37 protein-coding genes, 1 rRNA gene and 1 other annotated feature are annotated in these 42,909 nt (G+C 35.2%); of the genes, 34 read left to right on the top strand and 4 right to left on the bottom strand.

Annotated elements, in window-relative coordinates:
* Window positions 1–9 precede the first annotated feature (9 nt).
* The 8 genes from rrf to ileS all read left to right on the top strand — a co-directional run bounded on the left by rrf (window position 10) and on the right by ileS (window position 8,443).
* Window positions 10–118: ribosomal RNA gene (gene rrf, locus H8909_RS04960) — 5S ribosomal RNA — on the top strand.
* A 69-nt stretch (window positions 119–187) separates the two neighbouring features.
* Window positions 188–2,158 carry a glycosyltransferase gene (locus H8909_RS04955; RefSeq protein WP_187012065.1) on the top strand — a complete coding sequence of 657 codons (1,971 nt, stop codon included), beginning with the start codon at window positions 188–190 and terminating at the stop codon, window positions 2,156–2,158.
* Window positions 2,151–3,092, top strand: a complete 942-nt coding sequence (locus H8909_RS04950) for a 3'-5' exoribonuclease YhaM family protein (protein WP_187012064.1) — start codon at window positions 2,151–2,153, stop codon at window positions 3,090–3,092. The genes H8909_RS04955 and H8909_RS04950 overlap by 8 nt, the downstream gene beginning before the upstream one ends.
* 197 nt (window positions 3,093–3,289) lie before the next feature.
* Window positions 3,290–3,571 (top strand): hypothetical protein, encoded by a 282-nt coding sequence (locus tag H8909_RS04945; RefSeq protein ID WP_202985904.1) that lies wholly within the window; start codon window positions 3,290–3,292, stop codon window positions 3,569–3,571.
* A gap of 233 nt (window positions 3,572–3,804) precedes the next feature.
* Window positions 3,805–4,230, top strand: a complete 426-nt coding sequence (locus H8909_RS04940) for a cell division protein SepF (RefSeq protein WP_117459551.1) — start codon at window positions 3,805–3,807, stop codon at window positions 4,228–4,230.
* 34 nt (window positions 4,231–4,264) lie between these two features.
* Window positions 4,265–5,011 (top strand): YlmH family RNA-binding protein, encoded by a 747-nt coding sequence (locus H8909_RS04935; protein ID WP_187012063.1) that lies wholly within the window; start codon window positions 4,265–4,267, stop codon window positions 5,009–5,011.
* A 12-nt stretch (window positions 5,012–5,023) separates the two neighbouring features.
* On the top strand, window positions 5,024–5,473 hold the full coding sequence (locus H8909_RS04930; protein ID WP_187012062.1) for a DivIVA domain-containing protein: 450 nt from the start codon (window positions 5,024–5,026) through the stop codon (window positions 5,471–5,473).
* Window positions 5,448–5,648, top strand: a binding site (T-box leader). Its footprint overlaps the gene before it by 26 nt.
* 35 nt (window positions 5,649–5,683) lie before the next feature.
* On the top strand, window positions 5,684–8,443 hold the full coding sequence (ileS, locus tag H8909_RS04925; RefSeq protein WP_187012061.1) for an isoleucine--tRNA ligase: 2,760 nt from the start codon (window positions 5,684–5,686) through the stop codon (window positions 8,441–8,443).
* 67 nt (window positions 8,444–8,510) lie between these two features.
* Here ileS and H8909_RS04920 read toward each other — a convergent pair whose 3' ends face one another.
* Window positions 8,511–8,705: a hypothetical protein gene (locus tag H8909_RS04920; protein WP_022424664.1), complete on the bottom strand. Its 195-nt coding sequence runs from the start codon at window positions 8,703–8,705 to the stop codon at window positions 8,511–8,513.
* A gap of 115 nt (window positions 8,706–8,820) precedes the next feature.
* On the opposite strand from H8909_RS04920, the gene H8909_RS04915 reads away from it, so the two are divergent.
* The 4 genes from H8909_RS04915 to H8909_RS04900 all read left to right on the top strand — a co-directional run bounded on the left by H8909_RS04915 (window position 8,821) and on the right by H8909_RS04900 (window position 12,182).
* Window positions 8,821–9,474, top strand: coding sequence for an HAD family hydrolase (locus tag H8909_RS04915; protein ID WP_117459543.1), 654 nt, complete (start codon window positions 8,821–8,823; stop codon window positions 9,472–9,474).
* Window positions 9,458–9,892, top strand: a complete 435-nt coding sequence (locus H8909_RS04910) for a 2-thiouracil desulfurase family protein (RefSeq protein ID WP_187012060.1) — start codon at window positions 9,458–9,460, stop codon at window positions 9,890–9,892. The genes H8909_RS04915 and H8909_RS04910 overlap by 17 nt, the downstream gene beginning before the upstream one ends.
* Window positions 9,893–9,975: 83 nt before the next feature.
* On the top strand, window positions 9,976–10,911 hold the full coding sequence (locus tag H8909_RS04905) for a type I phosphomannose isomerase catalytic subunit (protein ID WP_187012059.1): 936 nt from the start codon (window positions 9,976–9,978) through the stop codon (window positions 10,909–10,911).
* Between the two features lie 92 nt (window positions 10,912–11,003).
* Complete coding sequence (locus tag H8909_RS04900; protein ID WP_202985903.1) at window positions 11,004–12,182, top strand: NAD(P)-dependent malic enzyme; 1,179 nt, start codon at window positions 11,004–11,006, stop codon at window positions 12,180–12,182.
* A 55-nt stretch (window positions 12,183–12,237) separates the two neighbouring features.
* On the opposite strand, the gene H8909_RS04895 is transcribed toward H8909_RS04900, so the two are convergent.
* Entirely contained in the window at window positions 12,238–12,978 is a 741-nt protein-coding gene (locus H8909_RS04895) for a YebC/PmpR family DNA-binding transcriptional regulator (RefSeq protein WP_022424669.1), read from the bottom strand.
* Between the two features lie 117 nt (window positions 12,979–13,095).
* Between H8909_RS04895 and H8909_RS04890 the strand changes: the two genes are divergently transcribed.
* The 8 genes from H8909_RS04890 (at window position 13,096) to H8909_RS04855 (ending at window position 22,128) form a co-directional block, all read left to right on the top strand.
* On the top strand, window positions 13,096–14,208 hold the full coding sequence (locus H8909_RS04890) for an aminoacetone oxidase family FAD-binding enzyme (RefSeq protein ID WP_187012057.1): 1,113 nt from the start codon (window positions 13,096–13,098) through the stop codon (window positions 14,206–14,208).
* A gap of 124 nt (window positions 14,209–14,332) precedes the next feature.
* Window positions 14,333–15,475 carry an ABC transporter substrate-binding protein gene (locus H8909_RS04885; RefSeq protein ID WP_187012056.1) on the top strand — a complete coding sequence of 381 codons (1,143 nt, stop codon included), beginning with the start codon at window positions 14,333–14,335 and terminating at the stop codon, window positions 15,473–15,475.
* A 61-nt stretch (window positions 15,476–15,536) separates the two neighbouring features.
* The gene (locus H8909_RS04880) at window positions 15,537–16,409 is read left to right on the top strand and encodes a branched-chain amino acid ABC transporter permease (RefSeq protein WP_192924007.1); all 873 of its coding nucleotides are present in this window, start codon (window positions 15,537–15,539) and stop codon (window positions 16,407–16,409) included.
* Window positions 16,410–16,412: 3 nt separating this feature from the next.
* Window positions 16,413–17,360: a branched-chain amino acid ABC transporter permease gene (locus tag H8909_RS04875; RefSeq protein WP_187012055.1), complete on the top strand. Its 948-nt coding sequence runs from the start codon at window positions 16,413–16,415 to the stop codon at window positions 17,358–17,360.
* A complete protein-coding gene (locus H8909_RS04870; RefSeq protein WP_187012054.1) occupies window positions 17,357–18,133 on the top strand; it encodes an ABC transporter ATP-binding protein in 777 nt (258 codons plus the stop codon). The genes H8909_RS04875 and H8909_RS04870 overlap by 4 nt, the downstream gene beginning before the upstream one ends.
* A 2-nt stretch (window positions 18,134–18,135) precedes the next feature.
* Window positions 18,136–18,843: an ABC transporter ATP-binding protein gene (locus H8909_RS04865; RefSeq protein ID WP_022424674.1), complete on the top strand. Its 708-nt coding sequence runs from the start codon at window positions 18,136–18,138 to the stop codon at window positions 18,841–18,843.
* A 306-nt stretch (window positions 18,844–19,149) separates the two neighbouring features.
* Entirely contained in the window at window positions 19,150–20,589 is a 1,440-nt protein-coding gene (locus tag H8909_RS04860; protein WP_187012053.1) for a C40 family peptidase, read from the top strand.
* Between the two features lie 66 nt (window positions 20,590–20,655).
* On the top strand, window positions 20,656–22,128 hold the full coding sequence (locus H8909_RS04855) for an NAD(P)H-hydrate dehydratase (RefSeq protein WP_187012052.1): 1,473 nt from the start codon (window positions 20,656–20,658) through the stop codon (window positions 22,126–22,128).
* A gap of 14 nt (window positions 22,129–22,142) precedes the next feature.
* Here the strand turns inward: H8909_RS04855 and pgeF are convergent, their stop codons facing one another.
* Window positions 22,143–22,904, bottom strand: coding sequence for a peptidoglycan editing factor PgeF (pgeF, locus tag H8909_RS04850; RefSeq protein WP_187012051.1), 762 nt, complete (start codon window positions 22,902–22,904; stop codon window positions 22,143–22,145).
* A complete protein-coding gene (locus H8909_RS04845; protein ID WP_187012050.1) occupies window positions 22,901–24,541 on the bottom strand; it encodes an Rqc2 family fibronectin-binding protein in 1,641 nt (546 codons plus the stop codon). Before H8909_RS04845 ends, pgeF begins: the two co-directional genes overlap by 4 nt.
* 91 nt (window positions 24,542–24,632) lie before the next feature.
* On the opposite strand from H8909_RS04845, the gene gmk reads away from it, so the two are divergent.
* The 14 genes from gmk (at window position 24,633) to H8909_RS04775 (ending at window position 42,723) form a co-directional block, all read left to right on the top strand.
* Window positions 24,633–25,196: a guanylate kinase gene (gene gmk, locus H8909_RS04840; protein ID WP_022424679.1), complete on the top strand. Its 564-nt coding sequence runs from the start codon at window positions 24,633–24,635 to the stop codon at window positions 25,194–25,196.
* Between the two features lie 37 nt (window positions 25,197–25,233).
* Entirely contained in the window at window positions 25,234–27,420 is a 2,187-nt protein-coding gene (gene priA, locus H8909_RS04835; protein ID WP_187012049.1) for a replication restart helicase PriA, read from the top strand.
* Window positions 27,377–28,666 (top strand): 16S rRNA (cytosine(967)-C(5))-methyltransferase RsmB, encoded by a 1,290-nt coding sequence (rsmB, locus tag H8909_RS04830; protein WP_369409803.1) that lies wholly within the window; start codon window positions 27,377–27,379, stop codon window positions 28,664–28,666. The genes priA and rsmB overlap by 44 nt, the downstream gene beginning before the upstream one ends.
* A complete protein-coding gene (gene rlmN / locus H8909_RS04825) occupies window positions 28,666–29,694 on the top strand; it encodes a dual-specificity RNA methyltransferase RlmN (protein ID WP_117459345.1) in 1,029 nt (342 codons plus the stop codon). The genes rsmB and rlmN overlap by 1 nt, the downstream gene beginning before the upstream one ends.
* Window position 29,695: 1 nt before the next feature.
* Entirely contained in the window at window positions 29,696–30,424 is a 729-nt protein-coding gene (locus H8909_RS04820; protein ID WP_158546344.1) for a Stp1/IreP family PP2C-type Ser/Thr phosphatase, read from the top strand.
* Between the two features lies 1 nt (window position 30,425).
* Window positions 30,426–32,237, top strand: coding sequence for a Stk1 family PASTA domain-containing Ser/Thr kinase (pknB, locus tag H8909_RS04815; protein WP_187012047.1), 1,812 nt, complete (start codon window positions 30,426–30,428; stop codon window positions 32,235–32,237).
* Window positions 32,238–32,250: 13 nt separating this feature from the next.
* Complete coding sequence (rsgA, locus tag H8909_RS04810) at window positions 32,251–33,117, top strand: ribosome small subunit-dependent GTPase A (RefSeq protein ID WP_187012046.1); 867 nt, start codon at window positions 32,251–32,253, stop codon at window positions 33,115–33,117.
* Window positions 33,110–33,754, top strand: a complete 645-nt coding sequence (gene rpe, locus H8909_RS04805; protein WP_117459341.1) for a ribulose-phosphate 3-epimerase — start codon at window positions 33,110–33,112, stop codon at window positions 33,752–33,754. The genes rsgA and rpe overlap by 8 nt, the downstream gene beginning before the upstream one ends.
* Complete coding sequence (locus H8909_RS04800) at window positions 33,751–34,362, top strand: thiamine diphosphokinase (RefSeq protein ID WP_117459340.1); 612 nt, start codon at window positions 33,751–33,753, stop codon at window positions 34,360–34,362. Before rpe ends, H8909_RS04800 begins: the two co-directional genes overlap by 4 nt.
* Entirely contained in the window at window positions 34,352–35,707 is a 1,356-nt protein-coding gene (locus H8909_RS04795) for an MATE family efflux transporter (RefSeq protein WP_187012045.1), read from the top strand. The genes H8909_RS04800 and H8909_RS04795 overlap by 11 nt, the downstream gene beginning before the upstream one ends.
* Before the next feature lie 66 nt (window positions 35,708–35,773).
* Window positions 35,774–36,502, top strand: a complete 729-nt coding sequence (locus H8909_RS04790; protein ID WP_117459335.1) for a GTP pyrophosphokinase — start codon at window positions 35,774–35,776, stop codon at window positions 36,500–36,502.
* Between the two features lie 633 nt (window positions 36,503–37,135).
* Window positions 37,136–38,518: a transglutaminase-like domain-containing protein gene (locus H8909_RS04785; protein WP_187012044.1), complete on the top strand. Its 1,383-nt coding sequence runs from the start codon at window positions 37,136–37,138 to the stop codon at window positions 38,516–38,518.
* A 650-nt stretch (window positions 38,519–39,168) separates the two neighbouring features.
* Complete coding sequence (locus H8909_RS04780; protein WP_187012043.1) at window positions 39,169–42,222, top strand: VaFE repeat-containing surface-anchored protein; 3,054 nt, start codon at window positions 39,169–39,171, stop codon at window positions 42,220–42,222.
* A 177-nt stretch (window positions 42,223–42,399) separates the two neighbouring features.
* Window positions 42,400–42,723 (top strand): YdcP family protein, encoded by a 324-nt coding sequence (locus tag H8909_RS04775; RefSeq protein ID WP_055170582.1) that lies wholly within the window; start codon window positions 42,400–42,402, stop codon window positions 42,721–42,723.
* Window positions 42,724–42,909 lie beyond the last annotated feature (186 nt).

Here is a 42,909-nt window from a genome sequence, read left to right as displayed (position 1 = left end):
CCTCGAGGATCTGGCGGCGATAGCATGATGGACACACCCGTTCCCATCCCGAACACGGAAGTTAAGCATCATAACGGCGACGATAGTGTGAAGACGCGACAATAGCAAGCTGCCAGGTCCTTTTTTTTATGTTTTAATTTTCTATTATATTCAGTATAATGTAAGTGCAAGCTAAAGGAGATTCAACATGCGTATTGCGATATTTACAGACACTTATTATCCTGATATTAATGGCGTTGTTTCATCAATTGGTATACTCAGAAATGAATTAATGAAACATGGTCATCAAGTCTTGATTATAACTACAATTCCTCCTCTTGGTGTTCATATTGAAGATGATCCATTTATTATAAGAATGAATGGAATCTCTCTTAAAAGTATTTATGGATACCGTATGGCAGGCATTTATAATAATAAAATATTTAAAAAGATTAAAGAATTTAATCCAGATATCATTCATACGCAGACTGAATATGGCGTAGGCTTATTTGGACGATTATGTGGTTATAAGCTTAACATTCCTACAGTATATACATTCCATACCAATCTTTATGACTACACTTACTATGTCACTAAAGGAATCGAACCATTTGATTCAATCGCAAAAAAGATTGTCAAGAAGCTGATGAAGATATATACAACCCATACAACTTCTCTTATTGTCCCTAGTGTTAAAACAGCTTCTATGATGAAATCTATTGGTATCAAAAAAGAAATCAATATTGTACCAACTGGACTCGAATTAGAACGCTTTAAAAGATATAATAAAGAACATACAAATCAAATCAAAGAAAAGTATGGCCTTAGTGATCATTTTAATTTAATCTCTTTAGGTAGACTTGCTGAAGAAAAATCATTAGATCTCATCATTAACGCAATGCCTGAAATCATTCAAAGAAATCCAAATATACGATTGTTTATTATAGGTGATGGACCTGCAAAGAACACTTTGATGCAATTAACACATGATTTAAAAATGGATGATTATATTCGTTTTGCAGGATGTCAAAGTGCAGACGTTATTCCTGATTTCTATTATTCCGGTGATCTTTTTGTCTCAGCATCTCTAACTGAAACACAAGGTCTAACATTTATTGAAGCAATGGCCTCTTCTTTACCAGTTCTTGCAAGATATGATTCTAATTTAGATCCTGTTATTGTAGAGGGTGGTAATGGTCATTTCTTTTATACTCAAGAAGAATATATCAAAAAAGTAATAGAATTATCTCATAAGGATCTTACACCTTATAAAGAGTATGCAGCAAAGCATGCCCAACAATTTGATTCTCATACATTCTATAAAGGAGTGATGCATGTGTATAACAGGTCTATTGATCATTTTGAAAACTGTTTTGTAGTCTCTTCAATAAAACCACATGAAAAGCTAGTCTCAGTAGAATTTGTAAGTGGTAAAAGAAAAATAGCTCTTGAATGTACTATAGAAGATGTAGAAACATTCCATCTCGCCATTCAAACTCGTGTCAATCAGGAAGTTATAGATATTCTTAAAGAGAAGCAGAATATCAGACATTTATATTTTAAAGCAGTAAAACTGCTTAGCTATCATGACTATTGTTTCCATGACTTAAAGAAACGCTTAGAAACTTATGGAGACTATAATGAAATTGAGATTATGAAATGTATGGCATTATTAACAGATCGCCATCTCATAGATGATCGTAAATATGTAAGAAGCTATATTGATGCAACTCTTAAGAAGGGTAAAGGCTTAAAAAGGGCACTTATTGATTTAAAGAATAAAGATATTCCAGAACATTTAATTGAAGAAGAAATCGAAAAATTTGACGAATCAGAAGAAATAGAATATGCTTTTAATATTGTGGATCAGCTCTATTCAAACAATAGAAAGCTTTCTCCACAGGGATTAATTCAAAAAATCAAGAGAACCTTATATAATAAAGGATATAGCGAAAATACAATTCTTTCTGTTATGAATAGCTATGATTTTGAATTTTCTCATGAACGTACATTGTCTTTATTAAAACAGGAATGTGAAAAGACATATAAACGTTATCAAAATAAATATCATGATCAGGAATTAAAGATGCGTATCAGCCGTTTTCTTAAGCAGAAGGGGTATGATTATGAAGATATTCTGATTGTGATGGATGAAATATGGAGTGAATTGAATGATTAAAATTAATGAAATGAATCCAGGAAAAGAAACAGTTGGTTTTGAAGCTATTATTATCTCAGTCACTGTAGGTAAAACAAATGGTGCCAACAAGTCTTCTTATTTAAATATTGTCTTACAGGATGCAACAGGCACTATTGATGCAAAGCTCTGGTCTGCCACAGATGAACAGATTCGTTTATTTGAAAGAGGACAGGTTGTAAGAGGTAAAGGAGATATCATCAATTATAAGGGCATGAGACAGATGAAAATCGTTAAGCTTGAGCCTATTGAAATGAATGATGAACAGAAGGCTTTATTCTTACCACAGCCACCTATTGAAAAAGCAGTGATGCAGAAGGAATTAGATATGTATATGAAGAAGATCCACAACATTCGTCTTTATGCGATTGTTCATGGACTTATTGAAAAACATTATACAGCTTTTGTGAACTATCCTGCAGCCACTAAAAATCATCATGATTTTGCCTCAGGACTTCTTTATCATACTTTATGTATGTTGAAGCTTGCAGATCAGCTCATTAACGTTTATAGCTATTTAGATGCAGATTTACTATATGCAGGTGTTATTCTACATGATATTGGTAAGGTTAAAGAATTTACTGGACCTATTGTTCCTGCTTATTCTATTGAAGGAAGCTTAGTAGGTCATATCTCTATTGGTCATGCAATGGTGAAGGACATGGCAGAAGAATTACATATCGAGGGAGAAGAAGTATTCTTACTAGAACATATGATTCTTTCTCATCATGGTAAACAGGAATATGGTTCTCCAGTTCTTCCACAGATTCCTGAAGCAGAAGCATTAACACTTATTGATAATGTAGATGCAAGAATGAATATGTTTGAAAAAGCCCTCAAGGATACTGAACCAGGATCATATTCTGCACGTATCTTTGGATTAGAAAATAGAAATGTATACAAATCACATCACTAATGTGTTATAAATTAGTGGCGAAAAACCCATAGGCTTGCCTATGGGATGAAAGCCACATAATTTTTACTTGAGTTAAGCATAAGGGTAAGTTTAATAAGAAAAAACGTTTTGGCAGGTCTATAAAGAATAGATGGGCTTCTGGGTTTCAGGCTGCTGTAGAAGAAAAATTCAAGACCATTGATGGTACATATATAGAAGTGCCTAATGATTATAGAGCATCACAATATGACCATATTGCAGATGATTACATAAAGAAGAAATTATCTGGTAGGATGTATCATTTAGCAGATGGAACTCTAGTACAACGAGACTGGTATTCATCATTTCTGTTGTACTGCTATGACTACAGGACTAGGAATATAGATAGAGACAGATGTATTTCAGAATTTGAAAAGTGTTACAGTAAGGAAGAAGCCTTAATTAAAAGAATTAAGATTAATAGAATCAAAGTATTGAATAGTGGAATCAAAATAGTATAAAATAAACATAAGGGAGATTGATTATACTTCCATATCGTAAGATAGAAATTTACCGTTAATGTGGTCGTTGGACTGCTTGGTAATAGAAGTTCTTACTCAAATAGATTTACACTTGTATTCCAAAGTCTGAAAATGATGTACGATTACAAGCTAAACTTGATAGTAAGAACCCCACGAGCTTGCCCGTGGGAGTAGTCAGAATAAACAAAACAAACAGGAGGTTTTACATGTGTATGGATAAGGTTAAAGATTGGTTATTCGGTGAAGAAGAAGGATATACAGAAGATTACAATACTGCACAAAACGGACAGGAAGAAAATTCTAATATTTTTGAAAACAATAAGACTAAAAAGACAAGTGAGATGTTGAAGCCATTTGATGCCAACTCTAGTCTTGTATTATTTGAACCACGTGCTTATTCTGATTCTCAGGAAATTGGTGGTTATTTAAAGAAAAATAAAGCAGCTGTCGTTAACCTACATCGTTTACAGAAGGAACAGCAGAAACGTGTTGTTGATTTCTTAACTGGTGTTATTTTCGCAATTGATGGTGATATTCAGGTAATTGGTCCTAAGATTTTCTTATGTACACCTAAGAACATTGGTGTAACTGGTTCAATTACTCTTGATGATGACACACCTACAAGTACGGAGGAATAAGTATTAGCATTCGCTAATACTTTTTTTATGAAATATGTTAGAACATTTTAAAGGTGATGAAGAATTCGTCTCTAAAATACTAGATTACAAAGATCAGGCACTTTACTCACAGCGTATGATTCTTACACAATTTCTTGATCCACATCAGCAGTCCATTGTAGAAAGTGTTATTGGTCATGAACTCAAAGTAGAAGCAGATGGAGGATTTGATGGGGCAGAAAATAAAAGAGTACTCATAGCGCCTGATTTCTATGAATTTGAACCTGAAGATTTTAAAGTCACAGTATTTCAAGTAGATTACAATGATACATTTGGAAAACTTAAACATTCCGATGTCTTAGGGGCTTTAATGCATTTAGGTATTAAGCGTCAATGTATCGGTGATATCAATGAAGAGCCACTTTCCTTTGCCTGTATGACAGAAAATAGCGATTATATTCGTATGAATCTCACACGTATCAAACGTTCTTCTATTCATTTAGTAGAAAGTAAAGAACGTCTTTCTATTCAGCAGGATACCTATACTAAAACAGTGATCGTTTCTTCTTTGCGTTTAGATAAGATGGTTGCGCAATTATTTGGCATCTCTCGCAATAAAGCAGTAGAAGCCATTCGTGGTCAGTATGTCAAGCTTAATTACAAAGTTATTGAAGATATTTCAAAAATATGCGATAATAACGTTATAATATCTTTACGTCATCATGGCCGAGTAAAGATATTCATAACAGATAGAAGAACAAAGCAGGATAATTATGTAATAGAAGGCCAATATTATCGATGAGGGGACACGGTTATGGGATACATGTTCAATAAGCAGCTTCGTGGATATAATACTGAAGAAGTCGATGATACGATTGAGACTTTAGAAAAGAAAATTCAGGAAACTACTTTACAAATCAGAAGACTTGAAAAAGAATTGGATAAAGTTAAAAAAGAAAATATCGCGATGGCTAATCGTCAATCTATTGAACGAAAGACCAATGAAGAGATTTCCCGTCTTGCTTTAAAGGAAGCCAGTGAACTCATTACAAAGGCGAAGCATAATGCGAATATGATTCTTAAAGAGTCTATGAATTATGTGAAGGGTTTAAGTGATGAAGTAGAAGGCTTTAAGGATGAAGCAAAAGATTTTAGGGCTGAAATTGTAAAAATCAGCACAGAATTGCTAGAAACTATTGACAAATCAGAAATTTTTAGTTTAATTAATGAAGAAGAAAAAAAAAGCGAAGAAAGAGAGCGCTGATCAAGAGAACTTATAGAGAAACCGTGGGTGGTGGAAACGGTGAAGGTGTATTGGTCAGGAATCACTCTGGAGCTGCATCCTGAATAAAGTAGGGAATGCCGTTGATTGCGTTAAGATCTTAAGTGCATATCGAATGATATGAACAAAGGTGGTACCGCGTGCAAACGTCCTTTATGAAGGACGTTTTTTTATTTGTGAAAGGGGATATATATGAATTACAAAAGCACACTCTTAATGCCAAAAACTGATTTTGAGATGCGTGGTAAGCTTCCTACTAAGGAACCTGCTTACGTAGAAAGATGGCAGAACGCTAACATGTATGAAAAGGTGATCAAGCAGAATGAAGGAAAAGAACATTTCATTTTCCATGATGGACCTCCATATGCAAATGGTAATATGCATGTTGGACATATGTTAAATAAGGTTATTAAAGACGTTATTTGTCGTTATAAGAATATGGAAGGTTTCTATACACCATATATTCCAGGATGGGATACTCATGGTTTACCTATCGAAAATGCAATTCAGAAGCAGGGTGTAGATAGAAAATCTATGTCTACTGCAAAGTTCAGAGAAAAATGTTATGCATATGCATTAAAGCAGGTTGAACGTCAGATGCAGCAGTGTATCCGTGTAGGTACATTTGCAGACTACAAACATCCATATTTAACTTTACATAAAGAATTTGAAGCAAGACAGATTGATGTATTTGCGAAAATGGCTGTAGATGGATTAATCTATAAAGGATTAAAGCCAGTATATTGGTCACCTTCATCTGAATCAGCATTAGCTGAAGCAGAAGTAGAATACCATGATGTAAAATCACCTACTATCTATGTACGTTTCAAGGTAAAAGATGGTAAAGGTATCTTAGAAGGTGATGATAACTACTTTGTAATCTGGACTACTACTCCTTGGACAATCCCAGGAAACCAGGCAATCTGTTTAAACCCACGTTTCACTTATGCATTAGTTAAATCTGAAAAAGGTAATCTTGTTGTCTTAGAAGAATTAGTTGATTCATTATGGGAAACATTTGGATTAAAAGAAAAAGAAATCTTAAAACGTTTCAAGGGTGAAGAATTAGAATACATCACATGTACTCATCCACTTTATCCAGAAAGAGAATCATTAGTTATCATGGGTGACCATGTTACAACTGATTCAGGTACTGGATGCGTTCATACAGCAAGTGGATTTGGTGTAGACGACTTTAACATCTGTCAGAAATATAAATTACCAGTACTTGTAAACGTTGATGAACATGGCTGCATGATGGAATCATGTGGTGAATGGCTTGCAGGTCAGTATGTTGATGATGCAAACAAGACTGTTACAGTAAAACTAGAAGAATTAGGCGCTTTATTAAATCTTACTTGGATTACACATAGCTACCCTCATGACTGGCGTACTAAGAAGCCTATCATCTTTAGAGCAACTGACCAGTGGTTCTGTTCTATCGATAAGATCAGAGAAAAACTATTAAGTGAAATCGATAGCGTTAACTGGATCAATGAATGGGGTCATATTAGAATCTATAACATGATTAAAGACCGTGGTGACTGGTGTATCTCAAGACAGAGAACTTGGGGTGTTCCAATTCCAATCTTCTATTGTGAAGATGGTACTCCTGTAATTGATCAGAAAGTATTTGATCATGTATCAGCACTATTTAGAGAATTCGGTTCAAACGTATGGTTTGAAAGAGATGAAAAAGATTTATTGCCAGAAGGTTATACAAACGAACATTCACCAAATGGTATCTTCAAGAAAGAAAAAGATATCATGGACGTATGGTTTGACTCAGGTTCATCACATACTGGTGTATTAGTAGAAAGAGGATTAGGCTATCCAGCTGATCTATACTTCGAAGGTAGTGACCAGTATCGTGGATGGTTCAACTCTTCATTAATCATCGGTACTGCAGTACATGGTAAAGCACCATATAAGACTGTCTTATCTCATGGTTTCACTCTTGATGGTAAGGGATTAAAGATGAGTAAGTCTGGTGGTAACGCTGTAGATCCAATCAAGACAATCAATAAATGGGGTGCTGACATCTTAAGATTATGGGCTACTACTGTAGACTTCCAGTCAGATGTACGTATCTCTGATGATATCTTAAAGAAAGTATCTGAAAGCTATCGTAAGGTAAGAAATACTATGCGTTTCTTACTTGGTAACTTAAATGATTTCAAGGATACTGATGTATTACCAGTCAATGAATTAGAACCAGTTGATCAGTATATGTTAGCTAAGTTAAATGACTTAATGGATGCATATCATAAGTCTATGGATGCTTATAACTTCTCAGAAGCAAACAAGGAAATCTTAAACTACTTCACTAATACATTAAGTGCATTCTATATGGACTTCACAAAGGATATCCTTTATATCGAAAAGGCTGATTCTACAAGAAGAAGACAGGTACAGACAGTTCTTTATCATCATGCAAAGACAATGATGAAGTTAATCTCACCAATCTTAGTCTTCACTGCAGAAGAATTACATGATCACTTCCATTGTGATGCAAAACAGGAAGAATCTGTATTCCTAGAAGCTAAGCCAGAAAAGTTCGAAATTGAAAATGCTGATGCATTAAAAGAACAGTTCGATTTATTCATGAACTTACGTACTGATGTTATGAAATCATTAGAAAACTTAAGAGCTGAAAAAGTAATCAATTCTAACATGGAAGGTAAGCTTACTATCACTCTTAAGGATGAATATAAGTCTTTAGCTTCATTAGAAGATTCTATGAAACAGTTATTCATCGTCGCAAAAGTGACTTTAGATGATAATGCAGAAGGTAAAGATGAATATGAAACTTGTTTCATCAAGGCAGAAAAATTCCATGGTGTTCAGTGTCCAAGATGCTGGAACTGGTTCGAAGAAGGCGAATTAGTAGATGGATTATGTCCAAGATGTCATGAAGTTGTAGAAACTTTACCATCTAGTGAAGAAGAATAAAAAACAAGGATATGAGGATTGCCTCATATCCTTTTAACATCCAATAAAAAAAGTCTAGAAATCTAGACTAATAACCGCGCTTATATTCATTAAAGCGATCTAAAGAGTATCCGATTAATCTTAACACAAAAATCAAAACAAAACCTACCGCAAATAAGATATATAAATGTGCAAAGAAGCCAATCACACAGCATAATGCAAATACGATATAGCCAATAGTTGTTAAGAAATCCATATATTTATGTTCTTTTAATCCGTTCATAATTTCACCTCATTCTAGGATATTATATCATTCTCTGTAAGCGAAAACAATTGCAGAATTACTCTTAAACTTGCGGGGTAGGAATGCTATAATGGGTGTAATTATGGAGGCAGTTATGATAAAAGGTTGTATATTTGATTTAGATGGAACATTAGTTGATTCTTTAAAGGATCTTGCAGTAAGTACAAATCATGCTTTGGAGGCATGTGGGTTAGCACCACATCCTATTGAAAACTATAAACAGTACGTAGGTAATGGTGTTTTAAAACTAGTAGAACGTGCACTTGGAGAAGATCATCAGGATTTGTTTGATCAATGTTTACAAGAATTCATGGATTACTATAAGGATCATTGTTTTGATTACACAGCACCATATCCTGGTATTAAAGAATTAGTAGAAGATTTACATAAAGAAGGTATTAAGCTTGCTTGTGTTACTAATAAACCACATACAGTAGCTGAAGTGATTGTACCTAAGCTATTTGGTGATCGTTTTATTACTACATATGGGGGATGTGCAGATTATCCTAAAAAGCCTGATATTACTTCTTTAAATCTTGCATTAAATGATATTGGTTTAACCAAGGATGAATGTGTCTTTATTGGTGATTCTAATGTAGATATAGAAACAGGAATTAACGCTTCTATGAAGACAATTGGCTGTGATTGGGGATTTAGAGGGGAAGCAGAGTTAAAGGCTGCAGGAGCTACTAAAATCGCTTATAAGGCACATGACATCAAGGAGTATGTAGATGATTGGAATAAGTAAATGCTTATGTGGCTATGATTGTACTTATCGAGGAGATTCTAATAGAATAGAAGCATTAGAACTTATTGATAAGAAAGGTGAAGCAGTACTTATTTGTCCTGAAGTATTAGGAGGACTCTCTATTCCTAGAGATCCTGCTGAAATAGTTTCAGAAGAGCCATTATGTGTAGAGACAGTAAATGGCAAAAATGTTACAAAGGAATATGTAGAGGGAGCACAGAGGGCGCTAGATATACTTAAAGCATATGATATTGATTATGTTATTTTAAAGAGCCGTTCACCTAGCTGTGGTCTTAATCATATTTATGATGGCTCATTCTCTCACAGGGTCATTGATGCAGATGGAGTCTTTGTACGTTTACTAAAAAAAGAAGGATATAAGATTTATACAGAAGAAAATTATCCAGGTAAGCAGTAAAAAATATACAAAGTAAGCGCTAGACTAGAAAAATAGGAATGAATATATTAGAATATGAGTATATGAAATAGGAGGAATATATAATGGGTCATATTTTAAAGGTCCAGCCAGTTTTAAAAGAAAAAATCTGGGGTGGAACTAAGTTAAGAGATGTTTATGGTTATGATATCCCAAGTGATCATACAGGAGAAGCATGGGTTATCTCAGGTCATAAGAGTGGCGATTGCCCAATCGTTGAAGGTGAATATAAAGGAAAAACAGTATCATGGATGTTTGAGAATCATCGTGAATTATTTGGTAATGTAGAAGGTGATCAGTTCCCATTACTTGTAAAAATTATTGATGCTAAACAGGATTTATCTGTACAGGTACATCCAGATAATGAATATGCAAAAATTCATGAAAATTCTTTAGGTAAGACTGAATCATGGTATGTATTACAGGCGGATGATGGTACAGATATGGTTATGGGTCATTATGCTAAAACTAAAGAAGAATTCATTAAGGATATTGAAGAAGATAAGTATGATGAATTACTCAATCGTTTTAAAATCCATAAGGGTGATTTCTTCTATATCCCAGCAGGTACATTACATGCAATCTGTGGGGGTTCATTAATCTATGAAGCACAGCAGTCTTCAGATATCACTTATCGTGTTTATGATTATCATCGTAAGGGTGATGATGGTAAAGAAAGAGAATTACATGTACAGCAGTCAATCGACTGTACAAAGGTACCAGCTGATTTAGATCAGAATAAATTATTTGTAAATACTAAATTAGACCATGGTTCTAAGACTAGATATTTAAAGTGTGAATATTTAACTGTTGATCATTACTTAATTGAAGGAAGCACAGAAATTAAGAATGATGATCCATTCCAGTTAGTATCAGTGATTGATGGTGAAGGTACTGTCAATGATATGCCTATTAAAAAGGGTGATCAGTTTATTATCTGTTCAGATGTTGATTTAGTACATTATGAAGGTGGACTAGAATTAATGGTGACAACACTATAATTCATTTAAGAGCACGTAAGTGCTCTTTTATTGACTTCTATTGAAATGCTTCGTATAATTTTGGTATAAAATTGATGATAAGGAGAAAAGGTATGGATATATATGAAAAAGCATTAGCACTTCATAAAGAACATCATGGTAAGATGGAAATCAATGTGAAGGTACCAATGGAAACAATGGAAGATTTATCTATGGCTTATACACCTGGTGTTGCTCAGCCATGTCGTGAAATCCACAATAATCCAGAAACTGTTTATGATTATACATGGAAGGGTAATAGTGTGGCAGTAGTCAGTGATGGAACTGCAGTACTAGGACTTGGTGATATTGGACCAGCTGCAGGACTTCCAGTAATGGAAGGTAAATCTATCTTATTTAAGAAATATGCGAATATTGATGCTGTTCCTCTTTGTATTGATACAAAGGATCCTCAGGAAATCATTAAGTTCTGTAAACAGATTGCCCCCACTTTTGGTGGTATTAACCTAGAAGACATCAGTGCACCACGTTGTGTAGAAATTGAAAGAACACTAAAGAAGGAATTAGATATTCCTGTATTCCATGATGATCAGCATGGTACAGCTATTGTCGTTACTGCTGCTTTAGTGAATGCTTTAAAGGTTGTAGATAAGAAACCGGAAGATGTCACTGTAGTAGTCAGTGGTACAGGTGCTGCAGGAAGCTCTATTATCCATATGATTCATGACTTAGGTGTTAAGGAAATCTATGGCTTTAATATCAATGGTATTGTGATCAAGGATGATTATGATAAGTATGACTTCTTAACTCAGGAATTAACAGAAATTACAAACAAATCTAATAAACGTATGACTATGGCAGAAGCAGTCAAAGAAGCAGATGTCTTTATTGGTGTTTCAGCTCCAGGTCTTCTTACTAAAGAAATGGTTCAGTCAATGAAAGAAAAGCCAATTGTATTCGCAATGGCTAATCCAGAACCTGAAATTAAATATCATGATGCAGTAGATGCAGGTGCTGCAGTCGTAGGAACTGGACGTTCAGACTTCCCTAACCAGATCAATAATGTATTAGCCTTCCCAGGCTTATTTAGAGGCGCTTTAGATGTTCATGCCACTAAGATTACTGAAGGTATGAAATTAGCTGCTGCAAAGGGCTTAGCAAGTCTTGTAAGCGATGAAGAATTAAATAAGGATTACATCATTCCTCGTGCAACTGACGCACGTGTAGCAGTGACTGTTGCCAAAGCAGTAAGTGACCAAGCTATTAAAGAAGATGTAATTGCTCATAAATAATACAGATACGGTTCATAAGAACCGTATTTTTTTGCGAAAAAAAGAATAGCTCTCGCTATTCTTCTTCACCATCATCATAGTTAGAAACATTGTGATAAACCTGGTCAACATCATCACAGTCATTAAGAAGATTCATTAGTCTTTCAAATAAAACCATATCTTCACCTTCAAGTTCAACTGTTTCCTGTGGTTTAGTTTGGATTTCATCAACATCAAATTCAACATCAGGAAGCTTATTTTCAATAGCTGTCTTGATTGCGTTATAATCAGTTGGTTCACCAGTAATCTTTAAGCTGCCATCTTCTAAAGTTTCGATATCTTTAGGATCAACTTCGCCTTCGATTAATGCATCAATTGCAGTTTCTTCGTCCATTCCTTTGAACTGAACAACAGATTCTACATCATATAAATAAGATACTGAACCTTCAGCACCAAGCTTAGCTTTTGATTTAGTGAATGCAGGACGTACCTGTGAAATAGTACGGTTGATGTTATCTGTTAAACATTTAACAATAACAGTTGATCCTGAAGGACCAAAACCTTCAAACTGTACACTTTCATAATCTTCTACAGCACCGTTCTTAACTTTATCAATCGCACGCTTGATAACGTCTCCAGGAACCTGATCTTTCTTTGCTTTTTCAATTAATCTTCTAAGGCTTAGATTACCGTCCGGTTCAGGGCCGCCTGCCTTCGCTGCTAAATAGATTTCTTTACCATAGTAAGAATAAAGTTTAGTTTTCTTAGCAGCAGTCTTTGCCATTGCGGCTTTACGTACTTCATGAGCTCTACCCATAATCTAATTCCTCCTTGTAAATTTCCTTAAACATTATAAACACAAAGACTAATTATTTCAATAAAGAATTGGAAAATACACTGGAAATGCATTACTATTGTATCGAGGTGTATAAAAATGAAAAAGAAAATGATTATTATTGGGGGAGGTATATCAGGTATATATCTTTCTATTTTATTAAAAAAATATCTAGATATTGATGTGGTTGTACTTGAAGCCAATGACAAACCATTAAAGAAACTTTTAGCGACAGGTAATGGGCGTTGTAATCTTTCTAACAAGGATCTAGACAAGGCACATTATGATGGAGACATCAAACCATGGGTAAATGATATCATTCATGATTTTGATATAGTAGAAGCACTTAAGGATATTGGCCTTTATACAAAATATATGGGTAATCTCTTATACCCTTATAGTGAGTCAGCCAAAGCTGTACAGACATTATTTTTAAATAGAGCTGAAGAATATGGCGTAAAGATTATATGTGATGAAGAAGTATTGTCAATTAAAAAGAGTAAGCATGGTTATTTTATTCATGCAGCGCATCAAGATTATCAAGCAGATTATGTCACTATTGCCTGCGGTACTCCTGCTGGTAAATTATCAGGTATGAAAGATAGACGTACTTTATTTAACTCTCTTAAAGTTGATTATCGCCCTATGAGACCAACTATTACTCAGTTAATTACTACTCCTGCTTATAAGAAATTAAAGGGTGTTAGAATGAAGGGAGAATTTACTCTAAATGGACATACAGAAAAAGGAGAACTTCTTTTTACTGATTATGGTATTAGTGGAATTGCAGTCATGGTATTAAGTCGCTATGCCCGTCCTGGAGATAGGATACTATGCGATTTCTATCCTGAGTTTACTGATCAGGAGTTATATTCTATTATTCATACACTACAAACAATGAGTGGTCCTTATGATGGTTTAGTTCATCCAAAACTTGTTCCAATACTAGAAAATAAGAAGAACCCTGTATCCTTCCTAAAACATCTAGAATTGACTGTCAAAGAGCTAAGAGGTGAAGAATTTGCCCAGGCAGACCTTGGGGGATTGATGATTTCTAATTTTAATGAATCTTTTGAATTCATCAACTATCCTCATCTTTATGCGACAGGTGAAATATTAGACATTACTGGAGATTGTGGTGGATATAACATTCATTTTGCGTTAGCAAGCGCTTATTCAGTATATAAAGAGGTTTCAAAAACAATACAATAAATTAGGAAAAAGGTAAATAAAATTAAAATTATTTGTTTTGTTGTAAAAATAGTAAAGAAATTATATTGACAAACCAAAATGAGATTGTATAATAAGGAGCATATACAAATTGGAGGGATAATGTATGAAATTTAAAACAATCGTGACAGCTGGTGCAGTCGCAGCAATGTTAGTAGGTTGTAGTAATGGGAATTCTGCTACAACAGATATCAAAGCACCTAAATTTGGCTTTATCGGCCCACTAAGTGGTGAAGCTTCTCAGTATGGTTCAGCCGTAAAGAATGCTATGAAGATGGCTATTAATGATTATAACAAGAAACATGGCACTAAGATTACAGGCGTTTACTATGATGATAAGGCTGATCCAACTACAGCCGTAAATGACTATAACAAGTTATATAATGATGATAAGGTCACTGCAGTTCTTTCACCAGTAACAACTGGTTCTGCACTTTCCGTAGCAAGTGCTGCAAGCAAGAACAACACACCAGTTCTTTCACCATCTGCTTCAGGTGATAAATTCACTATGAATGGTAAAACAGCTTATAAGAACGTATTTAGAATCTGTACAAATGACTCTTATGCTGGTACTTACTTAGCTAAACAGTCTAAAGCTAAATATGATTTCAAGAACGTAGCAGTTCTTTACAACAAGGAATCTGATTATTCTACAGGTGTTGCAGCTGCTTATAAAGCTGAAGCTAAGAAGCAGGGTGTTAATGTTTCATTCTATGAAGCATATAATGCAAATACTAAAGATTTCTCAACATTCATTTCTAAGATCAAACAGGCTAATCCTGATGCTGTTTTCTTACCAGATTACTATGAATCAGTTGTATCTATCACTAAACAGTTAAGAGACTCTGGCGTTAAGGCTCCAATATTTGGTGCTGATGGCTGGGATGGTGTTCTTGGTGTTAAGGGTGTTAACACTGCAGACTTTGAAAACTGCTTCTTCACAAGTGGTTACAACAAAGATGCAACTGGCGGTCCTACATATGAATTCGTAAAAGCTTATGAAAAAGAATATGGAACAACTCCAAGTATGTTTGCTGGTATGGCTTATGATACAGTTACTGTTATGATGAAAGCTATCAACAAAGCTAAATCAACTGATCCTGAAAAGGTAAATGCTGCATTAGAAAAGGTCAAAGTATCTGATGATGAAGCAGTTTGTGGTGGATTCACTTATGATAAGAACCACAACCCTGTTAAGGAATTAAATATCGTTACTATTAAGAACGGTCAGTATGTAACTGCAAAATAACGATGAATAAAGGAGAGTTCATCTCTCCTTATTTTTTTATTTTTAGAGGGGAGAAGTAATTATGATTAACTTTATCAACCAAATCATCAACGGACTCTCGACTGGGAGTATGTATGCTTTAGTTGCAATTGGTTATACAATGGTTTATGGTATTGCGAAAATGATCAACTTTGCCCATGGTGATATCATCATGGCAGGGGCTTATTTCGCATTAATCGCGATGGGTTTTGTAGGACCTATTCCAGCAATCTTGTTTTCTATAGTTGCCACTGCAGCTTTAGGTGTTTTAACAGAAAAAGTAGCTTATAAACCTTTAAGAGGTAAAGGTTCACTTGAAGTATTGATTACTGCCATTGGTGTCAGCTACTTATTAGAAAATGTATTCTTATTAATTTTTGGTAGTGCAGCTCGTACATTCCCACAGATTATGCCAAAGGGTACTATCAATCTCGGCGGTATTTCTATTAAATATATCACTGTTATTACTCTTGTAGTAACAGCTGTATGTACTGCTGTTCTATTGTTCTTTATTAATAAGACAAAGCTAGGAAAAGCAATGCGTGCTGTATCAGAAGACCAGGGTGCAGCCCAGTTAATGGGTATTAATGTAAATACAACAGTATCTCTTACATTTGCGATTGGTTCAGGACTTGGTGCTATTGCAGGTGTTATTTATGGATGTGCTTATTCATTAATTACTCCATATATCGGTTTAATGTTAGGTATTAAAGCATTTATCGCAGCTGTACTTGGTGGAATTGGTAGTGTACCAGGAGCTATGGTAGGTGGTTTAATGCTTGGTGTTGCAGAATCACTTACTATTGCATATATCTCATCAGATTTCTCTGATGCGGTTGTATTTGGTATTCTTATTCTTGTCTTATTAGTTAAGCCAGCAGGCTTATTTGGTAAGAATGTAAGAGAGAAGGTGTAGTCTATGGAAAAACTATTAAAAAACGAACTATTTAGATCATTTATTCTTTCAATTGTGATCTTTGCGGTATTGATGATAGGAACAGCTACATCTGTTATTAACTCTTATTGGCAGGGTGTATTAATTCTTTGTGGTATTAATATTATCCTCGCTGTATCACTTAACTTAGCAGCTGGTTATTTAGGTCAGCTTACTTTAGGACATGCTGGTTTCATGTCAGTAGGTGCTTATACATCAGCTTTAATTAGTATTTATTTGAATCTTCCATTTATCGTATCATTACTTATTGGTGCGATTGCTGCTGGTGTTATTGGTTTAATTATCGGTATTCCAGTATTAAGATTAAAAGGTGACTATCTTTGTATTATCACTCTTGCTTTCAATGAAATCATCCGTGTTATTATGAATAACCTTGAAATTACTAATGGCGCAAAAGGTTTAATTGGTATTCCTTTGAATACAAATCTTGTTTATGTCTTTATCGCAATGATTATCACAATCTTTGTCGTATATTCAATTGTGAAATCTAGACATGGACGTGCCATCATCTCAATTCGTGAAGATGAAACAGCATCAGAATTATCTGGTATTGATGTTGGTTATTATAAAGTATTTGCCTTTGCAGTCAGTGCTATTTTCGCAGGACTTGCAGGAGGCTTATATGCACATTATTATACAGTTATCCTTCCTAAAGGATTTGACTTCAACAAATCAGTTGAAATTCTAGTTATGGTAGTACTTGGTGGTATGGGTAACTTAAAAGGCTCTATTATTGCAGCTATAGTGCTTACTATAATTCCAGAATTATTGATCTCATTCTCACAGTATAGAATGTTGTTATATGCAATTGTATTAATTGCTGCTATGATTTTAAAAGGAACTGGTAAAGGCGAACAGATCATGGAACGTCTTCCATTCTTTAAAAAGAAAGATGAGGTGAAGCCAGAATGAGTACACCATTATTAAAAGCAGAAGGTCTTGGTATTCAGTTTGGCGGATTAAAAGCCGTAGATGAATTTAACTTTGAAATCGATAAGAACCAGTTATTTGGTTTAATTGGTCCAAATGGTGCAGGTAAAACAACTGTCTTCAACCTATTAACAGGTGTTTATCAGCCAACAAGTGGTCGTATCCTTTTTGAAGGACATCCTATTAAAAAAGCGAATACAATTAAGATTACTAAAGCTGGTATCGCTAGAACATTCCAAAATATTCGTTTATTCAAGGAAATGAGTGTTATTGATAATGTAAAAGTAGGACTACATTATTCCCATCCTTATACTGTCTTTGATGCATTATTCCATACACCTAAATATAAGAAAGCTGAAGCTGCTATGCAGGAAGAGGCTTTATCATTATTACGTGTTTTCCATCTAGAAGAATTTGCGGAATCAAAGGCAAAGAACTTACCTTATGGTAAACAGAGAAAGCTTGAAATTGCGAGAGCACTTGCGACTGCACCTAAGCTATTATTATTAGATGAACCTGCTGCAGGTATGAACCCTACAGAAACAGCTGAATTAATGGAAACTATTAAGATTGTAAGAGAAAAGTTCTCAGTTGCAATTCTTCTTATTGAACATGATATGAAGTTGGTTATGGGTATCTGTGAAAAGATTGCAGTATTAAACTTTGGTACAGTACTTGCTTTTGGTACACCTGAAGAAATTAGAAACAACCCTGATGTTGTAGCTGCCTACTTAGGCAATGAAGAGGAGGGCTAAAGATGTTATTAGAAGTTAAGGATCTTGAAGTACATTATGGTGTCATTAATGCGATTAAGAAGATTTCATTTAATGTAGAAGAAGGTGAAATCGTTGCACTTATTGGTGCCAATGGTGCAGGTAAAACAAGTACAATGCATGCCATCTCTGGCTTATTAAATGGTAAGAGTGGTGATATTATCTTTAATGGTGAAAACATCATGAAGACTCCTGCTCATAAGATTGTCTCTAAAGGTCTAGCACAGGTTCCTGAAGGACGTCGTATCTTTGCCCAGTTAAGTGTTGCTGATAACCTAGAAATGGGTGCTTATCTTCGTAATGATGCAGATGGTATTAAGAATGACCTTGAACATATTTATACATTATTCCCACGTTTAAGAGAAAGAAAGAAACAGTTAGCTGGTACATTATCTGGTGGTGAGCAGCAGATGCTTGCAATGGGCCGTGCTTTGATGTCTAAACCAAAACTATTACTATTAGACGAACCATCAATGGGTCTTTCTCCAATTCTTGTCAATGAAATCTTTGATATCATTAAAGAAGTTAATGAAAAAGAAGGCGTTACTATCCTTCTTGTAGAACAGAATGCGAATAAAGCACTTTCTATCGCAGATCATGCTTATGTACTTGAAACAGGTAATATTACTGTATCAGGTGAAGCGAATGATGTTGCAAATAACCCACGTGTTAGAGAAGCATATCTTGGCTAATAAGTTCTCCTTAGGGAGGACTTTTTTTATATCAATAACAATGTTGTTATTTACTCTGTGTACACTTATTGAAATAATCAGAATATATATGTTTGATAAATTAGGATTCTAAAAAATCACCAAGAAAATATATGCTAAAGACCAAAAAGTCATTATTTTTATTAATTATTAATAAAATCTTAAACGTAAAAACACTGATATATACTATAAAAAATATAAAATCTTAAAAATATCTTAAGAAAATGGTGGACACATATATGGCATAGTGTTATAATCGCAATTGTCGAAAAGAAAAGGAGAATAACTATGACTCAAAATGCCCCCGTAACTCTTCATGCAATTGTAGATAGAATTAAAACTCAGAAAACAATATTATTACCTGCATTCGCAATCTCTGCATTTGCGCTAGTAGGTTATGCAGCGGCTGACCGTCAGGCACCTGTTATTCGTTCAAATAAGATTGTTGTTCCTTATGGAACATACTTAAATGCTTCAGACTTTGAAATCACAGATAACCGTGATAATTTAGATATCATGGATGTTTCTATTAAGTCAGGAACATATGAAGCAAAACAGTTAGGTACTTATCGTGTTACAGTGACTGTTACTGATACATTCCAGAATACAACTGATAAAGAAGTTGAAGTACAGGTTATTGATAATGAAGCTCCTGCTATTGCTTCACGTACTGAAGGTGGATACATTATTGATGTAGAAGCCAATGGTTCTAATAACTTATTAGATTACGTGAAAGCAACAGATAATGTGGATGGTGATGTCAGTGAATTCATCACTTTCGAAGGTGGTATTGACACAACTGTAATCGGGGAACAGAAGGTTGTGGCTCATGTAGAAGATAACGCCGGCAATGTGGCTGAAAAAACATTATCATTTAATATTAAGGATTCTGTTGCACCAACATTAACTCAAAAAACACAGTCTTTTGATGTAAACTATGGTGATACATTTAATCCTGCAGATTATTTTGATGTATCTGATAACTTTGATCCTTCACCAGTATTAACTGTTAAAGGTGATATTGATACAAAGAAATTAAACAGTGAACAGAAAGCAACAATCATTGCGACTGATAACAGTGGCAATGAAACTAAACAGGAATGTACATTTAATATTAAGGATATCAGAGGTCCTGAAATTAAATTGAATACAAATAAAGTATCTATTACTGAAGGCACTTCAGTAAACTGGAATTCTTTACTTGTATCTGCTATTGATAATTTAGATGGTGATGTTACTAAGACTGTAGGTATTAGTGGGAATGTTGATGTAAACAATGAAGGTAACTATACAGCTACTTATACTGCAACAGATAAGACTGGTAATACAACTGTAGTGAATATACCAGTAGAAGTTAAATCTAGAAATGCAGCTCTTATTCAGACTGCTTTAGGTAAGATTGGATGTCGTTATAGAATGGGTGCTGTAGGACCTAATGTCTTTGACTGTTCAAGCTTTACTAGATGGGTATATAGACAAAATGGACGTTCTTTAAGTGGTACAGCTGCTGTACAGTTCAATAGTACTCAAAGAGTAGATAGAAACGCATTAAAACCTGGTGATCTTGTATTCTTCAAGAACACATACAAGAAAGGTATCTCTCACGTAGGTATTTATCTAGGTGGAGGCAGATTCGTACATGCTGCCAATGAAAAGAAGGGTGTTATCACATCCTCTCTAGGTGAATCTTATTATGCTGCGCATTATGCAGGTGGAGGAAGAGTATAATCTTTAAGGAAATCGATTTCGATTTCCTTTTTTTATGGTAGAATAATTAAGAAGGGAGTGTTATATATGTATATAGGAACACAGGATTTATTAAAACAATATGATGCTTATTTATTAGAACATGGATATCAAATAGAAGAACTTGTTAATCTTGCAAGTGATGCATTACTCAATCATTTCACAAAATATAATAGATTTGCGATTCTTATTGGACCAGGTAATAATGGGGCAGATGGTTATTCTTTAGGATTAAAACTAGAAAAACTAGGAAAGCATGTTATTTATTATTATAGTGGAGATATAGGAAAGGTATCACAGGCCAATCGTTATTATCGTGATCAATGTAAAGAGAATCATTTGATCTATGTAGATGAAGACAATATTAATACAATTAATTGGAATGATTATGATTGTATTGTCGATGGGTTATTTGGATTTGGCTTAAATAGTGCACCTAGAGGAATGTATAAAATTATTATAGAATCAATTATGAATAATTATAATGGAACTATTGGCGCAATTGATATTCCTACAGGACTTGATTGTAATACAGGTAAAGCCTACGATGGTGCTTTAAAAGCTGACTTTACAGTCACCTTAACTGCTTTAAAACAAGGATTCTTAGATCCTCGTTCATTAGAATATACAGGTAAAGTCATTCTAGAAACTTTAGCTGTTAAGGATTGTTTTAAAGAAGCAGGGTTATTTGAATATGTAGGAGAGGACTACGCAAAGGAACATTTAAGAAAACGAGTTTATAATGGATATAAGAATATTTATGGTGTAGATGGCTTAATTGTAGGGAGTGATCAATATACAGGTGCACCATTACTTGCCACTAAAGCAGCCTATTATACAGGTGCAGGTATAGTAAAGACTATTACTTCAGAAAAAGTCACATCTCTTTTACCTCTTTATATACCTGAAGCGATTCCTGTATTAAGACCACAGATCTTCCGTTATGATGATTTTGATGGCTATGATGCATTATTAGTAGGATGTGGATTAGGTCTAGAGGAAAGAGCTTTTAGAGCTGTAATAGATATTATGACTGCTTCTATCTGTCCGCTTGTAATTGATGCAGATGCACTTACAATTCTATCTAGAAATATGCACTTACTAGAAAAACAAGACCGTTCAGTGATTCTTACACCACATATTGGTGAATTCAAACGTTTATGTCATGTAGAAGACTATCCTGACTTGATGATTGCTGCACAGAGTTTTGCATCACAATATCATTGCATACTTGTCTTAAAAGGACCTCATACTATTGTGACTGATGGCAAGTCATCTTATCGTATTGCGTCTGGTAATAAAGCGATGGCAGTAGGTGGTATGGGTGATACACTTGCAGGTATTATTACTTCATTATTAGGACAGGGTTATGAAGCCTTAGAAGCGGCAATACTAGGTGTCTATATTCATGGGCGTGCAGGAGATGAAGTCGCAAAGCAGGCATATACAGTTATACCTGAAAAACTTATTGAAGAAATTCCTCATACAATGGCATTGCTTATTGGTGAAATAGAAAAATAGCTGGAATAATCCAGCTATTTTTTTAATCTGATAATAGAAATATTACGATTTTTAGTATGTGTCTTACGATAACTGAAGAATAAGTCATCATTCTCCATTGTACAATAAGGACTGACTTCAATATGTTCCTCTAATACACCACAATTTAATAATTGTTGCTTGATGAGTCCTTTTGAATTAAGAAGATAATGTGTCTCATCTTTTTTAGTATAGAAAGATGATGTATCAAAGCTCATCTTCTTTACACAATCAATAATATCATCCATGGCTTCAAAGTTTCGTGCTTCAATAGAAGGTCCTACATAAGCATATATAGTACTAGGGTTACATCCTTCATCTTCAATTAAGTGACGTGTCACCTTACCTACAATCTCAGTCACTGTTCCTTTCCATCCTGAATGAATAGCAGCTACTAAATGCTGGTTCTCACAATATAAGAGAACAGGACAGCAGTCTGCATGGAAAGTAAATAGAGTCAAGTCTGTATCTCTAGTATATAATGCATCAAAACCTAAATAAGCATCCTTCTGACTATAAATCCCCTTACCACCATCTTTTTTATTCACACTTAAATAATGTGTTGTATGACGCTGTAAAGGTGCGACCATATGATCAAGATCTGTACCAAGCATTTTAGCTAGTTCTTTACGGTTTTCTAGTACCTGCTTGTCATCTATTCCATTATAACTCATATTAAATAGCTTTCCATCAATATGAGCTGGTACAGTATAGCCTTCTACTATATCATTATTAAACTTCCAAGGTATTAATTTCATCTTGCATCCTCCACTTTCTCTAACTCATCATAGAAAGAATCATCAGGATCAATATAAATAGTCTTATAATGTCCTAAAAGAACTAAACCTGGCTTATTTGTATGAGGCTTCTTTAAGTTCTTTACTAAACAATAATTCACTGGAACACTTGAACTATATTTACCCTTAGAAAAATATGCTGCAATATTTGCGGCGAGTCTCATTGTATACTCATCCAAGTTTTCTGCATGCACAATAATATGGGAACCAGGCATATCCTTCACATGGAACCACATATCATTACGTGATGCCATTTTAAATGTTAGATAATCATTCTGCAAGTTATTCTTACCCACATAAATAATAATACCATCACGCGTACGATAAACATCATAATGAGGATGTGTTTTCTTCTTTAACTTCTTTACATTCTTCTTACGAATATAACCCATGTTTTCAAGTTCTTCCTTGATTTCCATGGCATCATAATAATCCGCGTTATCCATCAGGGTATTTAAAGTATCAAAGTAATTGATTTCTTCTTTTGTCTTTTCAATCTGTTCCTCTAGAACCTTTAAAGAATTCTTTGCCTTCTGATACTTATTATAATAATGATTCGCGTTTGTTTTGCCATCAAAACGCTCATCTAATTCAATTGTCATCTTTGTGCCATCATAATAATTATCTACAGTCACTTCTTTCATCCCTTTTTGAATAAGATGTAAAGAAGCATACAATAAATCACCCTTAATACGATATTCATCACTATTATGAGAATCAAATAAAGTCTTTTCTAGTTTATCTAACTTATTGACATTCTTTGTATATTCTTTCTGAATAAAATGAAGAATATCAGAAGTCTGCTGTTTAATACGATCCTTCTGATCAATAAATTGATAATATGCATCTAATCCATCAAAAAGTGAATACTGATCTATCTTCTTTCCAAAACAATGTAAAGGAATCACATGATACTTTTCTTTATCACCTCTAGTTATATAGAGTTCTTTACTCTCTTTGATTTCATTCATAATAGTTTTGAAATCTTCACCTTGTTCCATTCTTGAAGCTGCTTCTTCAGCTAAATCCTTAGAGAATCCTTCAAACTCTTTTACAAGATTTGTTGTTTCAGGTCTATTTTCAAAAGGATTCTTCTTATCAAGTAGAGGAGGGTAGCTATAAGTAATCCCTGGCTGCATAATACGTATACTATCACTTGGAGATACTCTCTTTAAACATTCTAGTATCTTATCCTCTTTGTTAGTAAGAATAAAGTTAGAATGCTTACCCATGATTTCTATATAGAGATGATATTCTACAAGATCCTTGAATTCATTTCTACCTCTTAAAGTAATCTTTAATATACGGTCAAGCCCTACCTGTTCAATACGCTCAATAAAAGAACCTTCAATATGTTTTCTTAAAAACATAGTGAGAGCGTTAGGAAAATCAGGTGTAGGATAATTCAATTGTGTTAACTGAACACGTGCATACATTGGATGAATAGAAACAAGAAGCTTCTTATTTTCATTCTGTGCACGAACAGTCATTAATAATTCATATTTCGATATCTGATATAATTTTGAAATACGTCCTGTCACGATTGTTTCTTTTAATAATTCTGTAACACGTGACAATACAATTCCATCAAATGCCATATTCATCACCCGACTTAGTATAACACATTTAAAAGTGTTTGACATCACTGTTTTATTCATGTAGGATTACTTAAAAAGGGGATGTAGATAAGTGAAAAGAGGCCTTCTAATTATCCTGAGTGGACCTAGCGGCGTAGGCAAAGGAACAGTCAGAGAACAACTATTTAAAGAAGAATCATTAAACCTTGCATATTCTATTTCAATGACTACACGTTATAAGAGACCTGGCGAAAAAGAAGGGATCGATTATTTCTTTGTAGACGTTGATACATTCAAGAAAAAGATTGAGCAGGGTGAATTACTAGAATACGCACAGTTTGTAGGTAATTATTATGGAACACCTAAAGCCTATGTAGATCAGCTACTAGACGAAGGTAAGAATGTTGTATTAGAGATTGAAGTACAGGGTGCACTTCAGGTTATGAAGAAAGTACCAGATGCTCTTACAATCTTCTTAGTACCACCTTCAATGGAAGAATTAGAAAAACGTATTCGTGGACGTAGAACAGAAGCTGAAGATGTTATTAAAGAACGTCTTGATAAAGCAAGAAGAGAAATTGCGACAAAAGATCAGTATAAGCATGTAGTGGTAAACGATGATGTTATGCGTGCGAAAGATGATATTGTCAAGATTATCGAGGAGAACATGAAGTAGCCATCTGGCTGCTTTTTCTTTTTTAGGAGGTGATTTTATGTTTAAAGTAGAAGTACTTATAGAACATCCTGTTCAGGCATTAGACCGTGGCTTTTCTTATTTATCTAAGAAACCTATTTTGACAGGAATACGTGTTCAAGTGCCTTTTAATCATCGACAGGTTGTTGGTTATGTATTATCTGTAGAAGAAGTTGATTTAACCCAAAAAGAATTAGAAGAAAGAGATGGCTTTAAGTATTCTTATATTTATTCAGTCATCGATGAAGCTCCTCTATTAAATAATGAACTCATTACACTTGCTCATCGTATGTCAAAGATGACTTTATGTCCTTTGATTGCCTGTTTCCAAGCTATGCTTCCTGGTACTTTAAAGCCATCTACTCATAAGATGGTTGGTATTAAAACAATTACATGTGTAAGAGTCATTAATACCGGAACACCTAAAACAACTAAACAACAGGAAGCATTCCGTCTATTAGTAGAAAAGGGAGAAATGTTTCTTAAGGATATCCCTTATTCAAGAAGTGTCATTACTTCTCTAGAAAAGCAGGGTCTTGTTGAAGTATATAATAAAGAAGTACAGCGTGATCCTTATGCAGGTAATAACTTAAAGATTAATAATAAGATTACTTTAACCCCACTTCAAACAAGTGTTGTAGAAGGTGTATTAGAAACATCTCAAATGATTTCACTTATTCATGGTGTGACTGGTTCAGGTAAAACAGAAGTCTATATTGCCTTAACTAAAAAGATGTTAGAAGAAAATAAGACAGTATTAATGCTTGTACCTGAAATATCTCTTACACCAATGATGGAACGTGTCTTTAAAGAACGTTTTCATGATGAAGTTGCGATTATCCATTCACGTTTATCTCAAGGTGAAAAGTATGATGAATATCGTCGTATAAAAAAAGGTGAAGCCCGTATTGTAGTGGGGGCTCGTTCTGCAATCTTTGCGCCGGTAGAAAATCTTGGTCTTATTATTATGGATGAAGAACATGATATGAGTTATAAGCAGGATAATACACCACGCTATCATACATTATCTATTGCGAAGATGCGTGCAGAAAAAAATCATGCAAAGATTGTCTTGGGGAGTGCGACACCTTCAGTAGAAACATATGCCCGTGCTAAAAAGGGAATATATAGCCTATTTGAGATGAAACAAAGAATTAATGGTAAACCTCTCCCTTATTGTGAGGTTGTAGATATGGGCAATGAGTCCCGTCAGGGGAACTATTCACTTATGTCTAGAAGAATGAAACAGAGATTACAAGAAACATTGGATAAAAAAGAACAAGCAATGATTCTCTTAAATAAGAGAGGTTATGCATCTTTTATTAAATGTGAATCATGTAATGAACCAATACGCTGTCCTCATTGTGATGTCACACTTACTTATCATAAAGCTGAAAATAGACTCAAATGTCATTTATGTGAATATTTTATTCCTACACCTCGTACTTGTCCAAACTGTGGAAGTACGCACCTTAAAAAGATTGGTTATGGAACACAGAAAATAGAAGAAGAATTAGAAAAACAGTATCCTGAAGCAAATATCATTCGCTTTGACTTTGATACAACACGAAATAAGAATACTCATTTAAAACTCTTAAAAGATTTTGAAGAACATAAAGCAGATATTATGCTAGGTACACAGATGATTGCGAAAGGACTTGATTTCTCCAATGTTACATTTGTAGGTGTACTCATGGCTGATTTATCTTTAATGGTACCTGACTTTAGAGCCTCTGAACGTACATTCCAGTTACTTTGTCAGGTGGCAGGAAGAAGCGGTCGAGGAGAAAAACAAGGTACAGTTATGATCCAGACATTCAATCCAGAACATTATGCAATTAAAGCAGCAGTCAAGCAGGATTATGATGCTTTCTTTAAAGAAGAGATAGCATTTAGAAAGAAAGCCAAATATCCACCATATTGTCATTTAGTCTCTGTTATAGTACAATCACGTACACCTAAGAATGTTCATTCTATTGCTTTAGATATCAGTCAATACTTAAGGGATCATCTAGAAAAGGTTCGTATCATTGGACCACAGTCTACCTTTAAGATGCAGGATATCTATCGTGAAAGAATTCTTATTAAATATATAGAATCTAAGCCCATCTATGAACAATTAAGTATCATTGATGATTATTATAACCGTACAAGAAAAGGAGGTGTTATTGTGGCATGCGACTTTAACCCGTATTCCACATATTAATATGAAAGAAAGAAATACAGCATTAGATATACTTATTGATTATGAAAAGAATGAAAGCTATTTAAATATTACTTTAAACCATACTCTTACAAAAGACTTCTCACCATCAGAAAGAGGACTTATTACAACATTGGTCTATGGAACTATTCAGAATCGTTTATATTTAGAATATCAATTAGAACCACATATCCATACACGTTTAAAAGTAGTAGAAAGAATGCTTCTATTAATGAGTCTCTACCAGCATTTCTATCTAGATACACCAGATTATGCAATTGTCAATGAAGCAGTAGATATTATTAAGGAAAGAAGAAATAAAAGAGCAGGAGGCATGATTAATGCGATTCTCCATAGCTGTTTTAATGAAACAAGATCTTTAGATGATTTAGATCATGATGAACGTTTATCTATTTCTACAAGTCATCCATTGTGGCTAGTTAAGATGTTGAATGCTCAATATGGCATTGAAACAACAGAAAAGATTCTTCATGCAGATAATGAAGTGCCTTTAAAAAGTGGTCGTGTGAATACTTATAAGATAACACGTGAGGAATTCTTAAAGAAATATCCAGAATTCACTCCAGGTTATTTATCACCGGATAGTGTCTTATTAAAGGAAGGCAATATAGCTCATACAGAAGCTTTTAAAGAAGGCTTAGTGACGATTCAGGATGAATCATCACAGATGGTTGCGCGTCTACTTAATCCAAATGAAGATGATCTTGTCTTAGATATGTGTGGTGCCCCTGGATCTAAAACAACTCACCTTGGCACTTTGATGAATAATAAAGGCACCCTGGATGTCTATGACCTTTATCCTCATAAAGCAAAGCTTATTAAAGACAATGCTCAAAGACTTGGATTGACTAATATTCATGTGCATACAGGAGACAGTACAGACCTCTCAATATTTAATAAACAGTATACAAAAATACTTCTAGATGGACCTTGTTCAGGGCTCGGTGTACTCTCTAGAAAGCCTGAAATAAAGTACCATGACTCTAGTGCAATGGATGAAATCATTCCTATTCAAGCAAAATTACTAGAAAATGCATATTCTTTATGTATAAAAGGTGGTAATATAGTGTATAGTACGTGCACTATAAATAAAAAAGAAAACGAAAAACAGATTGAAAAATTCATAAAGAAGCATCCCGATATGTATGTGGTAGAAGAACGTACTATACTTCCATATGAATATCATAGTGATGGCTTTTATATGTGTCTGTTAGAAAAGGATGTATGATGAAATCAATTTATGACTTAACACTCGAACAATTAAAAGAAGAACTAAAAGCACTTGGACAAAAACCATTCCGTGCAAAGCAGATCTATGAATGGATTTATGTAAAGAATGTCTATGATTTTCATCAGATGACAAATCTTTCTAAAGAACTTCAAGAAACACTTTCTAATCATTTCAGTGATGCACTTTTAACTATTAAAGAAAAACAGGTTGCTCGTGATGGAACAACTAAATATCTTCTAGAATTAGAAGATGGAGGACTCATTGAAACAGTATTAATGATTCAGACTTATGGTCGTTCATTATGTGTTACAAGCCAGTTAGGCTGTAATATGGGCTGTTCATTTTGTGCATCTGGATTATTAAAGAAACAGCGTAACTTAACAAGTGGTGAAATTGTGAAACAGGTCTTGACTGTTATGAATGATTTAAAGGAAAGAGTGACTCATGTAGTTGTGATGGGTACAGGTGAACCATTTGATAACTATGATGAAGTAATGAACTTCATTTATACAGTCAATGAACCTCATGGTCTAGCGATTGGTGCAAGACACCTTACTATTTCTACATGTGGTTTAATTCCTGGAATTGAACGTTTCTCTCATGAACCAATCCAGGTTAACTTAGCTATTAGCTTACATGCACCTAATGATGAAATTCGTAATGAACTCATGCCAATCAACAAACGTTACAATATGGATGACTTAAGAGATGCCATCAAGACATATATTGAACGTACAAACCGCCGTGTTACTCTTGAATATATTTTATTGAAGGATGTCAATGATGATATCAAATATGCGCGTCAGTTAGCCCATTATCTTCGTGGATTAAATGTTTATGTGAACTTGATTCCTTATAACCCTGTTGATGAACATGGCTATAAGCAGTCTTTAGGTCATACAATTACTGCATTCAAGGATGAACTTATTCGTTTACATATTAATTGTACATTAAGAAAAGAACATGGCCGTGATATTGATGGTGCATGTGGACAGTTACGTGCAAAAAGAGAGAAAGGGGCATAATATGGTTATCTCCGCGATGACTGATATCGGAACAAAAAGATCAGTCAATCAAGATAGAGCAGTTTATAAAATCAAAGATCATGAAATCGTTGGTGTATTATGTGATGGAATGGGTGGTCATCTTGCAGGTGATGTTGCAAGTACTCTTGTAAGTAATTATATTATTGAACATTTCTTTGATCATTCACCTTTTATTGATGATGAATCTATTCATGCCTGGATCTCTTCTTTATTATTAACTGCAAATGATTTATTAAATAAAGAAAGTGATATGCATAGAGAATATGCTGGTATGGGTACGACAATTGTCATCTGTTATATGGATGGAAAGAATACCTATATTTCTCATGTAGGAGATAGTAGAGCTTATTTATATAGTGATACTTTAAAACAAATCACGACAGATGATACTTTTGTGAATGAGTTACTTAAAAGAGGTATAATTAATCAAGAAGAAGCCTCTCATCATCCTAAAAGAAATGTATTAGTGCAGGCAATTGGTATTAAAGAAGCTTTACGTATTTCTTTTTATAAGATTGAAGAAGATTATCGTGCAATATTGCTCTGTTCAGATGGATTATATAATTCACTCTCATCTCAACAGATTGAAGATATCTTAAAAGAAGATGAATCAGTCAATCATAAAACAGAAAGACTCATTCAATCAGCCAATGAATTTGGTGGATTAGATAATATTGGTGTTTTACTAATTGAGAAGGGAGAATCATAAGATGAGTGAAAAAGGACGTATTCTTGCTGACCGTTATGAATTAAAAGAATTAATTGGCCAAGGCGGTATGGCAGATGTCTATCTTGCATATGATGATATATTAAAAAGAGAAGTGGCTGTAAAAATACTTCGTTCTTCCTTGACGGGAGATCCTATTTATATTACGCGTTTCCATCGTGAAGCACGTGCAGCAGCTGCATTATGTCATCGTAATATTGTAGAAATCTATGATGTAGGTGAAGAAGATGATCTTTACTATATTGTCATGGAATATGTACGTGGTCAGACTTTAAAAGAATTAATTAATAAGCGTGGTGCACTTCATTATGTAGAAGCGGTAGACATTATGAAGCAGGTTGTATCAGCCACTGCACTTGCCCATTCTATGGGTATTGTTCATCGTGACTTAAAGCCTCAGAATATTCTTGTCACTGATTCTGGTATAGTAAAGATTGCGGATTTTGGGATTGCCTCTATCCAGTCTTTATCACAGGTGACTCAGACAGATACAATCATGGGGTCACTTCATTATCTTGCACCAGAAATCGCAAGAGGTGAAAAAGCGACACCACAAAGTGATATTTATGCATTAGGTGTTGTATTTTATGAATTATTAAGAGGAGATGTTCCTTTTAATGGAGAATCTCCAGTCAATATCGCTTTGAAACATATGCGTGATGAAATACCATCAGTACGTGAGTATAATCCAGCGATTCCTCAGTCAGTAGAAAATATTATTATTAAAGCGACTGCAAAGAATACAAACAATCGTTATCAGTGTGCTGACGATATGTTAGATGATTTAGAAACTTGCTTAGAACGTTTAGATGAACCTAAATTAAGCTTTGATCAAGTGAATAATGATCCAACAATCATTGCGACTGATTCTCAGTTCTTTACTAAAACAGCACCTTTAGATCTTGAAGAAACAAAAACAGAAATAGAAGAAATTGAACCAGAAGAAGAAAAGATAAAAGAGCCAATGGATAAGAAAAAAAGAATTGCGATAGGTGTGGCTATTGGGGCAGTTATCGTATGTCTTGCGATTGTAGCAGGATTCTTCTTATTTGGTGGTAATCAAGATGGTACAATGATGGATCTAGTTGGTAAGACTGAAAAAGAAGCCAAAGCCTTATTAATTGATAAAGGTTATAAGGTATCTGATGATGTTGATTATGAACTCAGTGATAAGTATGAAAAAGGACTTGTTATTGCGACAGATCCTGAAGCAGGACATACTATCAATGAAGGAGATACAGTAACATTTACTATCTCTAAGGGTAAATATATTGTCATGAAGGACTATACAGGTACCTCTTACAGTTCAGCTTATAATGAATTAACAAAGCTTGGCTATAAGGTTAGAAAGTATGAAAAGTCTGATGATGATTATAAAGAAGGTGTTGTTATTGGACAGTCTATTTCTGAAGGTGAAAAACAGGATCCTAATGAAAAAGGCAAAATCATTACTTTAACAGTATCTAAAGGTGTCAGCATTACTGTTCCATCATTATATGGTCAGGATATCAATGCGGCGAAATCTACATTAGAAAGTCAGGGCTTTACTAATGTGAAACTATCTGTATTACCATCACCTACTGATACTGCAACAATTAACTCAATGTCTATTAATACAGTTGTAAAACAGTCAGTTGCACCATATACTCAGGTAAATAGTAAAAGGACTGAGATTATCTTATATTATTATGATAAGAAACCTGCTACTACACCACAAACACCAACACAACCTGACTTACCAGAAAATGACGATGATGATGAAACAACAACAACACCTACAACACCTGGACAATAAGATAGGAGACTATATGCCTAAAGGTCAGATTATAAAAGTCCTTGCAGGATTCTACTATGTCGATACAGGCGAGAAGGTTGTCAGCTGCAGGGCACGTGGTAAATTTAGAAATAGAGGTCAGAAGCCTCTCGTAGGAGACTTCTGTACCTTTCAGGAAGAAAAAGATGGTTCTGGTTATATCCTTACACTAGAAAAAAGATATAACCAATTAGAAAGACCTCCTATCTGTAATGTAGATCAGGCACTTCTTGTATTCTCTATTGCCCAGCCAGATTTTGATCAGATGCTTCTAGATCAATTTCTCGCGATGGTTGAATATGAGAAGATTAAACCAATCATCATTATCACAAAGATAGATCTTAATAGAGAACTTATTCCTGTAATAAAAAAGAAGTACAATGCCTACGATCTTTACTTTGTATCAAGTAAAGAAAATGAAGGCATCGAAGAGATTAAACCAATCCTTAAAAACCGTGTAACAGTCGTTACAGGGCAGAGTGGGGTAGGTAAATCAAGTCTTCTCAACGCCTTAAACATTGAACTTAATATTGAAACAAATGAAATTTCTCAAGCATTAGGAAGAGGAAAACATACTACAAGACATGTTGAACTTATTCCTATGTATGGTGGCTATATTGCAGATACTCCAGGTTTTTCATCATTAGAACTTAAAATGGATCCTGTAGAACTTGCAGTCACTTATCATGATTTTAGAGAACTGTCACATCATTGTAAGTTTAGAGGATGTCTTCATGATAGTGAACCACATTGTGCTGTTAAAGAAGCAGTAGAAGCAGGAGAAATTGATGAAACAAGATATGTTGATTACCTGCAGTTATTAAAGCAGGTTAAAGAAAGGAAAGATAAACGATATGGTTAAAATTGCACCTTCAGTATTATCCGCAGATTTTGCGCATCTTAAAGAAGATATTGATACAATCTATGATGGAGGAAAATCATGGATTCATTATGATGTTATGGATGGACACTTTGTCCCTAATATTTCATTTGGTTACAGCATTCTTAGTAACTTACGTGCTGTGACTGATTTATTCATTGATGTACATTTAATGATCACTGATCCAGGTCAGTACTTAGATGAATTCATCAATGCAGGTGCAGACCTCATTACATTCCATATTGAAGCTGTATCAAGTGTGCAGGAAGCACGTGTACTTATTCAACGTATTCATGATGCAGGATGTCTTGCATCAATCTCTATTAAACCAGGTACTGATGTAGAAGCAATCAAACCATTCTTAGATGATTTAGATATGGTTCTTGTCATGAGTGTTGAACCAGGATTTGGTGGGCAGTCATTCAATCCTGCAGCTTTAGATAAGATTACTGAACTTAAAGAAATCAGAAATGGTAGACGCTACCTCATTGAAGTAGATGGTGGTATCAATGAGAATACAGCCAACCTATGCCGTGGGGCTGGGGCAGATGTTCTAGTGGCTGGAAGCTATGTCTTCAAAGCAGAAAATAGACAGGAAGCTATTGACTCACTCAAATGAAAATAGGCTTATATGCAAGCATGAATAATGGGGATGTCTTTAATAAAGACATCCCTTATATTGCAGTTGATGGTGGTTTAGAACATCTACATCGTCAATCAATTAAACCATTATGTGCTATTGGAGACTTTGATTCTTTACAACATAAAGAATACTTAGAAGGATTAGAAGTACTTACTTTTCCTACTCATAAGGATGAAACAGATACAGAACTTGCCATTAGTGAAGCACTCAATAGAGGTTATGATGAAATAGACCTTTATGGTGTTATTGGTGGTCGTATTGATCATTTTTTAGGTGTACTTATCTATCTCAAACAACATCCAGATATTAAAATCACTTTATATGATGATATAAATAGAATATACCTCTTGCCCAAAGGTAAGCATCAAATAGATTGCAGGGAATATAAGTATTTCTCATGCTTTACTGAAAAGACTTGTACTCTCACATTAAAGAATTGTGATTATCCCCTTGATGGTTATATATTAGAACCACATGATCCACTATGTATCTCTAATCAATGTCATGGTATTCTAACAATTGAAAATAGTGAAGATTTAATATTCATTGAATCACAAAGAATAGGAGGTACATATGGAGAATAAGGATTTTCTTGCGACTGAACCAGTAGGTAAATTACTCAGACAACTCGCCTTACCAACAGTCATTGCGCAATTAATCAACATGCTTTACAACATTGTAGACCGTATGTTTATAGGTCATATTCCTCAAACGGGTGCTCTTGCCTTAACAGGTGTTGGTGTCTGTATGCCGTTAATTATGATTGTGACAGCCTTTGCCTCTTTGGTTGGTAATGGTGGTGCACCACGTGCGTCTATTTATATGGGTCAGGGTAATAATAATTATGCTGAAAAGATATTAGGTAATTGTTTTATTACGCAGATTATCGTTTCTATCGTACTTACACTTATTCTATTCTTTGGAAATCGTACCTTCTTACTTGCTTTTGGTGCAAGCAGTAATACAATTACCTATGCCGTGGACTATATGAATATCTATGCAATGGGGACACTATTTGTCCAATTAACATTGGGAATGAATATGTTTATTACAGCCCAGGGATTTGCGAAAAACGGAATGATTTCAGTTGTCATTGGCGCCTTATGTAATGTTATCTTAGATCCTATTCTTATCTTTGGATTCAATTTAGGTGTCAAAGGAGCGGCTCTTGCGACAATCATCTCACAGGGATGCTCATGTCTCTATGTTCTTCGCTTCTTATTTGGCAAAAAGACAAAACTTAAAATAAAAAAGAAAAATTTATCTTTAGATAACTCTATCATCTTACCTTGTCTCGCTTTAGGTTTTTCTACTTTTGTGATGCAATCAAGTGAGAGTGTCATCCAGGTCTGCTTCAATTCTTCTTTATTAAAATATGGTGGAGATATAGCAGTAGGGGCAATGACTATATTGACTAGTGTTATGCAGTTTGCGATGCTTCCTTTACAGGGATTAGGACAGGGGGCACAGCCTATTATCAGTTACAACTATGGGGCTAAGAATAAAGAACGTGTTCAAAAGACATTTAAGTTATTACTAAAAGTTAGTCTAGTATTCTCAATATGTATCTGGCTTCTTATTCAGATTTTCCCACAGATGTTTGTAGGACTCTTTACAAATGCACAAGAACTCTCACTCTTTACCACAAAAGCACTTAGAATCTATATGGCAGTCGTAGGACTCTTTGGAATACAGATTGCCTGTCAGATGACATTTGTGGCTTTAGGCAATGCGAAAGCATCAGTTATTGTGGCAGTTACTAGAAAATTTATTCTTTTAATTCCACTTATTTATATAATGCCAGCATTACTTGTAGATAAGACAACAGCTGTTTATTTGGCTGAACCGGTGGCAGATATTCTTGCAATCACATTTACAGTATTATTGTTTAGAAAACAATTTACTAAAGCACTTGAACAAATGAACTGAGGTTTCTCAGTTCTTTTTTTTATAGAAATATATTATAATGAAATAGACTGAAAGAAGGATGAATGTATGAGAAATCTAGAAGATATAAAAAGAAGTGGATTTAAAATCATTGAACAAAAAAGAGAAGAATTTATGAAACAGAGTATTCTTTCTGATGAGTTCTTAGATTTATTAGATAAAAACAAAAAGCCATTTGATTTATTGATGTCCTATTATCGTTGTGCGGTAATGGAGATAGAAACAAAATTCAGAGTATTAGATCAGGAATATTCTTTAGAATATGATGGTAATCCTATTGAAAGCATCAAGTCCCGTATTAAATCATATGATAGTATTGCGAGAAAAGTAAGACGCAAGAATATTCCAATGACTATAGAATCATTAGAAGAAAATATAAGAGATATTGCAGGAGTCAGAGTTGTTTGTTCATTTCCTGAAGACATATATGAACTTGCAGATAGCTTCTTAAGACAGGATGATATTACTTTGATTGAAATGAAGGATTATATTAAAAATCCTAAACCTAGTGGTTATCGTAGTTTACACTTAATTGTGCAGGTACCAATCTTCTTGCAGAAGACAAAGAAGTATGTTTATGTAGAAGTACAGCTTCGTACTATTGCGATGGATTTCTGGGCAAGCTTGGAACATAAATTACGCTATAAGAAGAATATTCCTGAAGACGAAGCAAAGCTTATTGCTCAGGAACTTTATGACTGTTCAGTAGAAAGTGCTAAACTAGATGAACGTATGCAGAAGATACGTTCAATGATGAATAAAGGAGAATCTGAATAGATTCTTTTTTTGTTGGAGGAAATGAAACTTTAATATGTGGTAAACATGGCATTTTATTTTGCTTTTATTGTCAAACAGTATTATATATAATCAAAAATAAGGTAATAGATACTACGCAATTATATGATAATAACCATTCAGTGGTCTTGTTGAATTATCAACCTATCATGTGCACTAAACATCGCAACAAGGCAATAGATGATGTTTCTGCAGGATATCATTGGAGAACGAGAAAATGTATTATAAAATACAGCGAGTTTTTTTCATACATGCTATAATTTTACTATATTTTGAAAAAAAGATTGCAGATGAGTTTTTTGAAATATATAAAAGAAGTTCGAAAACAAAGCTTATGAGTCAGACGGATTTTGCGAAAGCATTATGTGTATCATACTCAATTGTCGGTAGGTGAGGAATAGGATTATTCTGCTTTGTGCATGATATTGATTTTAGTGACTTCAAGAATAAATTATGGATTGAAAGTGATTTGGGGATTACTTAGCAGCCAGCAATATCACTCATGCAAATATGGAGGCAGTTTTTACATTGACAGATATGCCATTCAAGTCGGCGTGGTTCATTGGTTTTGATAACGAATAATAATATAAATTAGTTTGTGTGGAGGTATAACTCATGTATCAGGATTTATCTTTTATGAATGTTCCGCTTCCAGAGGACGTTCTGAAATTAAAAATTTATGGTGATTATGCTGGAACCCAGAAAATGATTCGTTATTTTCTGGAAGAAAAGGATATTCCACAGGCGCTTAGAAAACGTCTGGAAATCGAACAGGAAGTCATTGGTGTTATGGGTGGTAATGAGTATCCTTTTACTTATGATGAAGCATTGGAGATTATGACGAGTCATCTTCGTGATTTCAAAAAAGAAGAGTTAGATCATCTGAAAGAAATCAGTGCAGCAGATTGGATTTATATTGATGGTGAGGTACATTTCCAACGTCGATTCTATGAAAATCTAATTAAGACTCGTCCAGATTACGCAAAGCGTGTCATTACAGAAAATCCAGAGGATGAAAAGCAAAATCATATAAATCAGAATCTACTTAATGATAATATACATTATATGAAAGAACATGGAGGAAGAACTGTACACACTCGTATACGTTCAACAATAAAAGCTAAGAAAGAATTCGAAGAGGTAGGACGCAAGGTTCGTGTACATCTTCCAATTCCAAAGGTATACGAACAGGTTTCTAATGTAGAAATTCATGCATCTAATCCAGAGATTACATATGTAGCACCTTTTGATGCACCACAGAGAACAGTATATTTTGAGACTGAACTGAAAGAAAATCAGGAGTTTATGGTTGACTATTCATTTGATTATCATGTGAATTATGTAGAGTTAGATCCTGCCAAGGTATCTGAAGAACAGCCAGATTTCTGTCTGGAAGAGCAGACACCGCATATTGTATTCACTCCTTACTTAAGAGAACTAAGAGATGAGCTTGCAGGAGATGAGACAAATCCAATTATTTTGGCGCGTCGATTCTATGATTTTGTGACAACAAAAGTTATGTATTCTTTCATGAGAGAGTATTTTACAATTGAATGTATTCCAGAATACTGTGCAATTAATCTGAAAGGTGATTGTGGTGTTCAGGCATTACTGTTTATCACACTTTGCCGCATGTCTGGAATTCCAGCACGCTGGCAGTCAGGTTTGTATGTGACGAAGTATTATACAGGATGCCATGATTGGGCACAGTTCTATGTAGCACCGTATGGATGGGTATTTGCAGACCCTTCCTTTGGTGGAAGTGCATGGCGTGAAGGAGACAAAGTACGTTGGAACTATTACTTTGGTAATCTCGACATTTTCCGTATGCCAGCTAACTCTGAAATCCAAAAAGAATTCATGCCGGAGAAAAAATGGCTTCGCATCGATCCGATTGATAATCAGAGAGGAGAATTTGAGTACGAGGATCATGGTCTTCGTTTCTCCCAGCTGGATGTATCACAGGAACTGATTTCTATGGAAGATATTGAAAAATAAGCAGATAATATAAAACCAGTGATTGGATTAATAACGGCTTCGGGGAGCAATAATGCCTCTTGAAGCCGTTATTGTGTACTACGACTTAATACTCTGTATTTGAAATCGTAGCTTATAGGATGCCTGTACATGTATTTAAAAATTTTCTATATGTATTATATCGTATCTTACTCCGCTTTTTCTCAATCAAATGCATTATCGGATTTCAGCCTTCACCGTCTATATTTATATTGAGGCGGGGAATTGCCATATCTTTAGATAAAATATCAGAAATAGACGCCTTTGCAAGTGGACTTGCAAGGCTTTTATTTTTATCATTTTACATAGCTCGTAGCCTTCACAAAATCTTCATGAAATAATTAGCACACACCTCTTGTTATTGTGACGTTGGTTTTGTCTAGTTTCATATAGTCCCGTAACGCCCTAGTTACAAGGGTTTCACGGATTTTGAAAATTTGTAGCTGTTCATCAAAAATCGTCATTTTTCAGAAATTTGGTGTCAAAATTGGCGTCAGATAGCACACCAGAGAGAAAAATTAAATATTTTATAGACTATGGAACGTACACTTTTGGCGTTCCTTTTCTATTTCCAGTCGTTCAGAAATGGACGGCTTTTTTCATACCCAAAATCGAAAGGAGAAAGAGAAAATATGAATAAGCTAGTAAAGCGATTGCTAACAGGAACGCTTGCTTTTGCAACCATTCTCACGGCATTACCAGTGACGGCGGTTCATGCTTCCGGCAATCAATACTGGACAGAATCAGCAGAACGTGTCGGCTACATTGAACATGTTATGAATGATGGTTCTATCAAATCTACATTCAATGAGGGACACATGAAAGTTGAGGGCGAAACTGCCTACTGCGTGGATATCAATACCAGTTTTAAGAATGGATATAAAACACGTTCTGACGCAAGCTCCCGTATGAGTAGCGATCAGATTGCGGACGTTGCTCTTTCCTTAGAGTACGTCAAGCAATATACCGCTTCTCATACGAACTTGAATTACAAACAGGGATACTTGCTGGAACAGTGTGTTGTCTGGCAGAGGTTGAGTGAACAGCTCGGCTGGCAGTGCGATAACGTCAGAGCTTCCTATAATGAAATCTCACAGGCAGTACAGAATGAAGTTTACGCTGGTGCGAAAGCATTTGTGAAAGCAAATAAGGGACGCTATGAATGTGGCGGTTACATTTATACTGGCGAAGGACAGGACATCGGACAGTTCTGGGCAAAGTTAAATGTAGGAAATGCAAAGGTCAAAAAGACTTCTTCCAATCCCACGGTCACAGATGACAACGCCAACTATTCCTTTGAGGGTGCGACATTTGGTGTCTATTCTGATAAGGGCTGTAACAGCCAGCTTGCCACACTTACTGCCGATGGAAACGGCGATACCAAAGAAGTTGAGGTAAAAGCAGGAACAATTTACATCAAAGAGCTTTCTGCTCCAAAGGGTTATAAGCTGGATTCTATTGTCCATGCCTTAAATGTGGAAGTTGGAAAAACAGCTACATTGACTGTTACTGACACTCCAAAGGTCACAGAGACTTTGATTGATTTATTCAAAATTGACATGGAAACAGGAAAATCTACTCCACAGGGAACTGCTTCTTTAGAGGGTGCAGAGTTCACATGGAGCTATTATGACGGATACTACAATGCAGATAATCTACCTGCAAAAGCTACCCGTACATGGACAACCAAAACCGTTGCCGAAAAAGACAGTGACGGAACTATCCGTTATGTATCCAGACTTGCCGACAGCTACAAAGTATCCGGCGACAGCTTCTATACACAGGACGGTAAAAATGTACTGCCACTTGGTACACTCACTGTCACAGAAACAAAAGCACCAAACGGCTACTTATTAGATGGTGCATATATGCAGGCTGACGGAAATTCCGAACAAATTAAGGGAACATACCTTACACAGATTTCCGAAGATGGCGAACTTGCCGTACTTTCTGGAAGCAATCAGTATTCCGTATCCGACAAAGTTATCCGTGGCGGTGTAAAAATCCAGAAACGTGACCTTGAAACAAAGGATACCAAAGCACAGGGAAGTGCGACCTTACAGTACACAGAGTTCAATATCATTTCTTTAAATGACAGTCCTGTACTGGTTGAGGGAAAATTATACAACAAGAATGAAACCGTCAAGAAGATTCAGACAGGAATTGACGGAATCGCTTCTACTTCTGCTGACCTGCTCCCTTACGGAAATTACAGATTAGAAGAAAGCAAAGCACCAGAGGGCTATTTGACAGACGGTGCAAAGGCAATCGACTTTTCTATCACAGAAGATGGAAAAATCGTGGACTTGACCGACAAATCCCACTCTGTCTACAACCAGATTAAGCGTGGCGATATTGAGGGTGTAAAAATCGGTGCAGGTACACATAAACGTCTTGCAGGTGTTCCATTCAGAATCACAAGCAAGACAACGGGAGAATCCCACATTGTAGTTACTGACAAAAACGGTCAGTTCTCCACTGCTTCAAGCTGGGCTTCCCACAAGGTCAATACCAATGCCGGAAAATCCAGTGAGAACGGTGTATGGTTCGGTACATCTGAACCAGACGACAGCAAAGGTGCATTACTCTATGATACCTATGTGATTGAGGAATTAAAGTGTGATTCCAACGCCGGATTTAAGCTGATTCCAGCCTTTGAGGTGGTCGTATCCAGAAATAAAGTGACCGTAGATTTAGGGACACTGACTGATGAATACGAAAAAGAAATCACAATCCATACCACAGCGACCGACAAGAAAACAGGCGAAAAAATGATTGTTGCCGGAAAGGACATCAAGATCGTGGACAAAGTCACACTTGATGGCTTGGAAGCTGGAACAAAATATAAACTTTCCGGCTGGCAGATGTTAAAGGAAGAAAACGCCGAACTTCTGATTGACGGGAAACGTGTAGACAGTAATTATACTTTCACTGCTGACAGTGAAAAAATGACGGTTGAGATTACTTACAGTTTTGACGGTTCAGCTCTTGGTGGTCAGAACCTTGTTACTTTTGAGGAATTGTACGATATAAGCAATCCGAAAGAGCCTGTCAAGGTTGCCGAACATAAAGACATCAACGATGATGGACAGACTGTTCTTATCACAGAACGTATCATCAAAATCCTAACGACCGCTACGGACAAGAACGGCAAGAAAGAAATCGAAGCCGGAAAAGATGTAACGATTGTGGATAAAGTTACATTAGATGGGCTGGAAGTTGGAACAAAATACAAACTTTCCGGCTGGCAGATGTTAAAAGAGGAAAATGCCGAACTTCTGATTGATGGAAAGAAAGTATCCAATGATTATGAGTTCACAGCCGACAGCGAAAAAATGACGGTTGAGATTGCCTTTACCTTTGATAGTTCTTCTCTTGGTGGCAAGAGCCTTGTCACATTTGAAGAATTATACGATATGACCAATCCAGACGAACCAAAGAAAGTGACGGAACATAAGGACATCACAGACGATGGACAGACTGTGACAATCAAGGAAGTGCCGGAAGTCCCAGATACACCAAAGGATACCGACACGCCGGATACACCATCTACGGTTACTAAGACAAGTGACAGTCCAAAAACAGGCGACAATACCAATATCTATGCTTATCTTGCCATGCTCGGTCTTTCCTGCGTAGGGCTTGGCGGTATGCTTTACTTCAAACGCCGTAGAAAGAAATCATAAGGCGGTAATGTAGCGGTTGGTAGAGCGTTCAAGGTCGCCACCCTTTTTGTAACTTCACGCTCTCGTGAAGCTCTGATTTACGGGAGCGTGAAATCCACTAGGGGCGTGGGGAGTGTAGCTCCCCACAAAGTACAGCAGGAAAGAAACTAAAACAGAAAGAAAAGAGGTCAATTATTTATGGAATTAAGATTTGTCGTACCAAACATGGAAAAGACATTCGGAAACTTGGAGTTTGCCGGAGAAAATACTACGGAACAGCAGAGAATCAATGGGCGTATGGCTGTCATTAACAGGAGCTACAACCTGTATTCCGATGTACAGAGAGCAGATGATGTTGTCGTTGTGCTTCCTGCCAAAGCTGGCGAAAAACATTTCTCGCCGGAGCAGAAAGTAAAACTTATCAACCCACGAATCACTACCGATGGTTATAAAATCGGGGAACGTGGATTTGTCAATTATATCCTGCTTGCAGACGATATGTTACCAGCAGAAAGTAAATAAGGGGGTATTCAGATTATGAGATTAGCAAATGGAATCGTCATTGATAAAGAAAAGACTTTTGGAGTGTTGTTAAACCGCAAACTCTACCCATCTGATAACTGCAAATTATATTACCCTATATAATAATGTATTCTTATAGCGACCGCAGTTTATTTCAATCAATAAATCATAGATAAAGAAAAGATG

The sequence above is a fragment of the Catenibacterium faecis genome (assembly GCF_014306455.1).
In the GTDB taxonomy this organism is placed as follows: Bacteria; Bacillota_I; Bacilli_A; order Erysipelotrichales; family Coprobacillaceae; genus Catenibacterium; species Catenibacterium mitsuoka_A.
Note: the sequence above shows the minus strand (reverse complement) of the source record. Positions and strands in the feature narration are given on the sequence as shown.

What these genes read in the sequence shown, in the direction of transcription:
- H8909_RS04935 (WP_187012063.1), top strand. Translation starts at nt 4,265, where the DNA reads ATGTTAGAACATTTTAAAGGTGATGAAGAATTCGTCTCTAAAATACTA.
- H8909_RS04930 (WP_187012062.1), top strand. Translation starts at nt 5,024, where the DNA reads ATGGGATACATGTTCAATAAGCAGCTTCGTGGATATAATACTGAAGAA.
- rpe (WP_117459341.1), top strand. Translation starts at nt 33,110, where the DNA reads ATGGTTAAAATTGCACCTTCAGTATTATCCGCAGATTTTGCGCATCTT.
- H8909_RS04910 (WP_187012060.1), top strand. Translation starts at nt 9,458, where the DNA reads ATGATTGGAATAAGTAAATGCTTATGTGGCTATGATTGTACTTATCGA.
- H8909_RS04855 (WP_187012052.1), top strand. Translation starts at nt 20,656, where the DNA reads ATGTATATAGGAACACAGGATTTATTAAAACAATATGATGCTTATTTA.
- priA (WP_187012049.1), top strand. Translation starts at nt 25,234, where the DNA reads ATGTTTAAAGTAGAAGTACTTATAGAACATCCTGTTCAGGCATTAGAC.
- H8909_RS04895 (WP_022424669.1), bottom strand. Translation starts at nt 12,978, where the DNA reads ATGGGTAGAGCTCATGAAGTACGTAAAGCCGCAATGGCAAAGACTGCT.
- H8909_RS04875 (WP_187012055.1), top strand. Translation starts at nt 16,413, where the DNA reads ATGGAAAAACTATTAAAAAACGAACTATTTAGATCATTTATTCTTTCA.
- H8909_RS04905 (WP_187012059.1), top strand. Translation starts at nt 9,976, where the DNA reads ATGGGTCATATTTTAAAGGTCCAGCCAGTTTTAAAAGAAAAAATCTGG.
- H8909_RS04885 (WP_187012056.1), top strand. Translation starts at nt 14,333, where the DNA reads ATGAAATTTAAAACAATCGTGACAGCTGGTGCAGTCGCAGCAATGTTA.
- rlmN (WP_117459345.1), top strand. Translation starts at nt 28,666, where the DNA reads ATGAAATCAATTTATGACTTAACACTCGAACAATTAAAAGAAGAACTA.
- H8909_RS04900 (WP_202985903.1), top strand. Translation starts at nt 11,004, where the DNA reads ATGGATATATATGAAAAAGCATTAGCACTTCATAAAGAACATCATGGT.
- H8909_RS04800 (WP_117459340.1), top strand. Translation starts at nt 33,751, where the DNA reads ATGAAAATAGGCTTATATGCAAGCATGAATAATGGGGATGTCTTTAAT.
- H8909_RS04785 (WP_187012044.1), top strand. Translation starts at nt 37,136, where the DNA reads ATGTATCAGGATTTATCTTTTATGAATGTTCCGCTTCCAGAGGACGTT.
- H8909_RS04870 (WP_187012054.1), top strand. Translation starts at nt 17,357, where the DNA reads ATGAGTACACCATTATTAAAAGCAGAAGGTCTTGGTATTCAGTTTGGC.
- H8909_RS04820 (WP_158546344.1), top strand. Translation starts at nt 29,696, where the DNA reads ATGGTTATCTCCGCGATGACTGATATCGGAACAAAAAGATCAGTCAAT.
- rsgA (WP_187012046.1), top strand. Translation starts at nt 32,251, where the DNA reads ATGCCTAAAGGTCAGATTATAAAAGTCCTTGCAGGATTCTACTATGTC.
- H8909_RS04845 (WP_187012050.1), bottom strand. Translation starts at nt 24,541, where the DNA reads ATGGCATTTGATGGAATTGTATTGTCACGTGTTACAGAATTATTAAAA.
- pgeF (WP_187012051.1), bottom strand. Translation starts at nt 22,904, where the DNA reads ATGAAATTAATACCTTGGAAGTTTAATAATGATATAGTAGAAGGCTAT.
- H8909_RS04920 (WP_022424664.1), bottom strand. Translation starts at nt 8,705, where the DNA reads ATGAACGGATTAAAAGAACATAAATATATGGATTTCTTAACAACTATT.
- ileS (WP_187012061.1), top strand. Translation starts at nt 5,684, where the DNA reads ATGAATTACAAAAGCACACTCTTAATGCCAAAAACTGATTTTGAGATG.
- H8909_RS04795 (WP_187012045.1), top strand. Translation starts at nt 34,352, where the DNA reads ATGGAGAATAAGGATTTTCTTGCGACTGAACCAGTAGGTAAATTACTC.
- H8909_RS04890 (WP_187012057.1), top strand. Translation starts at nt 13,096, where the DNA reads ATGAAAAAGAAAATGATTATTATTGGGGGAGGTATATCAGGTATATAT.
- H8909_RS04915 (WP_117459543.1), top strand. Translation starts at nt 8,821, where the DNA reads ATGATAAAAGGTTGTATATTTGATTTAGATGGAACATTAGTTGATTCT.
- pknB (WP_187012047.1), top strand. Translation starts at nt 30,426, where the DNA reads ATGAGTGAAAAAGGACGTATTCTTGCTGACCGTTATGAATTAAAAGAA.
- H8909_RS04860 (WP_187012053.1), top strand. Translation starts at nt 19,150, where the DNA reads ATGACTCAAAATGCCCCCGTAACTCTTCATGCAATTGTAGATAGAATT.
- H8909_RS04940 (WP_117459551.1), top strand. Translation starts at nt 3,805, where the DNA reads ATGGATAAGGTTAAAGATTGGTTATTCGGTGAAGAAGAAGGATATACA.
- H8909_RS04865 (WP_022424674.1), top strand. Translation starts at nt 18,136, where the DNA reads ATGTTATTAGAAGTTAAGGATCTTGAAGTACATTATGGTGTCATTAAT.
- H8909_RS04790 (WP_117459335.1), top strand. Translation starts at nt 35,774, where the DNA reads ATGAGAAATCTAGAAGATATAAAAAGAAGTGGATTTAAAATCATTGAA.
- H8909_RS04955 (WP_187012065.1), top strand. Translation starts at nt 188, where the DNA reads ATGCGTATTGCGATATTTACAGACACTTATTATCCTGATATTAATGGC.
- H8909_RS04880 (WP_192924007.1), top strand. Translation starts at nt 15,537, where the DNA reads ATGATTAACTTTATCAACCAAATCATCAACGGACTCTCGACTGGGAGT.
- H8909_RS04780 (WP_187012043.1), top strand. Translation starts at nt 39,169, where the DNA reads ATGAATAAGCTAGTAAAGCGATTGCTAACAGGAACGCTTGCTTTTGCA.
- H8909_RS04950 (WP_187012064.1), top strand. Translation starts at nt 2,151, where the DNA reads ATGATTAAAATTAATGAAATGAATCCAGGAAAAGAAACAGTTGGTTTT.
- H8909_RS04775 (WP_055170582.1), top strand. Translation starts at nt 42,400, where the DNA reads ATGGAATTAAGATTTGTCGTACCAAACATGGAAAAGACATTCGGAAAC.